The sequence below is a fragment of the Micromonospora sp. CNZ303 genome (genome assembly GCF_004345505.1).
The window spans coordinates 1-57,671 of the sequence record NZ_SLVT01000032.1 but is presented as its reverse complement, the minus strand read 5'-3'; the positions used below and the strand labels follow the sequence as shown (position 1 = coordinate 57,671).

The 57,671-nt window shown below is 74.7% G+C and carries 36 protein-coding genes (1 of these 36 running past the window's edge); 17 read left to right on the top strand and 19 right to left on the bottom strand.

The annotated features are described in order from the left end of the window. Both EV374_RS31155 and EV374_RS31150 read right to left on the bottom strand, forming a co-directional pair. Window positions 1–197: the 5' portion of an ApeI family dehydratase gene (locus EV374_RS31155; protein ID WP_132240739.1), read on the bottom strand. Its footprint begins 178 nt before the window's first position; only the first 197 of its 375 coding nucleotides appear in the window; its start codon is at window positions 195–197; its stop codon lies off the left edge, out of view. A 145-nt stretch (window positions 198–342) separates the two neighbouring features. Further along, window positions 343–2,160 (bottom strand): AfsR/SARP family transcriptional regulator, encoded by a 1,818-nt coding sequence (locus EV374_RS31150; protein WP_132240738.1) that lies wholly within the window; start codon window positions 2,158–2,160, stop codon window positions 343–345. 307 nt (window positions 2,161–2,467) lie between these two features. On the opposite strand from EV374_RS31150, the gene lanM reads away from it, so the two are divergent. The 4 genes from lanM to EV374_RS31130 all read left to right on the top strand — a co-directional run bounded on the left by lanM (window position 2,468) and on the right by EV374_RS31130 (window position 10,578). Beyond that, a complete protein-coding gene (gene lanM / locus EV374_RS31145; protein WP_486486059.1) occupies window positions 2,468–5,740 on the top strand; it encodes a type 2 lanthipeptide synthetase LanM family protein in 3,273 nt (1,090 codons plus the stop codon). 86 nt (window positions 5,741–5,826) lie between these two features. Next, the gene (locus EV374_RS31140) at window positions 5,827–6,063 is read left to right on the top strand and encodes a hypothetical protein (RefSeq protein ID WP_132240737.1); all 237 of its coding nucleotides are present in this window, start codon (window positions 5,827–5,829) and stop codon (window positions 6,061–6,063) included. A gap of 83 nt (window positions 6,064–6,146) precedes the next feature. Then, complete coding sequence (locus EV374_RS31135) at window positions 6,147–9,047, top strand: LuxR family transcriptional regulator (protein WP_486486058.1); 2,901 nt, start codon at window positions 6,147–6,149, stop codon at window positions 9,045–9,047. A gap of 91 nt (window positions 9,048–9,138) precedes the next feature. Continuing rightward, entirely contained in the window at window positions 9,139–10,578 is a 1,440-nt protein-coding gene (locus EV374_RS31130) for a nitroreductase family protein (protein ID WP_132240735.1), read from the top strand. 36 nt (window positions 10,579–10,614) lie between these two features. On the opposite strand, the gene EV374_RS31125 is transcribed toward EV374_RS31130, so the two are convergent. The 10 genes from EV374_RS31125 to EV374_RS31075 all read right to left on the bottom strand — a co-directional run bounded on the left by EV374_RS31125 (window position 10,615) and on the right by EV374_RS31075 (window position 26,046). Beyond that, window positions 10,615–11,889, bottom strand: a complete 1,275-nt coding sequence (locus EV374_RS31125; RefSeq protein WP_486486057.1) for a vWA domain-containing protein — start codon at window positions 11,887–11,889, stop codon at window positions 10,615–10,617. Next, window positions 11,886–13,127, bottom strand: coding sequence for an AAA family ATPase (locus tag EV374_RS31120; RefSeq protein ID WP_132240734.1), 1,242 nt, complete (start codon window positions 13,125–13,127; stop codon window positions 11,886–11,888). Before EV374_RS31120 ends, EV374_RS31125 begins: the two co-directional genes overlap by 4 nt. Before the next feature lie 59 nt (window positions 13,128–13,186). Beyond that, window positions 13,187–14,611 carry a hypothetical protein gene (locus EV374_RS31115; RefSeq protein ID WP_132240733.1) on the bottom strand — a complete coding sequence of 475 codons (1,425 nt, stop codon included), beginning with the start codon at window positions 14,609–14,611 and terminating at the stop codon, window positions 13,187–13,189. A 184-nt stretch (window positions 14,612–14,795) separates the two neighbouring features. Beyond that, the gene (locus EV374_RS31110) at window positions 14,796–18,077 is read right to left on the bottom strand and encodes a discoidin domain-containing protein (RefSeq protein ID WP_132240732.1); all 3,282 of its coding nucleotides are present in this window, start codon (window positions 18,075–18,077) and stop codon (window positions 14,796–14,798) included. Continuing rightward, window positions 18,074–19,516, bottom strand: a complete 1,443-nt coding sequence (locus EV374_RS31105; RefSeq protein ID WP_486486056.1) for a glycoside hydrolase family 43 protein — start codon at window positions 19,514–19,516, stop codon at window positions 18,074–18,076. Before EV374_RS31105 ends, EV374_RS31110 begins: the two co-directional genes overlap by 4 nt. 77 nt (window positions 19,517–19,593) lie before the next feature. Continuing rightward, complete coding sequence (locus EV374_RS33670) at window positions 19,594–20,877, bottom strand: cellulose-binding protein (protein ID WP_486486055.1); 1,284 nt, start codon at window positions 20,875–20,877, stop codon at window positions 19,594–19,596. Between the two features lie 82 nt (window positions 20,878–20,959). After that, entirely contained in the window at window positions 20,960–21,769 is an 810-nt protein-coding gene (locus EV374_RS31090) for a carbohydrate ABC transporter permease (protein ID WP_132240731.1), read from the bottom strand. 10 nt (window positions 21,770–21,779) lie between these two features. Beyond that, a complete protein-coding gene (locus EV374_RS31085) occupies window positions 21,780–22,742 on the bottom strand; it encodes a carbohydrate ABC transporter permease (RefSeq protein WP_132240730.1) in 963 nt (320 codons plus the stop codon). 61 nt (window positions 22,743–22,803) lie between these two features. Continuing rightward, window positions 22,804–24,078, bottom strand: coding sequence for an ABC transporter substrate-binding protein (locus tag EV374_RS31080; protein WP_132240752.1), 1,275 nt, complete (start codon window positions 24,076–24,078; stop codon window positions 22,804–22,806). Between the two features lie 60 nt (window positions 24,079–24,138). Continuing rightward, a complete protein-coding gene (locus EV374_RS31075) occupies window positions 24,139–26,046 on the bottom strand; it encodes a beta-L-arabinofuranosidase domain-containing protein (RefSeq protein WP_132240729.1) in 1,908 nt (635 codons plus the stop codon). A 236-nt stretch (window positions 26,047–26,282) separates the two neighbouring features. Here EV374_RS31075 and EV374_RS31070 point away from each other — a divergent pair, with 236 nt between their 5' ends. Together EV374_RS31070 and EV374_RS31065 are read left to right on the top strand one after the other, a co-directional pair. Next, window positions 26,283–27,281 carry a LacI family DNA-binding transcriptional regulator gene (locus tag EV374_RS31070; protein WP_486486054.1) on the top strand — a complete coding sequence of 333 codons (999 nt, stop codon included), beginning with the start codon at window positions 26,283–26,285 and terminating at the stop codon, window positions 27,279–27,281. Window positions 27,282–27,470: 189 nt separating this feature from the next. Next, on the top strand, window positions 27,471–28,865 hold the full coding sequence (locus EV374_RS31065) for an N-acetylmuramoyl-L-alanine amidase (protein WP_486486053.1): 1,395 nt from the start codon (window positions 27,471–27,473) through the stop codon (window positions 28,863–28,865). A gap of 48 nt (window positions 28,866–28,913) precedes the next feature. On the opposite strand, the gene EV374_RS31060 is transcribed toward EV374_RS31065, so the two are convergent. Further along, window positions 28,914–29,813, bottom strand: coding sequence for a serine hydrolase domain-containing protein (locus EV374_RS31060; protein ID WP_132240727.1), 900 nt, complete (start codon window positions 29,811–29,813; stop codon window positions 28,914–28,916). 114 nt (window positions 29,814–29,927) lie between these two features. On the opposite strand from EV374_RS31060, the gene EV374_RS31055 reads away from it, so the two are divergent. Further along, window positions 29,928–32,189: a catalase gene (locus EV374_RS31055; RefSeq protein WP_132240726.1), complete on the top strand. Its 2,262-nt coding sequence runs from the start codon at window positions 29,928–29,930 to the stop codon at window positions 32,187–32,189. Between the two features lie 114 nt (window positions 32,190–32,303). On the opposite strand, the gene EV374_RS31050 is transcribed toward EV374_RS31055, so the two are convergent. The 5 genes from EV374_RS31050 to EV374_RS31030 all read right to left on the bottom strand — a co-directional run bounded on the left by EV374_RS31050 (window position 32,304) and on the right by EV374_RS31030 (window position 40,330). Next, window positions 32,304–33,176 (bottom strand): peptidoglycan DD-metalloendopeptidase family protein, encoded by an 873-nt coding sequence (locus EV374_RS31050; protein WP_132240725.1) that lies wholly within the window; start codon window positions 33,174–33,176, stop codon window positions 32,304–32,306. 123 nt (window positions 33,177–33,299) lie between these two features. After that, on the bottom strand, window positions 33,300–33,722 hold the full coding sequence (locus EV374_RS31045; RefSeq protein ID WP_132240724.1) for a DUF6234 family protein: 423 nt from the start codon (window positions 33,720–33,722) through the stop codon (window positions 33,300–33,302). 224 nt (window positions 33,723–33,946) lie between these two features. After that, window positions 33,947–38,302, bottom strand: a complete 4,356-nt coding sequence (locus EV374_RS31040) for a S8 family serine peptidase (RefSeq protein WP_132240723.1) — start codon at window positions 38,300–38,302, stop codon at window positions 33,947–33,949. Between the two features lie 331 nt (window positions 38,303–38,633). Then, window positions 38,634–39,548: an S-4TM family putative pore-forming effector gene (locus tag EV374_RS31035; protein ID WP_132240722.1), complete on the bottom strand. Its 915-nt coding sequence runs from the start codon at window positions 39,546–39,548 to the stop codon at window positions 38,634–38,636. Window positions 39,549–39,799: 251 nt separating this feature from the next. Next, window positions 39,800–40,330 carry a GTPase domain-containing protein gene (locus tag EV374_RS31030; protein WP_132240721.1) on the bottom strand — a complete coding sequence of 177 codons (531 nt, stop codon included), beginning with the start codon at window positions 40,328–40,330 and terminating at the stop codon, window positions 39,800–39,802. A gap of 315 nt (window positions 40,331–40,645) precedes the next feature. Here EV374_RS31030 and EV374_RS31025 point away from each other — a divergent pair, with 315 nt between their 5' ends. Further along, complete coding sequence (locus EV374_RS31025; protein ID WP_486486052.1) at window positions 40,646–41,728, top strand: SdiA-regulated/phytase-like domain-containing protein; 1,083 nt, start codon at window positions 40,646–40,648, stop codon at window positions 41,726–41,728. 139 nt (window positions 41,729–41,867) lie between these two features. On the opposite strand, the gene EV374_RS31020 is transcribed toward EV374_RS31025, so the two are convergent. Beyond that, window positions 41,868–43,010, bottom strand: a complete 1,143-nt coding sequence (locus EV374_RS31020) for a M20/M25/M40 family metallo-hydrolase (protein ID WP_132240720.1) — start codon at window positions 43,008–43,010, stop codon at window positions 41,868–41,870. 97 nt (window positions 43,011–43,107) lie between these two features. On the opposite strand from EV374_RS31020, the gene EV374_RS31015 reads away from it, so the two are divergent. The 9 genes from EV374_RS31015 to EV374_RS30975 form a co-directional block, all read left to right on the top strand. Beyond that, on the top strand, window positions 43,108–43,806 hold the full coding sequence (locus EV374_RS31015; protein WP_132240719.1) for a GNAT family N-acetyltransferase: 699 nt from the start codon (window positions 43,108–43,110) through the stop codon (window positions 43,804–43,806). A 3-nt stretch (window positions 43,807–43,809) separates the two neighbouring features. Further along, the gene (locus EV374_RS31010; RefSeq protein ID WP_132240718.1) at window positions 43,810–44,445 is read left to right on the top strand and encodes a MurR/RpiR family transcriptional regulator; all 636 of its coding nucleotides are present in this window, start codon (window positions 43,810–43,812) and stop codon (window positions 44,443–44,445) included. A 70-nt stretch (window positions 44,446–44,515) separates the two neighbouring features. Beyond that, complete coding sequence (gene menC / locus EV374_RS31005) at window positions 44,516–45,646, top strand: o-succinylbenzoate synthase (protein ID WP_132240717.1); 1,131 nt, start codon at window positions 44,516–44,518, stop codon at window positions 45,644–45,646. A 25-nt stretch (window positions 45,647–45,671) separates the two neighbouring features. Continuing rightward, window positions 45,672–46,958 (top strand): MFS transporter, encoded by a 1,287-nt coding sequence (locus tag EV374_RS31000; protein WP_132240716.1) that lies wholly within the window; start codon window positions 45,672–45,674, stop codon window positions 46,956–46,958. A gap of 70 nt (window positions 46,959–47,028) precedes the next feature. After that, on the top strand, window positions 47,029–47,250 hold the full coding sequence (locus EV374_RS30995; RefSeq protein ID WP_132240715.1) for an MbtH family protein: 222 nt from the start codon (window positions 47,029–47,031) through the stop codon (window positions 47,248–47,250). A 21-nt stretch (window positions 47,251–47,271) separates the two neighbouring features. Then, complete coding sequence (locus EV374_RS30990; RefSeq protein WP_132240714.1) at window positions 47,272–52,749, top strand: non-ribosomal peptide synthetase; 5,478 nt, start codon at window positions 47,272–47,274, stop codon at window positions 52,747–52,749. A 1-nt stretch (window position 52,750) separates the two neighbouring features. Further along, window positions 52,751–56,044, top strand: coding sequence for a non-ribosomal peptide synthetase (locus EV374_RS30985; protein WP_132240713.1), 3,294 nt, complete (start codon window positions 52,751–52,753; stop codon window positions 56,042–56,044). Next, window positions 56,041–56,712 carry a SpcZ gene (locus EV374_RS30980; RefSeq protein ID WP_132240712.1) on the top strand — a complete coding sequence of 224 codons (672 nt, stop codon included), beginning with the start codon at window positions 56,041–56,043 and terminating at the stop codon, window positions 56,710–56,712. Before EV374_RS30985 ends, EV374_RS30980 begins: the two co-directional genes overlap by 4 nt. Before the next feature lie 171 nt (window positions 56,713–56,883). Next, window positions 56,884–57,671, top strand: a 788-nt coding sequence (locus EV374_RS30975) for a condensation domain-containing protein (RefSeq protein ID WP_486486051.1), incomplete at its 3' end; no start/stop codon positions are given.

Sequence of the window (57,671 nt, the reverse complement as noted above, 5' to 3'; positions counted from 1 at the left end):
GGGGCCGCGGCGCGGACCGCCCGGTGCACGAACTCGAAGATGTGGACCCCGGGCAGCAACGGAAATCCCGGGTAGTGGCCGGCGAAGACCGGATCGCCGAGGTCGGGGCGGATCCTGGCCACGATCGTGTCGGGTGCGACGTGTTCCACGTCGATGGGAACGGCCGTCGCGCAGTCGGCCGATGTCAGGGCGTTCACCAGGCCACCATGGGCCCGGCGGCTATATCTTCTCTACTGTCCCGGCCCGCCGCGCGCCCGGCGGCGCTGGTCACGGCCGGCAGGGGCGCGCGCCGGCCGCGCCCGGGCTGCGGGCGCGGCCGAGAGGGTCGGGACCGGCGTCGGGTCAGTTCCCCACCGCGCTCAGTGCCCCGGCGCCCGCCACCAGCACCCGGTCGGCCTGGTCGGCCTTCTCCCGGGCGAAGACGCGCACGAGGTCGTGGAAGCGGAACCGCTGCCGCCGGCCGCCGTCGGACTCGACGATCTCCAGCAGCCGGGCGTCGACCAGGTTCTCCCCCACCTCCTCGCCGGCGTGCCGGGACACGCCCAGCACCTCGGCGGTGCACCAGCTGGGGAAGGCCGGCGTGCGCAGCAGCGCCAGCCGGCGCAGGGCGAGCTGGCCCAGGTCGGCCAACTGGTGGTAGCTGCTGTCCAGCCGTTCCCGGACGTCCATCGAGCCCAGCCGGAGCTCGTCCAGCCGGTACCGCTCGTCGGCGAGCCGGTCCGCCAGGTACCCGAGCGACCAGTGCGGGCGCGCCAGCAGCCGGGATCCGGCGACCCGGACGCCGAGCGAGAGCCGACCGCACAGCTCGACGATCCGGGCGGCCGCGTCGGCCTCCTCGGCGACCCGCTGCGCCCCGATGATCCGGCCGAGCAGCGCGAGCGCCTGCCGCCGGTCGAGGGTGCCGACCTCGATCGACGTGGCGCCGGCCAGCTCGGGCATGCGCAGCCGGCTGGTGACGATGACCTGACAGCCGGGGTCGCCGGGCAGCAGCGGGCTCACCTGCTCGTAGCCCGCGGTGCCGTCGAGCATGACCAGCAGCCGCCGGCCGGCGAGCTGGCTGCGGTAGAGCCGGACCCGCTCGTCGAGCCCCTTCGGGATCGCCGACTCGGCGTGGCCGAGGCTGCGCAGGAACCAGCCGAGCACGTCGTACGGCTCGACGCAGTTGCCGCTCGCGCGGCCGAGGTCGGCGTAGAGCTGGCCGTCGGGGAAGGCGGTCCGGGTGAGGTGGGCCGCGTGCAGGGCGAGCGTGCTCTTGCCGACGCCGGCCATCCCGGTCACCACGGCGACCGGCGGGCAGGCCCTCGGCTCGGCGGTCAGCACCCGGAGCAGCCCGGTGAGCTCCTCCTCCCGGCCGGCGAAGTCACCGACGCCGGGCGGGAGCATCGCGGGCCGCACGCCGTGCCAGCTCGGCTCCGCGACGACCGCCGGGGCCGGAGGGCCGGCGAGGATCGACCGGTACGCCTCGGTGAGCAGCGGCCCCGGGTCGACGCCCAGTTCGTCGGCGAGCACCCGGCGGCCCTCGTGGTAGGCGGCCAGCGCGTCGGCCTGCCGGTCGCAGTGCAGCAGGGCGGTCATCAGGTGGCCCCGCAGCCCCTCGTGCAGCGGGTGCTCGGCGACGAGCTGGGTGATCTCGGGGACCAGCCGGACGTGGCGTCCCAGCCGCAGGTCGGCTTCGATCCGGCTCTCCAGGACCGCCATCCGCAGCTCCGCCATCCGGTGCGACTCGGCCGTCACGAGGTGCTCGGTCACGTTGGACAGCGCGGGGCCGCGCCACAGCGACATGGCGGCGTGCAGCCGTTCGGCGGCCTCGGCGTACCGCCCGTCGCGCAGTGCCTCCCGACCGGCCTCGGCCAGGCGCTCGAACTCGTCGAGGTCGAGCCGGGCGGCGCCGGTCCGGATCTGGTAGCCCGACCACTGCCGGACGATGTCCACCTCGGCGCCGAGGTACTTGCGCAGCCGCGAGACGTAGTTGTAGAGCTGGGCGGCGAAGGTGGCCGGCGGGCGCTCCCCCCAGAGCAGCTCGCACAGCCGGGTGTCCGGCACGGTACGCCCCCCGGCGAGCAGCAACGCCGCGAGCACGGTGCGCTGCTTCGCACCGTCCAGTGCCACCTCCGAGTCACCCTTCCAGGCCCCCACCGGCCCGAGTACCCGAAACTCCATCCTGGCTCCGTTCATCACGCCGCCCCGGGTAGAACAGTCGCCCGAAGACTCATCGGCACTGGCAGAGTCCACATGCGTGGGCGGCACTCAATTTCCCGCCGGCGTCACGCTGGCCGTTCAATTGATCACCGATCGTGACTAGGATGGGGCGGGTCGCAGGTGGGGCGAGGAGCCGCTGCCGGCCCGGCCGGTCCCGCCGGCCGCGGACCCGGGCGGGTCCGCGCGCACCGGCGTGGCCAGCAACGGGGCAGGAATGTGAGTAGTTTCCACTCATGAACTCCGCGCCCCGCTCTGGCACCGTGCAACGGTGACCTCGACTCCCCTGGCCGGCGCCACCGATCACGCCTGCTCCGGCGTACGGCTGGCCCCGCACTGGTGGGCCTCGGGGCTCGCGCTGCACGAACGCGCGCCGGGCCTGGTCGTCGGCGCGCCCGGCCGACGCCCCGCCGACGCCCCGCACGACGCGGACGGCACGGACCGCACGGACACCGCGGCCGGTACGGGCGCCGCCGGCCCCACGCGCGGCGCAGCCGGCACGGCCACCCGCGGCCCCGCCGGCACGGACAGCATGGGCGGCGCGGACGGCACAGGCAACACTGACGGCACCCGCAGCACCGGCAGCGCCGACGGCGCGGACGGCGCCGGCCGGCGGCTGGCCCGGTGGCGGGACGGGCACGGGCCGGGCCTCGGGGCGCGGCTCGCCGAGGTCGGCCTCGACGAGGCGGGGCTGCGCGACCTGCTGGCCGAGGACCGGGCCGCGCTCGCCGCCAGGACGACCCGCCCGGCGTGGGCGGAGACCGTCGAGGCGGCCCTGGCCGCCGCGGCCGCGCCGCAGCGGCCGACCGAGCAGGCGGACTGGCGGGCCGCCCTCACCGCGCCCCTGCGACCGTTCGGGCAGGTCGCCGCCGACCGGTTCCTCCTCGGGGCCCGTCGGATCGCGACGGAGAAGACGGTCGACCTGGCCGCCCTGGCCGACCAGTTCGCCGCCGCGCTGGGCCGCCGCCTGCTCGCCGTCGCGGCCCGCACGCTGGTCTCGGAGCTGCACCGACGTCGGGCAGCCGGACGGCTCGCCGGCGCCGACGGCCGGGCCCGCTTCGCCGACTTCGTGGCCCAGCTCTGCGACCCCGCCGGGCTGGCCGAGCTGGTGGACCGCTATCCCGTGTTGGCCCGCCTGCTGGCGCAGGCCGGCACGGCGGCCGCCCGGTCCGGGCTCGAACTCCTGACCCGGTTCGTCGCCGACCGCGACGACCTGGTGGGCACCCTGCTCGGCGGCGACGACCCCGGCCCGCTGGTCGCGGTCGGCAGCAACCTGGGCGACGCCCACACCGGTGGCCGCACGACCAGCATGCTGCGCTTCGCGGACGGCCGACGCGTCGTCTACAAGCCGCGCGACCTGGCCTCCCAGGTCCGCTTCACCGGGTTCGTCGACTGGCTGGAGCAGCGGGCGCCGGGGCTGGGGCTGCGCGGGGTCGCCGCCCTGACGCGACCGGGCTACGGCTGGTCGGAGTACGTCGACGCGACGGCGCTGCGCCACCCGGGGCAGGCGGACGGGTTCTACCGCCGCCAGGGCGCCCTGGTCGCGCTGCTGCACGCCCTGCACGCCACGGACATGCACTACGAGAACCTGATCGCCGCCGGCGACACACCGGTCGTGGTGGACACCGAGACGCTCTTCCACCCCGCGCTGGGCGAGCCGGTGGGCACCGGCGACCCGGCCGCGGACCTGCTGACCGCCTCGGTGCACCGGACCGGCCTGATACCGGTGATCGTCGTGGGCGACCAGGGGGCGATGGACCTGTCCGGCGTCGGCGGCGACCGGGGCGAAACCGCACCCGTCAGCGCGCTCGACTGGGCCGACCCGGGCACCGACCGGATGCGGCTGACCCGACGGGCCGTCGACTTCGCCGGCGGCCGCAACCGCCCCCGCGTCGGCGACGCCCTGGTCGATCCCGGTGCCCACGAGCCGGCGCTGCGCGAGGGGTTCCGGCAGGCGTACGAGACGATCCGGGCGCACCGTCGGGAGTTCACCGAACTCGTCGCGTCGTGCGCCGACGTCCCGGTACGGCTGGTCGCCCGGCCCACGTCGGCGTACCACACCCTGCTCACCGAGACCACCCACCCGGACGTGCTCGGCGACGCGCTGGAGCGGGACCGCGCGTTCGGCGTCCTCTGGTCCAGCGTGGCCGGGCACCCCTTCCTCGCCCAGTTCCCGCGGCACGAGGCCGCCGCGCTGTGGGCGGGCGACGTCCCGCTGTTCGAGGGCACTCCGGGCAGCCGGACCGCCCGCGTCGCCGGGGGCGGCGAGCCGCTGCCCGTGCCGCTGGCCCGCTGCGGGCTCGACGCCGCGCTGGGCAAGATCGCCGCGCTGGGCGAGGCCGACCGGCGGCACCAGGAGTGGATCGTCGCGGCGACGCTGGCGACCCGGCGCCCGGTCGACGGGTCGCACGAAGCCGCACCGACGTCCCGGCCGGTCGCGGACGCCGCCGCGTCGCCGGAGCGCCTGCTCGCCACGGCGTGCGCGCTGGCCGACGAGATCCAGACCCGGAGCGTGACCGGCGCGGACCGGGTGAACTGGCTCGGCCTGGAGCTGGTCGACGACCGGCAGTGGCTCGTCCTGCCGATGGGGGCCGGGCTGGCGAACGGGCACCTCGGGGTCGCCCTCTTCCTCGGCCAGCTCGCCGCGGTGACCGGCACCGCCCGCTACGCCGAGCTGGCCCACCGGGCCGTCGCCGGGGTGCCGGGGCTGTTCCAGCTGCTCGACGCGCGCCCGGACCTGGTCGCCGCGATCGGCCCCGGCGGGCTGTACGGCCTCGGCGGCATCGCGTACGGGCTCGCCCGGCTGTCCACGCTGCTCGCCGACCCCGGGCTCGCCGGGCAGGCCCGCGCGGCGGTCGACCTGGCCGCCGCCGCCAGCGCGAGCCCGGCGGCCGTGGCCTGGGCCGACGGCGGCGCGGGCTGTCTCGCCGCCATGGACGCGGTGCACGCCGAGCTGGGCCACGCGCCGGCGGCGGCACTCGCCCGCAGCTGGGCCGACCGGCTCGTGGACGCGATCGAGCGGGACGAGCTGCCGACGGGGGTGGGCTTCGCCGACGGGGTGGCCGGCATCGGCTGGGCGCTGGGCCGCCACGCCCGCACCGGTGGCGCCGGGTACGCGCGGGCGGGCCGGCGTGCGCTGCGCCGGGCCGGCACCCCCGGCGGCGACGGGGCGGCGGGGTACGGCTGGTGTCGCGGCGCCGCCGGCCTGACGCTCGCCCACCACGCCCTCGCCCCCGACGAGGCGGTACGCCTGCTCACCGACCGTCCGCTGCTCGACGACCTCAGCCTCTGCCACGGCGAGCTGGGGGTCGTCGAGGCGACGGGTGTCCTCGACGGTGGCGCGGCCCGGCGACGTGCCGGCCGGATCCTGGACGCCGTCGACCGGTACGGGGCGTCCTGCGGGACCCCGGGCAACGTGCCCACCCCCGGTCTGCTCACCGGCCTCGCCGGCATCGGGTACGGGCTGCTCCGGCTCTCCGGGGCCGGGCCGGTGCCGTCGGTGCTGCTGCTGGAACCGACCCCTGAACCGCGCACCTCGGGTTGAGGTCCGCCGGGCGACCGACGACGATCTCCAGAGGAGCCGCCAGCTCCGGAAACGACCCATGAAGTCACCAACAGGAGGAATGACAGTTGTCCGAGAACCAGCTCCCCCCGTGCCGTGTCGACGAGACCGACTCCGCGGCGCCCGTCGACGACCCGGCCGGGGCGATGTGGCTGCAGCCCGTCGTGACCTTCGGGATCCGCGCGGCGGCCCTCGCCAGCCTGGTCGTGCCCGTCGGCATGGTGATCGGCGGTCTCGTCGGTGACGCCGGCGCGGCGGCGGACGCCGCGCCTCTGACGACCTGCTGCCCCGAGAAGCCGATGTGACGACGGCACGGTAGCCGTTCGGGGGACCGGCGTCGACAGCACCGCGTTGGGCGGGGCCTGCCTCCTCGGATAGCGTGCGCAGTGTGTACCGCTCCTCGAAGTTCATCGGCAGGGACGCCGAACTGCGCGCGGTGCTGGACAGCCTCGAATCGGCGCGGGCGGGGCGGGGCGGCGCGGTCTTCGTGGTGGGCGAGAGCGGCGTCGGCAAGTCCCGCCTCGCGTCGAGGGTCGCGGAGCTGGCCACCGCGGCGGGCATGCGGGTGATGCGGGGCCGGGGCAGCACGATCGGCACCGCGGTGCCGCTGCGCCCCCTGACCGAGGCGCTGCTGTCGCTGCTGCGGTCCGGGCCGGTCGACCCCACCGTGCTCGGGCCGTACGGCCCGATCCTCGGCCGGCTCGTCCCTGACTGGGGCCGGCCGCCCGCCGACCAGGAGAACGCGTCCCTGGTGATCCTCGCCGAGGCCGTCCTCCGGCTGACCGGCGTGGCCGGCGCGGGGCGGGGTTGCCTGATGCTGCTGGACGACCTCCAGGACGCCGACACGGAGACGTTGACCGTGCTGGAGTACCTGATCGACAACCTCGCCCTGCAACCGACCCTGCTGCTGGGGGCGATCAGGGCGGAGCCCTGCGCGGCGTCGACGATCGCCCGGTCGGCCGCCCAACGTGGTCAGTGCACCCTCATCGAGCTGGGCCGCCTCGACGACGACGCGCTGCGGCAGATGGTCGGCGCCTGCCTCGACGCCGACCCGGAGCGGGTGCCGGCGGCAGCGCACGCCCTCGTCTCGACGGGCAGTGCCGGCAACCCCTTCCTGATCGAGGAACTCGTCGCCGGCATGGTCGACGGCGCGCTGCTGATCGGCGGCCCGGAGGGCTGGCGGCTGTCCGAGGAGCTGCCCGCCGCCCTGCCGGGCACCCTGGCGCGGGGCATGGCGCAGGGGGTCGAGCAGCTCGGCACCCAGGCCCGGGAGCTGCTTTCGATGGGTGCGCTGCTGGGCCAGCGGTTCCCGCTGGCCGTGGTGCAGGCGGCCACCGGGCTGAGCGACCACGACGTGCTCGACCACCTGTGCGGCGACGTCGCCGGGCGGCTGGTCACGGTGGACGACCAGCTCACCGACTGGTACGCCTTCCGGCACCGGCTGACCCGGGAGGCGCTGCTCAGCCTCCTCGGCCCCGCCGACCGCGCCCGGCTCGCCCAGCGGATGGCCGACGCGGTGGCGGCGGTCTTCCCCGGCCTGCCGGGCGAATGGTGCCAGGTCTCGGCCACCCTGCACCTGGAGGCCGACAACCCGGAGGCAGCCGGCCGGCTGTTCACCGAGGCGGGCCGGCGGGCGATCGCGCAGGGCGGCGCCACCACCGCGGTCGCCCTGCTGGACCGCGCGATCGGCCTGCTGGGTGAGAACCCGGTGGCCCGGGCCGCCGCCCTCGAAGCCCTGCTGCACGCCCTGGCGGAGGCGGGACTGGTCGAGCGGGCGCTCGCCTCGGTCAGCACCCTCGACCAGATCGGTGGCGTCGATCCGCGCCGGCGGGCGCAGCTGCACACCCGGCTGGCCTGGGCCGCGACGGTCGCCGGCCGCTCGGCCGAGGGGCTGGCCCAGGTGGAGCAGGCGCGCGCCCTGCTCGGCCCGGACGCCGCCGCGGAGGACACCGCGCCGGTCGACGTGGTCGCCGCCCACCTGGTGCTGGACACCGCCGGGCAGGACCAGCTCGCCACCGCCGAGGCGCTGGCCCGCCGCGCCGCCACCGTCGCCGAGACCGTCCCCCTGCCGGTGGTCGCCTGCCAGGCCTGGCAGCTGCTCGGCGCGTTGATCCGGCACCGCGATCCGGCGGAGGCGACCCGGTGCCTGGAACGGGCCCTGGCGATCGCCGCGCAGCACCGGCTGCCCATCTGGGAGATCCACGCACTGATCCGGCTCGGCAACGACGACGCGCTGCGCGACGCGCGGCTGGACCGGCTCGAACAGGCCCGGGAGCGGGCCTCCCAGGCCGGCGCGGTGACGGCGCGCCACCAGGCGGAGGCCAGCCTCGCCCTGCACGCGGTGCTGCGGGGCGACTTCGACACCGCGGGTGCCCTCGTCCAGCAGGTGCTGGCCGCGACCACCCGGCTGAAGCTGCTGGAGACCACCCAGTACGTGCTGCTGGTCAGCGCCGTGCTCGCGGCGCACCAGGGGCGGCGCCGGGAGATGGAGCACGCGCTGGCCGAGTTCCGCCGGTGGAGCGGCGACCAGGCCCTGCACGCCTCCCGCGTACACGGGCTGGCCAGGGCCTTCTGCGCGCTGCTGGAGGAGGACCGGCCCCGCGCCCTCGACGAACTGGCCCGCGCGTTCCACGCCGAGGCGCAGAGCCCGACGGTCTTCCACCTCTCCGGCCGGCACGGGCTGCACCTGCTGCTCCAGGTCACGTCCGGCGAAGCCGGCTGGCCGGCGTACGAGGCGGTGCAGGGCGACTCGGCGAGCAGGCTGCGCTGGGACCTGCAGTTCGCCCTCTTCGCGAAGGCGGTGCTGCTCGGCCGGTCCGGTCGGCTGGAGGAGGCGGCGGAGGCGGCGGCGGAGGCGATGCGGGCCGGGGCGCCGTACGCGATGGGCCGGCACCTCGCGTTGCGGCTGGTGTGCGAGTCGGCCCTCGCCGACGGGTGGGGTACGCCGGTGCAGTGGCTGCGCGCCGCCGAGGAGCACTTCCACCGCAGCGACGTGCCGGCCGTGGCCAGCGCCTGCCGGGCCCTGCTGCGCCAGGCGGGCGTACGCATGACGCAGCGCCGCTCCGGCGCGGGCGACATCCCCTCCGGCCTGCGGTCGGTGGGCGTGACGGTGCGGGAGTTCGAGGTGCTGCGGCTGCTGGTCGGGCGGCTGAGCAACCGGGAGATCGCCGGTCGGCTGCACCTGTCCCCGCGCACCGTGGAACGGCACGTGTCCAGCCTGCTCGGCAAGACGGGCCTGCCGAACCGGATCGCGCTGAGCGAGTACGCCGCCGAGATGGAGAGCGGCTGAGCCGGCCACCCCGGCCCCGGCGCTCCCCGCACCGACGCGCGACCGCCTGTAGGGGCCACCGCCCGGCGCTCCGCGCTGGCAGGATGGCCGGATGGACCTCGACACCGGCGCCGGGCTGCTGCACCGGCTGACGTCCTACGAGCCGAGCCGCGAGTGGGACGTGCCCGTGGACGACCCGCGCGTCCGCCACGACCTCGTCCCGAACGACCCCGGGACCCTGCTGCCGCCCATGAAGGGCTACCCGGACGGCCCGGCCGTCCTCGCCCTGCCGCGCGACCTGCCCGACCCCGGCGTCCCCGCGGCGGCCGTGCTGGCCGGCGTCGCGTCCCCCGCGCAGCCCCTCGACGCGGCGCAGTTGGGCCGCGTGCTCTTCCTGGGCGCCGGCGTCGTGCGCACCGCCGAGCGCAACGGCCGCCCTTTCCTCTACCGCGCCGCCGGCTCGGCCGGGGCGCGCTTCCCCCTGGAGGTCTACGCGAGCACCCGGGGCGTCGCCGGGGTGCCGGACGGCGTGCACTGGTACGACGCGCGACGGCACGCGCTCGTCCAGGTGGCTCCCGCCGCGACCGGGACGGTCACGACGCTGGTGGTCACGGGCGTGCCGTGGCGCACGGGGTGGCGCTACGCCGAGCGCGGCTGGCGACACCTCTACTGGGACGCCGGCACGCTGCTGTCCCAACTGTCGGCGGCCGCCGACAGCGCCGGCCTGTCGCCGCGGCTGCGGTCGCTCTTCCCGGACGCCACCGTGCGCGCGCTCGTCGGCGCGGACGGGGTGCACGAGTACCCGCTGGCCCTGCTGTCGTTCGGCGACGGCGATCCGGCGATCGGGCCCACCGGGCCGGCGCTCCCCGGTGAGCTGCCCCCGGTCGAGCTGCCGCTGTGCACCGCCGCCCAGCGCGCGGGCGAGCGGGACGTGCTCGGCGCGCCCTGGCCGTCGGCGGAGCCGCTGGCGGCGTACCCGCCGTCCGACCCGCTCGACGAGGTCGTCCGCCGGCGCGGCTCGCAGCGGCGGATGGACAGGTCCCGGACACTGCCGCGCGCCCTGCTGGAATGGCCCCTGGCCGCGGCCCTGCGCGGCGTGCCGGTGCCGCACTGGGTCGCCGTGCACGGGGTCGACGGGGTGCCGCCCGGCCTCTACCGGTGGCCCGACCTGTCGACGCCGCTGCGCGCCGGTGACCTGCGCGACGAGCTGCTCCGGGTCTGCCTGGACCAGGCGCTCGCCGGCGACGCCGCCTACGTCGTCGTCGCCGCCGCGCCGCTGTCGGCGCTCGACGACCGCGGCTACCGCGACGCCCAGCTCGCCGCCGGGCTCGTCGAGGGCCGGCTGCACCTCGCGGCGTACGCCCTGGGCGCGGGCGCCTCCGGCATGACCTTCCTCGACTCCGACGTCCCGGGGCTGTTGGGCGAGCCGGACGACCTCGCGGCGCTGCTCTTCACCTGTGTGGGCGTCCCCGAGTACCGCTCGCGCGCGGGCGGGCGGCCGGGCGCCCCGGTCGAGGTCCGCCCGGTCACGCCCCGCCTCGGCGGTGCGTGACGCCCCGGGGAGCTGGGCCGCGCGGCCGCCGCCGGACTACCCGATGACCACCACCCGCGCCCACTCCGGTGGTGCGTCCGGCACGTACTCGGGATCGTCCTCGTTCCACGATCCGGAGTACGTGTGCCGGCGGGGAAACAGCCCGACCACCGTGCGGCAGGGCGGCGGCGTGGCCGGCCAGGGCGTCTGCCCGTCGGTCAGGACGACGACGACGTCCGGGCGGGGCCGGGTCCGCAACGCCCGGGCGAAGCCCGTACGCAGGTCCGTCCCGCCCCCGCCCACCAACGGGATCTCCTCGGCACGGCACAGCGGGTGCACGGTCCGGGCCGCCGCGTCGCAGGACAGCACGCTGACCAGGTCACGCCGGCCGCCCACGGCGCGGGAGATCGCCGCGACCTCGAGCAGCGCGCTGCCCAGTTCGGCGTCGCTGACGGACCCGGAGGTGTCGACGACCACGCAGACCCGAGGGGGCCTGCGCCGCAGGCTGGGCAGGACGACGCCGGGAACCCCGGCGGAACGCCGCGCCGGCCGGCCGTACGTGTAGTCCTCGCCCGCGCCCGCGCCGGAGGCCGCCGAGCGGATCGCCGCCCCCAGCAGGTCCCGCCACGGCTGGGGCGGGTGGAACGCCTCCTCCGCCCACCTCCGCCAGCCCTGCGGGACGTCCCCGGGACGCCCGGTGATGCCCTCCGCCACCCGGAACCGCACCGCGTCGCGCTCCTGCGCGCTGAGGCCCTGCGCGCCGTCCGGCCCCAGGTCCCACTCCCGCTCCGCCCCGTCGGCGCCGCTGCCGCAGTCCAGCCAGACCAGCCCCTGCGTACGCGGCCCGAGCCGGAACTGTCGCAGGTAGTCCTCCATCAGCTCCCCCTCGGGCAGCCCCAGCGTCGCCGGGTCCACGACCCCGTCGGGCCGGGCCAACCCGTCGCCGAACACGTCGTCGTTGATCTCGCAGTCGGCGGCGATGTTCATCCGTAGCCGCTCCCCCGGCCCGGTCAGTCCCCGTTCCCGCGCGACCCGGTCACTGCGCCCGTGGTGGTCGCGGAGCAGGTGCGAAACCTCGTGCACCCATACCCCGGCGAGCTCCTCCACGGGCGTGCGGTCCACGAAGACCGGCGAGACGTAGCACCGCCAGTGCCGGTCCACCGCCATCGTCGGCACCAGGCGCGACTCCACCACGTGCAGGGCGAACAGCGCCGACGCCAGGTAGGGCCGGACCCGGGCGGCGTGCAGCCGGGCGGCGAAGAGCTTCTCCCGGTCCAGCGCGGGGCGAGCAGGATGTCCTGCACCCGGTCGAGGGCTTGTACCCGGACTCACCGGCCGGCCCCCGCGGCGGCCGCCACGCGTGCCTGGTCGGCGCGCCGGGAGACCGACACCGCCCCCGCGAGCCGCTCGATCGCCGCCGGCACGTCCCAGTCCTCCTGCCGCAGTGCGGCGAGCGTGCTCGCGGGGACGACCACGAGGTCCGGGGGGCCGGTCTCCAGCGCCCGGACCAGCAGCGCCCAGGCCGCGTCCCAGCGGGACCTCTCCGGGCGACCGCGGACCGCTTCCACCACCCCGTCCAGCACGGCCTGCCGCAGGTCTCCGCGCTCGGGCAGGACGGCGGTCGCCGGATCGGCCAGCAGCGTCTCGGGGTCGGGAAGGTCCATCCGGTCCATGCTGGCGAGCAGTTCCAGCCCCGGGCCGTCGCCCACCGCGCCCCGGACCAGCATCGACAGCACCTCCCGGGAGGTGCCCGCCGCGGTCGCGAAGGCGATCAGGCGCAGGGTCATCTCCCAGCTGCGGGGCGAGGGCCACGGGCCACCCCGGCGGGTCTCGTTGCCGGGCAGCCGGTGTACGAGCGCGGGGCGGGCGGACAGCAGCCCGCACACCGCGCGGCGGGCGAAGGTGACGGCCTCCGGCAACCGCTCCGGGTGCAGCCGGGGCAGATCCGCGCGGGGCCAGGTGCCGCCGAGGCCGCGCACCACGACCTCGTGGTCGTGCACCCACTGGAGGTGGACGAAGCGGTTGGCCAGGGGCGGACTCAGTTCCCAGCCGTCGGCCGCCGAGGATCGCGGGTTCGCGGCGGCCACGATCCGAATGCCGGGCGGCAGCCGCAGCGCGCCCACCCGCCGTTCGAGCACGAGGCGGAGCAGGGCGGCCTGGACGGCCGGCGGGGCGGTGGACAGCTCGTCGAGGAACAGCAACCCACGACCGGCCCGGGCCAGGCGTACGGCCCAGTCCGGCGGCGCCATCGGGACGCCCTGTGACGCCGGGTCGTCACCGACGATCGGCAGTCCCGAGAAGTCGGACGGCTCGTGGACGCTGGCGACGACGGTCGTCAGCGGCAGGCCCAGCTCCGTCGCGAGCTGCGTGAGGGCGGCGGTCTTGCCGATCCCCGGTTCGCCCCACAGCAGCACGGGAAGGTCGGCGGCCACGGCCAGGGTCAGCGCCTCCAACTGCGTGTCGGGGCGAGGTTCGGTGCTGGTGTCGCGCAGCAGCGCGAGCAGTTCGGCGGCGACGTCGAGCTGCGGGGCGTGGGCCTGGTCTGCGGGCAGGACAGTAGCAACGGTCATGGTTATCACCTGTGTCTCTCGTGGCGGTTCGGGGTGGGAGCGGAGCGGGGATTCCCCGGTCAGCGGGCGATCGTGTGACGCGGGTACGAGCGGCGGTCACGGGTACGGCGGTGTCCCGGGGCGGTGGGACCCCGGCCGGAGCCGGCAAGTCCGGCCCGGAACAGTCCGTACTCGACGCGCCGCAGGGCGGCCGTCTCCAGTTCGTCCCGTAGCGCCCCGGCGCGCAGCACCGCGTCGGGCCCGAGCAGGGCCTCGACGACGGCGAGCGCGGCGGTGGTGTCGCCGTGGTCCAGGCGGGCCCGGACCTCGGGGAGGCATTCCGGGTGGCGGTGCGCCTCGTCGATCGCCCGCAGGCAGGGCAGCGGAGTGCCGGTCAGCGCGGCGAGGAGTTCCTCCCGGCGGATCTCGGCCGGGTCGTGGTCCAGGGCGACGAGCACCCCGTCGACCAGGCCGATCCGGTGCCAGACCCCCCGGCACCGCACGCGCCAGGGTTGCCTCACCGGACACGGCGTCGAAGGTGCCGTAGCCGCCGGCCGGTCGGGAACCAGTGCCGACGCGACCAGCGGGTGCAGGCGGTCGGGCTCGATCAACCCGGCGCGGAGCAGTTCCAGGTCGGGTGACACCCAGGTCGCCGCGTCCGGCAGCACCGGCAATGGCCGGTCGGGACCCGGCGTGGGCCGGCGCGCGCCGACGCGGCCTCGCGGGGGCGACCAGACGAGCCGCGCCTCGGGTGGCCCTGGGCCGTCCCCGCCCGGGGCCAACTCCAGCAGGAGTCGACGCCGGGCCCCGATCCGCACGGCGACCGTGTCCCCGGGACGTCCCTCGGCCTGGAGCAGGATGGCTGCCTCGGCCGCCCACCGGTCCACCGCCCAACCCCGCCGCCCTGCCGTCGTCGGTGGACCCGGCTCGTCGACTGGTCGGCCGCCGGCGGGTGGGTGGCCCGCCCCCGAGCGGGTCCGCAGCTCACCGGTCCGCCGCGCGTCCCACAGGTGGCGGTGCAGGTCGAGGCGGAACCGGTCGTCGGGGTGCGGGTGCGGATGACGGGAACCGGCCCCGGAGCGGGAGCCGTCCCAGAGCGCCAGGCTGAACCGCTGGCCGGCGTCCGCCCAGGCCGGCGGCGTCCGGGCCACGAGGTGCACCGCGTCGCCGCCGCCTCCGGCCGGTTCGTACCGGGCCAGGGCGATGGTCAGGCCGGGACGCAGCAGCCCGTCGGGCGCGATCCTCGGCAGGTGCCAGCGCAGCAGGTCGGGCGCCAGGTGGCGAAGATCGGCCCGGAGCCGGTCGGCGAGTTCCCGACCATGGGTACGGGCCACGGAGCGCGGCTCGACGTCGACGTCGACGCGGGCGGCGGCGCACGCCCCGGCCCAGTCCCCGACGGCCCGACGGGCGGCGGCAACCTCGATCATGGACGGCGGCACGGCGAACTCGCGCACGCGCAGCCAGTAGGACGAACGGAGATCCGGATTCGCGGCCGGGGAGCGCATCAGCACTCACCTTGCGAGAACCGGGCCCCCAATCTGCTGAGAGACGGAGTCATCATCGCCGGGGAGCATACCGGGGTGGGCAGCGATCTGCCCACCCTTACCCGGCCGTCCCGGCGGGCCACGAAGCCGGTGTCCGGGCGGGTGCCGCACGTGGCACCCGCCCGGACACCCGGATCGGGGCCGGTCAGCCGAACGCCCTGACCTCCAGCAGGCCCACCGAGGCGGCGCCGCTGGTCAGCACCACCCGCAGCCGGGTCGTGCTGACGGCCGGGAACGTCACCCGGTTGTAGGCGTCGGCCGCCGTCGGGTAGCCGCCGGCCCCGGGCACGTCCGCGTACGCGCTGCCGGTCCAGTACTGCAACCGCCAGGACGCCGGCAGCCGCACGCCGCCGCCGTCGTCGAAGAAGTAGACGTCCACCGACCGCACCGACTGCGGTGCCGACCAGGTGAGCTCCGCCCACTGCTCACCGGTCTCGGGCCAGGTGCCCCAGCGCGGGTTGACCGTGTCGTTCGACAGCGGCGGGTCGATGCCGTCGTTGACCGCCGCGACCGTCTCCCAGGGCGAGGTGTACGACGCCGACGCCGTGGCCGTACCGGCCAGGTTCTGTGCCGGTGGCGGGCCGCCGCCCCGGCCGTACGCCTTCACCTCGGTCAGCCCGGTCCGGAAGCCGGCCGCGTGGGTGAGCCGCACCCGCAGCCGCGCGGTGCTGACCGGGGTGAACCGGACCCGGTTGTGGTTCGCGCGCGGCGTCGCGGGGGTCTTGGCCTGCGCCGCCGCGTCGACCCACGTGCTGCCGTTCCAATACTGGACGGTGTACGAGGCCGGCGCCCGGTAGCGGTTGCCGGCGCGGTCGTCGCGGAAGTGCAGCCAGACGTCGTCGACCGTCCGTGCCTGGCCCAGGTCGATGTCGAACGTGTCGGTGGCGTTCGGCGAGCCGGAACTGCCCCACAGCGGCGCGTTGGTGGGGAAGCCGTCCACCGCCGCCGCGGTCGACGTGCCGGCGGCGGTGTAGGACGCCGAGGTGCCGGCGCCCTGGGCCAGGTTCGGGGTGGTCGACGTGAGGTCGACGCCGGCCTTGGCGAACATGTCGACCATCCGGGCGCTGCTCTGCGCGACCTGCTGCGGCAGCCGCAGGCCGGGGAACGCGGCGCTGAAGGTGGTGGTGCCGCCCGCCGGCAGGGTGACCGTGCCGGTGGCCGGATCGTAGAGCAGCCGGGTCAGGCGGTCCACGGTGGCGACCCGGTTGCCGTCGAGATAGAGCGAGTAGCCCTGCGGCACGCCCGGATAGCGGGTGACGCCGTCGGCGGGGTCGTCCCAGACGATGCTGAGGTTCGCGTTGCGGTAGCGCAGGTTGTTGACCGCGAAGTGCGACCAGCCGATGTCGATGGGTGACAGCTCGACGGTGGTGTCGGTACGCGGCCGCAGGCCGGCGACGTCCTCGATCACCGTCCAGTTGCTGCTGCCGAGGATGTTGTGGTGGATCCAGGACCGGTAGGTGATGGCCGAGCCGTTCCAGTTGGACCAGAACTCGTTGGCGTCGGGCCACTGGGTGTTGCCGTTGACGTACTGCGCCCAGGTGTTCCAGTAGAGCAGCTTCTTGTAGTGCTCGGCGGTCATCCACTGGTTGGGGTAGTTGCGCAGCACCGACGAGTAGAGGCGGAACTGCACGGTCGAGTTGATGGTGGAGAAGTTGTTGCTGCCGGGGTGGCCGGCGGCGGCCGCCGCGGCCTTGTCGCGCTGGTTGGCGGTGTAGAACGGGAAGATCGGATACTCGGCGGGATCGTCGAAGAGCCGCAGCGCCTGCCGGTAGGTGGCGGTGTTCGGCATCAGGCCCACCGCGTACGGGTAGTAGTTGTTGACCTCCTTCCACGGCACGTGGGTGTTCGTCGCGACGTGCCGGTGCTCGATGAGTTGCCGGGTGGGGTTCCACAGCACGTTGACGATCCCGTCGCGGACCCGGTTGGCGAGGGCCCGCATCTCGTTCGCCTTGGCGGTGTCGCCGAGCACCGCGTACGCCCCGGCGGCGGCCAGGGCGTTGCTGTAGACGTAGGCGCCCTCGGCGCGGTCCAGGTTGCCGGAGCGCCAGTGGAACGAGACGGCGTCGGCGTCGTTGCCGGTCATCGCGCCCCAGTCGTACTCGATGACCCCGTTGTTGTCGGTGTCGTAGGTGGCGAGCTGACCCTTGACGTCCATCTCGGCGTAGCGGGCGAGGTTGCGCAGCATGGCGGGCTGCCCGCCGTGCAGCTGGTACGCCCGCCAGGCGGCCTCGGAGACGTACTGGGTGTAGCTGTTGGACCAGTTCTCCGGGTCCCCGGGGTTGTCCATGAACCGGCCGTTGGCCGACGACTGCCCGACCGACAGCCACGGCCCGTACGAGTGGACCGGGTCGCGGAGGTACTTCAGGTCGTCGATGTGCATGGGCTGGGTCAGCACGATGGCGTTGTTGTAGCCGGTCACCCCCTCGATCGAGGTGGGGAACTGGAAGTCCTGGCCGGGGATGTCGACGTCGAGGTGGTTGAAGCGCATCAGCCACCAGCGGTAGTAGATGTTCTTCTTGATGGCCGGGTCCGGCACGTCGATGTAGGGCACGTTCTCGGCCCACCAGCGGTGGTAGTCGCGGACGTGGGTGGCGAAGGCGTTGGCCGGGGTGGTGGCGCGGTAGCTGGCATACTCGGTCGCCGACTCGGGGATCTCGTCGGTCAGGAAGCCCATCTGGACCTTGGTGCTGACGCTCTGCCCCGCGCCGAGGATGACGGAGCGGGTCAGGCCGCCGCTGGCGACCGTGAAGCCGTCGCCGGAGAGCCGGGGGCGGACGGTGGTCAGGTTGTTCTTGACCGTACGGCTGCCGGTCAGCTCGGTGCCGCTGCCGGTGGTGGCGTACGGCGAGGTGACCCGCAACTGCACGGTGCTGCTGGCCGATCCGGTGTTGGTCACGGTCAGGTTGGTCACCGCGACGTTCTGGTGGGTGATGAACTTCGTGACGTCGACGCGCAGCGATCCGCCGGTGTGCACACTGCGCCAGTGGCTGGGGGCCTGCCAGCGCTGCGCCACCTGCTCGGTCAGGGCGCCGGTGCTGGCGGTGATCGCGTAGGCGTTCTGGCCGCTGATGTTGTCCCAGTACGCCGTGCTGCCGCCGAAGCCGACGACCGCCGGATTGTGGGTGTACATGAACAGGCCTCGGCCCCGGCTCATCAGCCAGGGGCCGGCCGGGTCGTTGCCGGGACGGGCCAGCAGCCGGTCCAGCCAGAAGTCGGTGCCGGCGCGTTCGGCGTCGTAGATGGCCCGCATGGTGTCGCCGGTCTGGTAGCCGACCGGCGGCGCCGGCACGGCCGGGCCGGTGAAGGTGGGATAGCCGATGGTCTGGGCGGCCCGCGCCGGCCCGGTGGCGACCTGGAGGACGCCGGCGACCAGGGTCGCCGTGACGAGCGCGGCCAGGCCCGCGCGTGCGGGGCGGAGTCTGCTCATGACGGGAACGCCATCCATTCCAGGGCACCGGTGGAGTAGCCGGTACGGGAGGTGACGGAGAGTCGCAGCCGGGTCGTGCTGACCGGGCTGAAGGTGGTCACGTTGTAGGTGTGACCGGCCGTGCCGCAGGCCGTCTGGTTGGGCACGTCGACGTAGGCGGTGCCGTTCCAGTACTGCACCCGGCAGGACGCGGGCAGGTCGATGCCCTGGTCGTCGTCGAACCAGTAGACGGCCGTCCGGCCGACGGTGCGGGCGCTCGGCCAGGTGTACTCGACCCACTGGGTGCCCTGCTGGGGCCAGTTGCCGTACGCCAGGTTGCCCCGGTCGGCGGAGCTGGCCGGCACGCCGCCGTTGTTGAGCGCGGCCAGGCTCTCCCAGGCGGACACGTGGGAGGTGGACGCGGTGGCGGCGGGCGCCAGGTTGGTGCCGGCCGGCGGCTGGCCCCCACCGCCGGGGTTGGGCGGCGGGCCCGTGCTGGTCTGGGTGACCGGTTGGATCGTGCCGTCGGCGTTGAAGTACATCCGGTCCACCGCGACGGAGCGGCGGAAGTTGCCGCCGCCGGGCGCGTTGGCGTTGTGGTAGACCATGTACCACTGGCCGTTGAGCTGGGCCACGCCCGCGTGGTTGGTGGTCGACGACACCTGGCCGAGCACCACGCCCCGGTGCGTCCACGGGCCGAGCGGGCTGGTGGCGGTGGCGTAGCGCTGGCAGGCGTAGCTCGACGAGGTGACGCAGCCCTGGGTGTCGTTGGCCGCGTACAGCATGTAGTAGAGGCCGTTGCGCTTGAACATGAACGGGGCCTCCCAGAAGTGGGTGAGCCCCTGCGGGGTGACCACCTCCCCCACGGTGTCGACCATGTTGCTGGCCAGCCGCACGGCCCGCGCCCCCCAGTAGCCGCCCCAGTAGAGGTACGCCTGGCCGTCGTCGTCGACGAAGACGGTGGGGTCGATGTTCAACGGCGACGAGTTCGGCGTGCTGTCGCTGATCAGCGGGCCGCCCTTGGCGTCGGTGAAAGGGCCGAGCGGGCTGTCGGCGACCGCCACGCCGATGTTCATCCAGCCCGGCCCATTGCCGTTGACGGAGGTGTACCAGTAGTACCTGCCGTTGCGCTGTTCGACCTCGCTGGCCCAGGCGTCCGCGCCGGCCCAGCCGAAGGTGCCGATGTTCGCGCGGGCGCCGTGGTGGGTCCAGTTCGCGGCGTCGGTGCTGGACAGCACGTGCCACTCGCGCATGAGGAAGTTGCTGGTGCCGGTGGGCGCCTCGTCGCGGCCGGCGTAGACGTACATCGTGTTGCCGACCACCAGGGGCGCGGGGTCCGCGGTGTAGATCGTGGTGATGATGGGGTTGGCGGCCGAGGCGGGCAGCGCCGCGGCCAGGCTCGCGGCGAGCGTCGCGGCGCAGCCGGCCGCCAGGCTCCGGAGCAGGGGTCGTCGTCGCACGGGGTCTCCTGTCGGTACGGACGGAACGGGACGGCCGCCGGTGCCCCGGAACCGGCGGTGGTGCGCTGGCCGGACGGTCAGTAGCCGTAGCGGCCCTTCAGGTGGCGCCACCAGTCGCGGAACATCCACCTGTCGAACTCGGTGATCTGCGCCGCGCTGCCGGCCTTCATCAGGAACCCGCCCACACCGGTGGGCGTCCAGTCGTAGAAGTCGTCGAGGCCGAAGCTGTGCCCGATCTCGTGCAGCACGATGTGCATGTCGGCGGCGTTGATGTTGTTGACGAAGTACTCGCTGCCGACCCGTTGGCCCCAGTCGCCGCCCGCGCCGCCGCCCATCCCGGCGGTGAGCCACAACGACATGTCGTAGTGCCGGGCGACGCCGCCCGGGCAGTTCGGGTAGGTGCCGCTCTGGTTGAAGAACCGGCCGCACGGCTCGGCGCACTGCGGCGCGTTCTCCCGGATGTCGTTGACGTAGATGTCGACGGAGTTGTCGCTCCACTGCAACTGGTTGCGGTCGCGCACGGCCCAGCCGACCACCCGCACCGGCACGTCCCCGTACGGCCAGGCGTTGTGCCCGACCATGACGTCCGTCCACTTCTTCACCTGCCGCGCCAGCGCGGCGTGGATCTGGTCGCGCAGGGCCGCCGAGACAGGGGCCGGCGAGTCCCACCGGACGCAGTAGTTGAGGTAGCCGCGGTTGGCCATCACCTGGTCCCAGCCGTAGTTGCGGAAGGTGTGCAGTTGCGGGTACGTCTGCTCGTAGTGCTGCCAGACCTGGTCGAGCGGGGTGACCAGGTTGGCCGGCGGGTTCCAGCCGCTCGGCGGCGGCGGGTCGCCGGGCGGGTTGGTGTGCGCCTTGACCTCCAGCACCCCCACCGAGGCGGCGCCGCTGGTGAGCAGCACCCGCAGCCGGCTGGTGTTCACGGCCGTGAAGGTCACCCGGTTGTACCTGTCGACCGCCACCGGATAGCCGCTGGCGCCCGCCACGTCGACGTAGCCGCTGCCGTTCCAGGACTGCACCCGCCAGGCGGCCGGCACCCGTACGCCGCCGTTGTCGTCGAAGAAGTAGACGTCCACCGCGCGGACCGTCTGGGTCGAGGGCCAGGTCAGGTCGACCCACTGGGTGCCGGTCTGCGGCCAGGCGCCCCACCGGCGGTTGGTGGTGTCGTTGGAGCGCGGCGGGTCGACGCCGTCGTTGATCGCCGCCACGCTCTCCCACGGTGAGGTGTACGAGGCCGACGCGGTGGCCGTCCAGGCCAGGTTGTCGCCGGGCGCCGCCTGCGCGGGGCCGGCGACGAGCGAGCCGGACGCCAGCAGGGACAGGGCCGCGACGGCCGTCCCCACCGTTCGGATCCACTTCATCTCGTCACTCCAATCGATAGATGGAAACTCATGGATATTTTGGTGCGGGTGCGGTCCGGTCCCGCCGGGCCGACCGGCCCGGTCAGCCCTTCAGCGCCCCCGAGGTGAAGCCGCGCACGTAGCTGCGTTGCAGGAACGCGAACAACAGCAGGCACGGCACGGCCATGAACACCACGCCGGCCTCCAGCGCCGCGTAGTCGACCGACCCGTGACTGGCCGTACGCATGTTCACCACGGCGAGCGTGGTGGTGAACTTCCCGGTCGAGTTGAGCAGGATCAGCGGGGCGAAGAACTCGCTCCACGACGTGAGGAACGCGAACAGGGCGACGGTGACCAGGCCCGGGCGGACCGCCGGCAGCAGGATGCGCCACAGCACCCCGACGCTGGTGCAGCCGTCCACCTGGCCCGACTCGTCCAGCTCCCGGGGCACCGCCTCGAACGAGTTGCGCATCATGAACACCGAGAACGGCAGCTGGAACATGATCAGTACGAGGCTCAGCCCGAGCAGCGAGTCCTCCAGCCCCAGCCAACCGAGCAGCACGTACAGCGCGATCAGGATGGTGGCGTACGGAACCATCAGGATCGACAGGGTGAGCAGGAACAGCACGTCGCGACCGGGGAACCGGAACCGGCCGAAGGCGTAGCCGCCCAGCGTGGCGACCAGCAGCGTGCCGGCGACGGTCAGCGCGCTGACCATGACACTGTTGAGCACGTGCCGTGGCCGGACGCCGTTGTCGGAGGTGAACAGCCGCTCGTAGTTGACCAGGCCGAAACCGGTGTCGGTGCGCACCGACGCCCAGCCGCTCCACAGCAGCGGGAAGAGGAAGAGGATGGCGAGCGCCGTGCCGGTGACGTAGAAGCCCCACCGGGAGGCGGTGCCGGAGCGGGTCATCGCGGTCCCCTCACTGCCCGCGGCGTCGCAGGACGCCGAGCTGGATGACGCTGAAGACGACGAGCACGGCCAGCAGCACCACCGAGACGCCGGCGGCGGAGCCGAGGTCGAGCCGGACGAACGCCTCCCGGTAGATCACCATCACCAGAGAGGTGGTGCTGTTGTCCGGGCCGCCGCGGGTGAGGATCCAGAACTGGTCGAACGCCAGCAGCGAACCGGTGACCATCATCGTGAGGACCAGGGCGATCGTCGGGCGCATCAGCGGCAGGGTGATCAGTCGGAAGGTCTGCCAGCGGTTGGCCCCGTCCATCCGGGCGGCCTCGTACACCTCGGTCGGGATCGCCTGGAGGCCGGTCAGCAGGATGAGCATGTTGAAGCCGGCGAAGCGCCAGAGCACCAGCGTGACGGCCGAGGCCAGCGCGGAGTTCGCGCTACCGCTGGTCCACGAGGTGTAGCCGTCGAGCAGCCCCAGGGCGGACAGGGCCGGGGTGACCGGCCCGATCTCGTCGCTGAGCAGCCCGAGGAAGAGCAGCGAGGCGCTGGCGAAACCGACCGCCATCGGCAGCACGAACGCCGTGCGGAAGAAGCCCACCCCCGGGCGCCGACGTTGCACGAGCAGCGCCAGCCCGAACGCGACGGCGAAGAGCAGCACCGTCATGACCACGGTGTACTTCACGGTGAAGACCGCCGCGCCCCGCACCAGCTCGTTGTCGGCGATGCCCGCGTAGTTGTCCGGCGCGTTCAGCTCGGGGGCGCCCAGCAGCGGCCACCGGTGCAACGACATCCAGCCCACCAGCGCGAGCGGCACCAGGAAGAACACGCCCACCACCAGGGCCGTCGGGGTGGCGTACGCCAGACCCAGCAGGGCGCGTCGGCGGCGCGACGGGCTGCCCCGGCGGCGGCGCGGCGGTCTGCCCGTGCCGGACCGGTCGGCGCGGGGCACCCGGGGAGGCGTCAGGGTGGTCGTGGGCATCGGGCCCCTCCGGGAAAGAGGGTGGCCCGCCGCCGGGACGCAGGCGGGCCACCGGTCGGTGTCAGCTCTGCCGCAACGATCTGGTGATTGCGGCGTTGCCGGAGGTCAGCGCCGCGGCGGCGTCGCCGAACAGCGCGCCCCGCACGGTCGCCAGCCACGGGCTCTGCGGGTCGTTGAACGAGGCGTTGAAGTTGCGGGCGTACGGCGTGCGGCCCTTGGCCATCAGCCGGTTGACGGCCACCACGCGCGGGTCGGCCGCGGAGTACCTGTTCTCGGCCAGGTCGGTGCGGGTGGGCACGCCCTTGTTCTTCGCGACGACCTCGACCTGCGCCTCGTCCGACATCGTCCAGGCCAGAAAGTCCCACGCCTGGGCCGCCCTGTCGCTGGTCGCGCCGACGCCGATGACGTCGCCGCCGACGAAGGTGGACTCGCCGCCGGTCATCCCCGGGATCGGTGCGACCCCCATCTCGACCCCGGCCTCCTCGATCAGCCCCAGCCAGACCGAGGGCCCCGGCGCGATGCCGACCTTGCCGCCCTTGAGCGCGCCGAGCCAGGTCGGACCGGCCTCGTCCCGGGACGCCGGAGCCGCCACGCCCTCCTCGTAGAGCGCGCGGTACAGGGCGAAGACCTCCGCCATCTGCGGCGAGTCGACCGAGGCGGCGGTGCCCTTGTCGTCGAGGACGTCGCCGCCGGCCGCCCATACCGAGGGCCAGAAGGTGAACTCGACGCAGCCGCCGCAGTTGCCGCCGAAGTAGGTGCCGTCGACGCCGCCGCCGAGCCGGTCGACGGCCCGCGCGTGCTCGGCGAACTCGCGCAGCGTGCGCGGCGGCCGCTCCGGGTCCAGGCCGGCCCGCTTGTACAGCGCCTTGTTGTAGAGCAGCACCGACATGTCGATGGCGTGCGGCAGGGCGAAGTTGCGGCCGTCATGGCTGCCGGCCCGCACGTGCGCCGGTGCCACCCGGTCCCGGACGGTCAGCGCGGCGAACCGGTCGGTGACGTCACGCCACAGCCCCTGCGAGGCGTACTGCGGCGCGAAGACCACGTCCGCGGCGAACAGGTCCGGCAGCGCCTTCGCGCCGGCCGCCGAGGCGAGCTTCGCCGGGTACTCCTCGTTGGGATAGGCGGTCACCCGCACCTGGTTGCGGTGCGTCCGGTTGTACGCCTCGGCGTACGCCTTGGACACCGACTCGGTGCCGGCACGGGTCCACAGGGTCAGCGTCGCGCCGTCGTCGACCTGCGCCACCCCCCTGGCCGGGTCGTCGTCGGTGCCGCAGGCCGCCAGGCCCGCGACGAGCAGCACGGCCGCGAGGACCGCCGCCGGCCGGCGGCCGATCATGCGTCTCACTGGTCTCTCCCTCCGCGACAGCGGGTGGTGGGGATCTCGCTGTGGTCCGGGTCAGTCGGCCGGGAGCCAGACCCGCATGGTGGACGGGCCCCGCCGGGCCCAGCGGTGGTACGGCACGAGCCGGACCGTCTCCGGGCGCGGCGCCGGCACGGGCTGCTCGGTGGCGTACGGCCAGCGCCCGTCGGGTGGGGTGTCGAGGCCGCCGGAGACGGTCGCGCCGTCGCCGTCCGGTTCCGGAGGCGTGCGGGTGTCGACCCGCAGGGCGTCGAGGTCGCCGCCGGCCTGGTCGACGGACTCGGCGCAGAGCACGACGGGACCGCGTTCGACCGCCACGCAACCGCGCACCGCGTCGATCCGGGGATCCGGCACGGCCCAGCGCGGCCGCATCGGCAGCGTCAGGCGGATCTCGTCCCCGGCGGTCAGGCCCGGGAACACCGCCGGCTCTCCGGCCGGCACCGGGCGCCGGCCGGCCCGGTCGGTGACGGTGGCCCCGACCGCCCACTGCGGCACCCGCAGGGCCAGCGTCCACGGGCCGCCGGCGGCGGTGACCCGTACCGCCACGTCGCCCCCGGCCGGATAGTCGGTACGCATCCGCAGGCCGACCGCACGGCCGTCGGCGAGTCGGGTGTCGACCTCCGCGTCGGCGAACTGGTGCACCTGGAGGCCGTCGGCGTCGGCGGTCACCAGGTAGCCGGCGAGGCTGGCCAGCAGCCGGGCCACGTTGGGCAGGCAGCAGGACACCTCGAACCACGGCGCCCGGGGCCCGCCGCCGAAGCCGAGCTGCTCGCGGTCGGCCGGCACCGTGCCGGTCGGGGTGCGCTGGTGCAGGGTGTTCGCGTAGAAGAAGGACCGCCCGTCGTCGGAGATCGACGTCGCGACGACGTTGTAGAGGATCCGTTCGACGACGTCGCCGTAGCGCGGCTCCCCGGTGGCCAGCAGCAGTCGCCAGGCGAGCATGACCGCCGCGACGCCGGCGCAGGTCTCCGCGTACGCCCGGTCGGCCGGCAGCACGAAGTCGTCGCCGAACGCCTCGTCGGCGTGCCGGGCACCCATCCCGCCGGTCAGGTAGGTACGCCGGGCGAGGGTGCGGTCGAACTGCGCGGCGACCACCTCCAGCAACTCGTCGTCGCCGGTCTCGACCGCCACGTCCACGACGCCGCTGGCCAGGTAGAGCGCCCGGACCGCGTGCCCGCGCAGCACCCGCGCGGCGCGCACCGGCTGCTCGTCGCTGAAGTACGCCCAGCCGAGGTGGTGGCGGGGGATGCTGCGGTGTCCACGCCGCTCGACGAACAGCGACGCCTGTTCCAGGTAACGCTGCTCCCCCGTCACCCGGGCCAGCTCGACGAGCGCCGGCTCGATCTCGGGATGGCCGCAGACGCCCCACACGCCGTCCGGGCCGAACGTGTCGCAGACGTGGTCGGCGGCCCGCCGGGCGACGGTCAACAGCTCGCCGTCACCGGCGGTGCGGGCCCGGGCGACGGCCGCCTGCACCAGGTGCCCCGCGCAGTACAGCTCGTGGCCGAAGGCCAGGTCGCTGTAGCGGGGCCGCTGGCCCGGCCGGCCGAACGCGGTGTGCAGGTAGCCGTCGGGCGCCTGTGCCGCCCGCAGCCCCCCGGTCAGCTCGCACAGCTCGGACTCCAGGCCGGCGTCCGGGCGTCGGCCCAGCTCCCAGGCGATGGCCTCCATGAGCTTGTAGACCTCGGAGTCGGAGAACTCCCGGCCGCGCCGGTCCGGGGACCCGTGGCCGGTCTTCGCGGTGACGAAGTTCCCGGTCCAGCCCAGCTTGTCCATCCAGGACCGTGCGTGCTCCAGGGTGGACCCACCGTTGGTGGCCTGCCGGCTGCCCCAGAACCCGCCGTCGATCCGGACCTCCGCCAGCCCGAGCGGTCGGCGACGCCCCCGGGAGGGCACCACGGGGCGGCCACCGGTGCGGTCGGCCACGAGAGGTGTGGGCGGCATGGACCCTCCCTTAAGGTGACTCAGATCACGACCCTGCCGCCACCCTGCCCCACGAAAACGTTTTCGACAAGCCATTCGAGCGACGAATCTCGACCATCATCGATAGATGGTTGCCGCCTTTCCACTGCCCGGCGGGAGGGCTACTCTGAGGCTCGCGCTCGGGGCGGCGCCGCACTCCCCCTCGCCCCGAAAACGATTAGGAAGGTTTTCGGGTGGGCCGTCCGCGTTCTGACTCCGTGACCCTGCGGGACGTGGCGGGCCGCGCCGGCGTCTCGGTGTCCACCGCGTCGAAGGCGCTGAACTCGCGGGCCGAGGTGGCCCCGGCCACCCGGGAGCGGGTGCTGCGGGCCGCCGCCGAGCTGGCGTTCCAACCCAACGTGCTGGCCCGGGGCCTGATCTCCGGGCGCACCCGCACCGTCGGCCTGCTCACCGACGAGCTGGCCGGCCGGTTCGCGATCCCCATCCTGCTAGGCGCCGAGAACGCGCTCGGCAACGAGCAGATGTCCGTGCTGCTGTGCGACGCCCGCGGCGACGCGATCCGCCGCCAGCACTACATCCGCACCCTGCTCGCCCGGCAGGTCGACGGGTTCATCATCGTGGGCGACAGCAACGACCTGCGCCCGTCGCTGACCCGGGACATCCCGGTGCCGGTGGTCTACGCGTACGGCGAGTCGACGGATCCGGGCGACCTGTCCGTCCTCGCCGACGACGAGGGCGGAGCCCGACTGGCCGCCGAGCACCTGGTGCTGCACGAGCGGCGTCGGATCGGCCACATCACCGGGCCGGAGACCTACCGCGCGGCCCGCGACCGGGCCACCGGGCTGCGCGCGGTGCTGGCCGAGGCGGGGCTGCCCCTGACCGGCGACCCGCTGTACGGCGAGTGGTCGCAACGGTGGGGCCGGCACGCGGCGCGACTGCTGCTCGCCGCCCGGCCCGAGGTCGACGCGGTCTTCTGCGGCAACGACCAGGTCGCCGCCGGGGTCGCCGACACCCTGCGCGACCTGGGCCGGCGGATCCCGGACGACGTGGCCGTCGTCGGCTACGACAACTGGGAGTTCTTCGCCGCCGACTGCCGCCCGCCGCTGACCACCGTGGACCTCAACCTCGAACAGCTCGGCGCCACCGCCGTCAACCACCTCTTCGCCGCCCTCGACGGCGATCGCGCCGCCGGCGTGGTCCGCCAGCCCGGCCGCCTCGTGGTCCGCGAGTCCACCGGACCGACGCCGCACCGCTGAGGCCCGCGCCTCGGCTGAAACGGGACGTTCGTCGACCGGGCGGCGCGCACCGGCCCGAGCAGGCCGATGAAGGATTTCGCCACCCCCTTGCATCACGACGGAAGGCATTTACATCGCCGTCCGTCGCGGTGTACGTTACCGCCACCCGCCGATCCTCATCGACATTGGCAAATATTGTGAGGGGTGCAGATGACTGCTCGACCCGCCGCGCGCCGCAGGCGTGGGCTGCTCAGCACCATGCTGGCCGCGACCCTGGTCCTGACTGCCGAATCAGCCCTGGCCGCCGCGCCCGTGTCGGCCGCCCCGGAGGGGGCCCCACCGGCGGCCGCCCGGCTGGCCACCGCCTTCGACACCGCCGCCGGCCGGTACGACGTCCCCCGCGACCTGCTCGTCGCCCTCGGCTACGCCGAGACCCGCCTGGACGGCCACGGCGGCGCACCCAGCGCAGCGGGCGGCTACGGCATGATGCACCTGGTCAGCAACCCCAAGCTGCGCACCCTGGACGAGGCGGCCACGCTGACCGGGCTCAGCCGTGCCGCGCTGCGCGCCGACGCCGCTGCGAACATCGCCGGAGCGGCTGCCGTCCTGCGCTCCTACGCCGATCAGGCCGGCCTGAACGCGGTTGAGCGCGACGACGTCGACGAGTGGTACGCCGCGGTCGCCCGCTACGGCGGCGCGTCCCAACCGGCGCTCGCCCGCGTCTACGCGGACGCCGTCTACGACCTGCTCGGCACCGGCTTCGAGACCGGCCACCCCGGGGTGGCGAAGGTCCCCGGCCGCCAGGTGGCCCCGGAGCGGGACCTGCCCGGTGACGCGTCGGCCGGGCCCGGCATCCTCAGCACCGACTACGGGCCTGCCGCGTGGGCGCCGGCGAGCACCAGCAACTACACGGTGGCCAGCCGACCCACCAGCCATCCCGTCAGGTACATCGTCATCCACGTGACGCAGGGCAGCTACGCCGGCTCGATCAGCTGGTTCCAGAACCCGGCCGCCCAGGCCAGCGCGCACTACACGTTCCGCTCCTCCGACGGGGCGGTCACCCAGTCGGTGCGGGAGAAGGACATCGCCTGGCACGCCGGCAACTGGACCTACAACACCCAGTCCATCGGCATCGAGCACGAGGGGTACGTCGACAACGCGGCCTGGTTCACCGACGCGATGTACCGGGCGTCCGCGACGCTCACCCGCAGCCTCGCCAACAAGTACGGCATCCCCAAGACCCGGACGCACATCATCGGTCACCACGAGGTCCCCGGGGCCACCCACACCGACCCGGGCCCGAACTGGAACTGGTCCTACTACATGCAGCTGGTGAACCAGCAGACCGGCGTCGGCTCCGGCACGGTGAACACCGAGGGGGTGAGCCTCAACGTGCGCTCCGGGCCCGGCACCGGCTACGCCGTCGTGGGTTCCGTCGCCGACGGCGCGACCGTCAGCATCTACTGCCAGGCCGTCGGCACCACGGTGACCGGCCCCTACGGCACGAGCAACGTCTGGGACCGGATCGGCACCAACCGCTACGTCTCCGACGCGTACGTCCTGACCGGCCACGACGGCTTCATTCCCGGCGTGCCACGCTGCTGACCACCACGGCCGGTGCCGTCCGCCCGCCGGGTGGACGGCACCGGCGCGTCAGCACCGCGCGACGACGAGCTCGTGGATCGCAGTGAGCAGCTCCTCGTCGCGCTCCGCGTGCGCGGTCACCGTGACGGCGGCCCGGCGGGCGGGGCTGACCACCACGTACTGGCCGTAGCGGCCGTCCAACCGGTACGTGTCGGCCCGGTCGAGCCACACGCCGAGCCCGTATCCGTGAATGTAGGGCTCGCCGTACGCCACGGCGCTCGTGTCGACCCAATCCCCCGTCATCCGCCGCACGTACCGCGCGGGCAGCACCTGCCGGCCGTCCCACCGGCCCTCCTGCAACAGCAGCTGGCCGAACCGCGCGAGTTCCTCCGTACGCAGGAAGAGGTCGCTCTCCGCGAGCGGGTGGCCCAGCGGACACGTGTGCCAGGCGGGGTTGTGCAGGTCCAGCGGCGCGAACAGGCGCGGCAGCAGGAACGAGCGCAGGTCGGCCCCGGTGACCCGGGCGACCACCCGGCCGAGGGCGTACGGACCCGAACCCGTGTACGCGAAGCGGGTCCCGGGCGCGGCGGCGAGCGGCGCGGCGACGATCTCGTGGAGCAGGTCGGCGGCGTTGATCCGCTCGTCGGCGAACCAGCGGTGGCTGGTGCCGCTGGTCATCGTCAGCAACTGACGGAGCGTGACGGCACCGAGCCCGTCGGCGGCGATCGGCCGCAGCTCGGGCAGGTGGTCCAGGAGGCGGTCGTCGAGGCTCAGCCGCTTCTCCGCCTCGGCCAGCCCCACGGCCACGGACGTGAACGTCTTGGCGACGGAGTACAGGTTCACCCGGTCGTCGGAGCGGAAGCGGTGTGCCACGGGCGGGTGGCCCTCGCGGTGGACGTGGATGCCGTACGTGCCCAGGGCACGGTCGCGGTCCGCCCGCACGAAGTCGTCGAGGAGTCCGTCGCTCACGGGCGGACGATACGCGAGACGGCGGGCCGCCGGCGTGTCCCCGTTTCCGCCGCCCGGCTCAGGGTACGGGCCAGGACGCCTGCTCAACACCGTTCTCGTGGAGGAACTCGCCAGATGGATGCCAGTAAGCCAGCCAAGGCGGTCAAGGACGTGGTGGAGGCCGCAGCCGGGAAGGTGGCCGACGCGCTGACCCCGGACGTGCCCGGCGCGCCGGGTAGCGCCCCGCCGACCGTCGAGGAGCCGACGACGCCACACGACCCGCTGCCGCCCAAGGAGGAACAGGGCGCCCCGGAGACCCGTACGCCGACCGGCGCGGCGACCGGCGCGCCGACGACGGCGAACGGTCAGCAGGGCGCCTTCCTCACGACGTCGCAGGGGGCGCGGCTGCGTGACACGGACCACTCGCTGAAGGCCGGGCCGCGCGGTCCGGTCCTGCTCCAGGACCACCACCTGCGCGAGAAGATCACCCACTTCGACCACGAGCGCATTCCCGAGCGCGTCGTGCACGCGCGTGGGGCCGGCGCGCACGGCGTTTTCGAGGCCTATGGCATGGCCGAGGGTGTGACGAAGGCCGGTTTCCTGGCGAAGGGCAGGTCGACCAACGTCTTCGTGCGGTTCTCCACCGTCCTCGGTTCACGCGGCTCGGCCGACACGGTCCGCGACACCCGCGGCTTCGCCACCAAGTTCTACACCGACGAGGGCACCTTCGACCTGGTCGCCAACAACATGCCGGTCTTCTTCATCCAGGACGCCATCAAGTTCCCCGACATCATCCACGCCGGCAAGCCGCACCCCGACCGGGAGATCCCGCAGGCGCAGAGCGCGCACGACACCTTCTGGGACTTCGTCTCCCTGCACACCGAGGCGCAGCACCACACCATGTGGAACATGTCCGACCGGGGCATCCCGCGCTCGTACCGGATGATGGAGGGCTTCGGCGTCCACACGTTCCGGCTCGTCAACGCTGCCGGCGAGACGGCGCTGGCCAAGTTCCACTGGAAGCCCAAGCTGGGCGTGCACTCCCTGACCTGGGAGGAGGCGCAGCTGCTCGGCGGCGTGGACCCGGACTTCCACCGCCGGGACCTCTACGACGCCATCGAGGCCGGCGCCTTCCCCGAGTGGGAGCTGGGCCTCCAGGTCTTCCCCGACACTCCCGAGGAGACCTTCGCCGGGATCGACCTGCTCGATCCGACAAAGATCGTGCCGGAGGAGCTGGCGCCGGTGCAGCCGGTCGGGAAGCTGACGCTCAACCGGACGCCGACGAACTTCTTCGCCGAGACCGAGCAGGTCGCCTTCCACGTCGGCCACCTGCCGCCGGGCATCGACGTCACGAACGACCCGCTGTTGCAGGGCCGGCTCTTCTCGTACGTCGACACGCAGCTCACCCGGCTGGGCGGGCCGAACTTCTCGCAGATCCCGATCAACCGCCCGCACGCCCCGGTCAACGACATGCTGCGCGACGGCTTCCACCAGCAGGCCGTCCACGCCGGGGTCGCGCCGTACCGGCCGAACTCGCTCGACGGCGGCAACCCCTTCCCTGCCGGGGACGCCGACGGCGCGTTCGTCGACGTGCCGGTGCAGGTGACGGAGGCACCCAAGGTACGCGCCAACCCGGTCTCGTTCGACGACCACTACAGCCAGGTCCGCCTGTTCTGGCTGAGCATGTCGCCGGTCGAGAAGGAGCACATCGTCCGCGCCTACACCTTCGAGCTGGGCAAGTGCTACCACCAGGCGATCCGGGAGCGCCAGCTCCAGTGCCTCGCCAACATCGACCCGGTGCTGTGCGCGGAGGTCGCCACCGGGCTGGGTCTTCCCGCGCCGGAGCCGACCGTGCCGCTCGTCGACCCCGCGCCCAGCCCCGCGCTGTCGCAGGTGGGCAGGCAGTGGCCGGCTGATGGCCGCACCGTGGGCATCGTCGTCGACCCCGCCGCCGGGCTCGACGACGTCGACGAGGTGCGCCGGGCGGTCCTCGCCGCCGGCATGGTGCCGCTCCTCGTCGCCCCGCACGGGGGCCTCGTGGGCGACCTGCCCGTGCAGCGGACCTTCGCCACCGGCCGCTCGGTCGAGTTCGACGTGCTCCTGCTGGCCGGGGCGCCCGCACCCGCCCCGGACGCGTCGCCGTCGCGCGACGCCAAGGCGGGCGCGGCGGACTCCGCCGCCGTGGATCCGCGGGTGCTGCTGATGGTCGACGAGTGCTGGCGGCACGCCAAGGCGATCGGCGCGTGGGGCGCCGGGGTCGACGTGCTGCGGCAGGCGGGGGTCGCCGGCACGCCCGGCGTCGTCACGGGCGGCTCCGGCGCCGAGGTCCTCACCGCCGTGCAGCAGCTGATGGCCGCCCACCGGGTGTGGGAGAGGTTCCCCGCCCCGGTCGCCTGACGCGCTCGTCCGCCGACAAGGGCCGTCCCCCGCAGCACCGGGAGGACGGCCCTTGTCGCGTCCGGTCCGCGCCGCACCGCCGCCCGTCCGGCGAGCGCGGCGGGGCTGGCGCGGTCAGTCCCACCTGTCCTGGTTGAGGAAGCGGGCGAAGCCGCGCCACGAGTTGGGCCCCATGACCCCGTCGATCGGGCCGGTGTAGCCATGGCCCGAGGCGAGGCGCTGCACGGCACGCCAGGTGTTCGGGCCGGGCTGACCGTCGATCGGCCCGGTGTAGCCGTAGGCCCGCATGGCCCGCTGGAGGGCGGCGTAGGTGTTCGGCCCGGGCGCGCCGTCGATCGGTCCGGTGTATCCGGCGGTGAGCCGCAGCCAGTTCTGCATGCGCTGGTGGAAGATGACGCCGGGGACGCCGTCCTGCTCGGTGGAGGTCTTGGGCAGTCGCCCGGGTACCGGGTTCTGCCCGATGTAGGCCAGCGGATCGATGCGTACGCCCGCTGGGTTGATCATGTGCCAGTGCACGTGCGGCCCGGTGGACGAGCCCGAGCCCGGCGCTCCGGCGGCGCCGCCGGAGAGGCCGACGACGGCGCCGCTGGCGACGACCGCGCCGTTGCCGAGCAGGAACTGCGACAGGTGCATGTACTGGCTGCGGTACCCGTCCGCGTGGTGGATGGTGACGGTGTGCCCACCCGTGCCGTTGTACGGGATGTTCTGGACGGTGCCGGCGCCGCAGGCGGGCAGGCGGGTGCCGACCGGCATGCCGAAGTCGACGCCGCCGAGCGAACCCCGGTTCAGGTGGTCCTGCCAGGTGCCGGTGACGGGATACCCGGAGAAGGGGTGGTAAATGGCGGGGGCGGCGTACGCGCGGCCCGGCACGGCCAGCCCGGCCAGGGCGCCCGCGCCGAGGGCGGCGCCGAGCAGCACCGCGCGGCGGTCGACACCGGCGACCGCCGGTCCGTCGCCGCAGCACGCGGGTGGGTCGAGGTGGTCCATCGCGTGCTCCCTGCGGGGTCGGTACGCCGGTCGAGCCTGTGACGATACATAGCCACGGATAAATCTGTCGACCGTCCGCTGCGCCACCGCGCCGGGCCACGGGCGACGGCACCACCGGGTCGCTCAGCCGCCCGGGCAGCGGCTGTCACCGCCGCTGTGCTCCTGGCAGGTCGTCGGCGCCGGGAGCGGCGCGGCCGGCGGCCGGAGGGTGCGCGCGGCATCCGCGACCGCCGGCGCCAGCGCCGCCGCGGCCACGACGGCCAGGAGCAGGTAGACCAGCCCGGTGCGGCGGTACCGGCAGCCGAACGCCACCAGCGCGATGACGGCCGGCCCGCCCACCGCCGTCGCCGCCAGGCACAGCAGCGCCTGGGCGGAGCGGCGCCCGAACTCCGCCGACCGCCCGCCACCGTTCGAGTGGTGGTCGGCCCACCCCTGCATGCCGATGGTGAACAACCACCACAGCAACGCCAGGCACGCCGCCACCCAGACCACCGTCAGGAGCACGAGGGCGTACCGGGACCGGGCGGCGGGTGTCGACGAGGTCATGCCGTACAGCCTCGCGGAGCCGGGGCCGCGGGACGTGAGCCCGGGTACTCACCGCGCGGGATCTCCCGCACCCGGGCGTACGGCGGGGCCGGCCACGCGTCAGGCCCACGGCGCTTCCGGCGGGAGGGGCCCCGCCGAGGACGGCGGCCCGCCGGTGCGGTCGCGACGGCGACCGCACCGGCGGGCCTGGCCACGTCACCGACGGGCCGGCTGGGACGGTCCGCTCACCACCCGCGGCACTGGCCGGACGTCGGGCCGCTGACCGTGTTGGCCACCCCGTTGTCCACCGGTGGCGGCTGGTTGCCGACGCACCGCAGCGGCCCGTCGATCCGGTTGCCCGACACCACGACCGGCGTGCCGCCGGTGCGGCTGTCGACCACGCTGACCGGACCGGTCACCCGCGTCCCGCTGATCAGCACCGAACCGGTGACGCCGGTGACCGACAGCGGGCCGTCGACCGTGCTGCCCGTCAGCTCCACCACCGTGGCCCCGGTGGCGGTCACCGGGCCGCTGACGCTGGCGCCGAGCGCGATCAGACCCGCGCCCTTCGCGACGTTGACCGGCCCGGACACCGTGGCACCCGGCGCGAGGCAGGTCACCCCACCGTTGACCGGCAGCGGACCCCGACGCTCACCGCTGACGACCTGGGCGCAGGTCCGGTCGGTCACCTCGAGCGTCACGGACAGCGTCGACAGCCGGTTCGACGGATCGTCGCTGGTGACGCAGAGCTGCGCCCGGTACGTACCGGCGGCCAGGCCGGTGCTGTCCATCGAGAGCGTCACCTCGGTGGACCTGCCGGCGCCGGTGCCGGCCGACGTCCGCGACGCCGTCAGCCACGGCACCTCGTCGGGCGTCACGCACGGCTGCAGGTCGGGCAGCCGGACGTGGGTGATGAACCGGGCCGCGCCCTTGTCGTTCTCGACCTCGACCAGGCGGCCGGAGCGGTCGATCTCGTGGACCCCCTTGGAGCTGGTGGTCAGGATGTTGCCGTTACCGAGCGGGTGGACGCCCTGGTAACCGCTGCCACCGGGAGGCGTGTAGACGCCGATCAGTTTGCCGTCGCGGTCCATCTCCCAGACCCCGGGGGCGGAGCCGCTGCCCCAGCTCGCCGCCAGCACGTTGCCGTTCGGCATCTCCGCGAGCTGACCGGGCCAGCTCAGCCCCTCGAAGAAGCGGGCGTTGGCGGCGGAGCCGTCCTTCTTGAAGCTGTGGATGGCGTCGCTGTCGCTGCCCGAGACCAGCATGTCGTCGCCGCGGAACAGGATGCCCCACGGTCCCTTCAGCCCGTCGGTCCCCGGCGCGACGAACGTGCCCAGGTACTTGCCGTCGGCGTCGAACTCGACCACCGAGTTGGCGTTGCTCTGGGACGCGACCGTCACCAGCACGGTGCCGCGCGGCGAGATCGCGATACCTCGGGTGTTGGTCATGATCTTCGGATCGTCCACGCCGCCGGCCGGTGCGAAGATGCGCCGGAAGCTGCCGTCCAGGGCGTGTTCGGTGATCACCGAGTTGACCTGGTCGGACATGAGGAAGCCGCTGCCGTCCGGCTTGGCGATGACCTGGAACGGCGTGTAGAGGTTGCTGGTCGGGTCGAACTTGAAGTGCGGGATGAACTGCGGGTCGATCTGCTTGCCGGTCTGCGGGTCGAACGCCATCACCCCACGGGTGGCGCTGCCCGAGTTCGGGATCAGCAGGACACCGTCACGCAGGAGCCGGATCCGCTCGTCGTCCGGGCCGGCGTCCGGGTCGTCCAGCCGCCAGTCCAGCACGCCGTGCCCGGCGTTGCGTACCGCGAACTTCTGGCTGGTGACCAGCCCGGCCGGCTGCCGCGCGGAGATCGACTTGGGCGCCACCTCGATCTTCGGTACCGGAACCACCGTCAGTTCCAGCGCGATCGTCGTCGTCGGCTGGTCCTGGTCGTTGCTGGCCAGGCACAGGTTCGCCGTGAACACGCCGCCGTCGTCCAGGCCGGTCGAGTCGAGCGTGATCTGGATGTCCTGGCTCTTGAACGCACCCAGCGTGCCCTGCGCCGGCGTCACCTTCACCCAGGTCGGCCAGTCGCAGTCGTCGCCGTCGCCGGTCGCCCGCCAGGTGAGTTCGGCGCCGCCGGCGTTGCCCACCTTGACCGTGTGGGTCTCGTTCTGGGCCACGTCCATGCTGGAGCTGAGCGCGGTCTTGTCCACGGTCAGGTCCGGGGCCGCGGGAAGGACGGCGACCGGGAAGTGCGCCTGGGCGATCGGCTGCCCGTCCGGCGCGTGCCGGGCGTCGGTGGTCAGGTCGATCGCGCCGAAGAGCCAGTTCTTGCGGGGGGTCCCGGTGACGTCCAGGGTGATGGTCAGCTCCTGGCTGGCGCCGGGCGCCAGGGTGAACTGCGTCGGCGCGACCGTGATCCGCGCGCCGGCCGGGGCCTGCGGCGTCGCCTGGTAGGTCGCGGCCACCTTGGCCACGCTGGACACCGTCCGGGTGAAGGTGCAGACCTTGAGGCAGTGGTGCTCGACCACGGCCGGCAGGTTCAGCGTCTGCGGGTCGCCACCGGCGTCGGGGTTGGCCGCGACGAAGTTCGCGGCGGTCTCGTCGAGCACGATGCCGGTCCGGGCGGCCTGGGCCAGGTTGATCCGGCCGGAGCCCATGTCGAACGCGTCGGCCGGCGTGCGGCCGTCCTCCTTGACGACCCCGTCGCGGTCCGCGGTGACCGCCAGCGCGGAGCGGATCCGCGTCGGCGACCAGTCGGGGTGCAGCGCCGCCAGCAGCGCGCCGGCACCGGCGACGTGCGGCGAGGACATCGACGTGCCCTGCATGAAGGCGTACGGGGCCGGGTTGTCCTTCGTCGCCATGGTGGCGGCGAGGATGTTGCGGCCCGGGGCGGCCACGGTGGGCGCGAGCATGTCGAACTTGCTCGGTCCGCGCGAGCTGAAGTCGGCCACGACGTCGGTCCAGTCGCCGTCGCGCAGCACCTCGCTGCCGGGGTCGACGCGCACGGTGACGGGGCCGTCGGTGGCCGCCGCGTGCTCGCGCAGCCGCTGCCCGTCGGCGAGGGAGACCATCACGGCCGGGATGGTGGTCCCGGCGAGCGCGCCCATCGTGATCGGCGGGCCGCTGTACTGGTTGTGCACGACCACGCCGGTCGCGCCGGCGGCGGTGGCGTTCTTGACCTTCACGGAGAAGTCGCAGCCGCCCCGGGGCAGCAGGGCGACCCTGCCGCTGAAGGCCGCGGCCGGAAACGGAAGGCAGGCCTGCACGTTGTCCGCGTCGACGGTGCCGGAGTACCGGATCGGACCCTCGATGGGCGGGTTCGGCGAGCCTTCCCCGATCACGGCGGCGATGCCGGTGAGCGCGGCCGGGACGGGCGTCGGGCCGGTCACGTCGAGCCGGTGCGCGATGACCCGCTCGTGGCTGACCGCGGCGACGGACATGTTCCAGGGCGCGGTCTTCGCGACGGTGCTGGGGCCCGGGCCGCTGTTGCCGGCGGAGGCGGCGACGAAGATGCCGGCCGAGTACGCCTCCAGGAACGCCTGGTCGACGAGGTCCTTCCAGGGGTCGTCGCGACCGGAGATCGAGTAGTTGAGGACGTCCACGCCGTCGGCGATCGCCTGGTCCACCGCCGCGATCGTCGCCGAGGAGAGGCAGCCGAGCGCCATGCAGACCTTGTAGGAGATGACGTTGGCCCGCGGCGCGACCCCGGAGACGGTGAGCTTGTGCGTGCTCGTGCCGACGGTCATGGTCGCCTCGTGCCGGTTGCCGGCGGCGGTCGAGGCGGTGTGGCTGCCGTGGCCGTTGTCGTCCCGGGCGTCGGTGCCGACCATCGACCAGGCGCCGATCAGCTTGTCGTTGCAGATCGCCTTGTGCTGGGGGTGGCTCGGGGCACAGACGCCGACGTACCTGCCCGCGCCGTACGGGTTGGTGTGCCGGTAGCCGTCACCGTCCACGGCCGCGAACGACGGGTGGTCGGGGTTGATGCCGGAGTCCAGGATCCCGACGATGGCGCCCTCGCCACGGGTCCCGACGTTCTCCGCCGTCCGGCCCTCCCACACCGCGGGCGACTGGATCAGCGCGTTGCTGGTGTCGGTCGTCAGCTCCAGGATCTCGTCGGGCACGACCGCCCTGACCCCCGGCAGGCCGGACAGCTGCGCCGCCTCGTCCGCGCTGAGCGCCACCGCCAGTCCGTTGACCACGTTCCGGTAGGTGTGGGCGACCCGCACGGAGCGCCCCAGGACGGCCTCCATCTCGTCCACCACGGTTTCCTGCCGCTGCGCCAGTTCCCTGGCGTAGGGGGTGCTGGCCGCGGACCGGGCGTCGGTCCTGCCGGCGCGCGCCCCGGTGCCCCGGGTGGCGGCCATCAACGACGGCTTGTCCAACTGCACCAGCCAGAGCCCGCTCTTGGGCTGCGGCAGGCCGGACGCCGGGCGGGGCGGCCCCTCGGGTGCCTGCCGGGTGGCCGGCAGCGGCGCGCTGGAGGGCGCCGCGGCAGCGGACACGGGGGCCGCGGCGAGCAGCATGGTGCTCGCCGCCACCGCCGCGACCAGACGGGCCGGTGTTCGCCGGCGGGAGGGGAACGTTCTTCGGGAGGGGTGCTGTGCCACGGTGAGCTCCTAAGTCACTTCAGCGGCGCGATCGGCGCTGTCTCGCCACCTGGCCAGAGCCGGGGAGGTGCTCGGTGCGGCTGGGTGCGATCGTGTGAAACCTAGGTGATCATCGAGACCGAGGCAATGGTGTCCGTCCATGCGCCTCACCGGGGCCACCGGTCCGCTCGGTGACGGGCGTCGGTGGTGTCTCGCCGGATGATGATCTCTGTCTGCACCCGCAGGTCGTGGTTTCCTGCGTGGAAGACGGCCTCTGGCAGCGCGTCAGCCGGCTTGCGGCGTTGTCCTGTGCACGAGGCGGTCGGTCCCCCTCAGACGGTGGTCCCTGCTCCTAGTGGGTGCTGGGCTGCCGGTCGCCAGGGCTGACGCTGGCCTCAAGCTCTCTCATCTTGAAGCGGAAGTCCGCCAGGTCGCTGTCGTGGAACCGCCAGAAGAACCAGGACGGCATCCGTGGTTGTTGCCGGCGGATGTGGAACAGCACGTCCTGGATCTGCCGGGCGAGCCCGACGAGCCCCGTCCCGGACGCCGCCGGCGAGCCCGGGTCCGCGGTGACCGCCCGCAGCAGGCCGAGGACGCGGGTGCGCTCGTCGGTGTTCGACATCTGTGCCCGGTAGGTGTCGACGCACAGCAGCAACAGGCCCAGCGACGGGATCAGCCAGCCGCTGATCAACTGGACGACGGTGCTGCCTTCGGCGATGGCCAGCACGACGCCGACCGCGCACCAGAGCACCACCAGGGCGATCGTCAGGTGGGCGAACCGCCGCCGCACGCGCGAACCCCAGGCAAGGTTCTGCTCCAGACAGAACAGGACGTCGTGAGGTACGGGAAGCGCCGCGACGAGATAGTAGTCGCGCAGCCGTTCCTCGCTGCCACGGAACCGGCGGCTCAGCCGACTCACTTCGTCCTCGGACAACCGGTCACCGACCGCCACCTGGTTCCACGGCAGGCCGAACAGCCTGACGTCGAACATCTCCTGGAGGATGGCGCTCGTCCGCAGGTGCCGCCCCGCCCACGGGACGATCACCGTCGCGTAGAGCACCGCCCATGCCGCGCCGACGAGCGTCACCGGCGCGGCGGAGGCCGGGAACGGCACGGTCATCAGGCCCAGGGCGGCGACCAGCGCGGAGAGCAGGAGGCTCAGTCCGTGCGCCCGCTGGGTGCTGCGGTGGACCACCGCGATGGCCCGGAGCAACGTGAGGGACGGCTCGTCGTTCTGCCGCTGCGCGATCGGCCGAGAGACCGACACCTGCCCTCCCCGGAGGCCCGACACCCGCCCTGCACTGTCCGATCCCGCGCACGGGCGTCGGTCGACGATAGGCCGACTCGCCGGGTTGGCCACACATCGCGACGGTCACGGTACCGGTTGTATGCGTCAGTTGTACATCGTCGGGGGAGGTCGGGCCGGGCGCGCTACCGGCCGTCCGCGTCGCCGTCGTGCGGCGGATCGCGGCGTCCGTGCCCGCGTGGGTCCGGCCGGCACGGGCTGGCGGAGCGTCCTCAGTGCCAGGTCAGGCCGGCCAACCAACGGTCCAGCTCCGCCGGGGAGCGGAACAGCAGCACCGGTGGCCCGGCCGGATCGGCCTGCCAGGCGCGCATCCGCCGGCGGGCCCGGCCGAACGCGGTGACGTGCCACACCAGGATCGATTCCCGGGACAGCACGCTGCGCAGCGACTCGCGGTTGCCGTTGCAGATCTCCTCGCCGCTGACCAGCCGGCGGACGGTACGCCGCAGCAGCCGCCAGAAGGAGAGCCAGCGTGGGTAGTCCAGGCCGACGACCAGGTCGGCGCGCGCCAGCACCACGTCGCGCCACCCGTGGTACGCCCCGTCGAGGATCCAGCGGTCGCGGCGGCAGACCGCCTCGATCCGGCTGCGCTGCTCCGCGACCGGCACCTCCACCCAGCCCGGCTGCCACAGCAGGTCGTCGACCGGGTGCCACGGTGACCCGAGCAGCTCGGCCAGCCGCGCCGCCAGGGTGGACTTGCCGGCGCCGTACACCCCGTAGACGAGGATGCGGGCCGGTGCGGTCATCGCGGCAGCGTACGCCGCCGGTGCCGGTCCGGCGCCGCCCCGTCCGGGCGGGGGCGGGCAGACGGCGGCGCCATCGGTTCCGGTCGAGGTGACGGCGGCGGGCCGTGACCGGGGCCGCGCCACCGGGTCATACACTCATCCCCTGGTCACGCGCCCGGACGCCGCCCACGCCGGGGCCGGCGACGCACCGGAGCCGGGCGGACGACAGCCGGTCACGGCGCCCGGCGGGGCGCCCGGGCCGGCAGGGGTGGACCGCCGGTCCGCGAACCGCGCCGGTCCGTCGCACGGGGCGGACCGGCACTGAAGGGACTACTGGTGAGGCGACGAGGCAACCGGACCCGGAGGCTGCGGGTCGCGGCGGGGACGGTCGTCGTCCTCGCCGTCGCGACGGCCCCCGGTGCGGCCGTGGCCGACCCGACACCCGCTGCGGCCCCCGGTACGCCGGTGTGCGAGGTGCGTGGTGGCCGACTGAGCGAGATCTCCGGCATGGCCGCGACGGACGGCGGCTTCGTCATGATCAACGACGGCGCGGACGACGAGGCCCGCCGCCGCATCTTCTTCCTGGACGACCGGTGCGCCGTCGTGCGGACCGTGTCCTATCCGTCCCGGCCGCGCGACACCGAGGACCTCGCCCTCGGGGCCGACGGCACGGTCTGGGTGGCCGACATCGGGGACAACGACCGGTCCCGGCAGACGATCGCGGTGTGGAAGCTGCCGCCGGGGGCCGACCGGCCGGTCCTGTACCGCATGGCCTATCCGGACGGCCCGCACGACGCGGAGGCCCTGCTCGTGACCGGCGACGACCGCCCGGTGGTCGTCTCCAAGTACTCGGCCAACCTGTACGCCCCGAGCGCGGCCCCGCGCCCGGGTGCGACGACACCGCTGGTGAAGGTGGGACAGGTCCGGCTGCCGGCCTCCACGACGAGCAACCCGTTCGGGGCGCTCGGTCGCACGGCGGTCACCGGCGCCGCCACCGCACCGGACGGGCGCCGGATCGTCCTGCGCACCTACGCGGACGCGTACGAGTTCGACGTGACCGACGGCGACGTGGTCACCGCCTTGACCGGCGGGACGCCACGGATCGTCGCGCTGCCGGACGAACCGCAGGGCGAGTCGGTCACCTACAGCCGCGACGGGCGCTCCCTGCTCACCGTGTCCGAGACCGCCGACCAGCCGCCGGGGACGATGCCCGTGGTCCGGCGCTACTCGCTGCCGGCGGCCGTCGGGTCCCCCGCGCCGCCCACCACGCCCGGGCCGACGGCCCGCGCCGCCGGCGACGGGACCGGCCGCGCCGGCGCCGTGGGGACCTACCTCGTGGCCGCCGGAGCGCTCGGACTGGTGCTGATCGCCGTGGGCCTGGTCGCGCTGATCCGCACCCGGCGCGCCGGATCACGCTGACCCGCGACGCGGTACGCCGGGTCGCCGATCCGCCGCGCGGCGTGCCAGGTCGCGCCACGCGGTACGCCGGACCGCGCTGACCTGCGCACGGCGGGTCGGGTCGCGCCAGCCGTCCCGGCTGCCGGGGCGCCCGCCCGGGTCAGGCGCCGTTCCCATGGGACGCGGCCTCGCTGTGGAGGCCGGTGAACAGCGCTGCCAGCAGGTCGCTACGCGCATCGATGCCGGCCGCCGAGACCCACTCCTGCCGGGCGTGTGCGCCACCACCGGGCGGGGCGAGCCCGTCGACGGTGGGGCGGCCGAGCGCACCCGTCGTGTTGGTGTCGGCGGCGCCGTCCGCCGGTCGACCGGCGAGGCGTTGACCGAGGCCGGCGGCGACGCCCACGATCCGGTCGAGCAGGCGCGCCCCCGCCTCGTCCGGCCGCCAGGTCGGCCGGTGCGAGAGCAGTCGGGCGTCGAGCCGGGCGCGGTCGCGTACCGGACGCAGCGACCGCAGGCCGGCGAGGACGGCGTCCTCGTCGTCCGGGTCGGTGAAACGCAGTCCCAGCTCGACGTGGGCCGCGCCGGCCACCACGTTGGTCCGCCCCCCGCCGGCGATGGTGCCGGTGTTGAGCAGGACCGGCCGGCCCTGCACGAGTGCGCGGAGCCGCACGAGCTGGTCGACGAGTTCGTCGATGGCGTTGACGCCGGCGTCCGGGTCGAGCGCGGCGTGCGCCTCGACCCCGGTGACCTCGATGCGGACCCGGGTGCTGCCGCGCCGGCCGGTCTTGAGGTCGCCGCCGGGGTGCGGCGGTTCCAGGCCGAGCACCGCGCGGGCCCGGGCCGCCTCGGCCCGGACCAACCCGGTGGCGGTGGGCGAGCCGATCTCCTCGTCGGCGACGACGAGGACCCTGATCTCGGGGTGCGGGGCGCCCTGCCGCTCGACGCGTGCCGCCGCCGCGAGCAGGGCGACGATCCCGGCCTTGGTGTCGTAGACGCCCGGGCCGCGGACGACGTCCCCCTCGACGGACCACGGCATGCCGGACAGCGTGCCGACCGGCCAGACGGTGTCGTAGTGGGTCAGCAGCAGCACCGGGTCGCCCGGGACCCCTCGCGCCGGGAGGGTCCAGACCAGATGGTCGCCGCTCGGGTGCGGCACCCGGGCGGTGTCGAAGCCGGCGCGGGCGGCGTCGGCGTCGAGCACGTCGGCCAGCGCGGCCAGCGCCCGCCGGTCACCGGTCGGCGACTCGTGCAGCGTGTAGCGGTGCAGCGCGTCGAGCGCGGCACTGGATTCCGGGGACGACATATGCGGACCATATGTTTGGCCGGGACACCTTGTCAACGGGCGCGATCAACGGCAGCATGGACAACATACGATCGCTATCATTGCTAGGGAGTGGCTGATGACCGCTGACACGCAAGGGATCGTGGCGCGTGACCTCGCCGGGCTCGCCGAGTGGACGGCGGCGTCGGCGCTCTACCGGAGCGTCTTCGGTTACGAGGGCCCCGAGCACGCCGTCAGCCCCCGCCTCCTGGCCGCGCTGCGCGAGAACGCGGGGACCGCGGTCGGCGCGTTCGACGAGGACGGCTCCCTCGTCGGCTTCTGCTACGGCTTCACCGGCGTCGAGCGCGGCGAGCTCTACCACTACTCCCAGGCGGCCGTCGTCGACGCGCGGGCGCAGGGGCGCGGCGTCGGCCGCCTGCTCAAGCACGCCCAGGCCGAGACCGCACGACGCGCGGGCGTGCGCACGATGCGGTGGACCTTCGACCCGTACGCGCTGCGCAACGTCCACTTCAACCTGAACGTGCTGGGCGCCGTCGGGATCCGCTTCCTGCCCGACTTCTACGACGACGGCGACAGCGACCGGGTCCTGGTCCGGTGGGACCTCGACCGTCCCGGGGGCAGCACCTGGCCGCCGGGGCACGGGCACGCGGCCGTCGACTCGCCCGCCGACGACCGTACCGCCGCACGGGGGCCCGACGACCGGGCGCGGCTGCGCCTGGAGCTGGCCGGCCGGTTCGCCGCGGGCGGGCGGCTCGTCGGCGTCGCGCGACGGGCGGACACCCCCGGCCGCGTCAGCTACCTGTTCGCACAGGATTGAGGCATGACCACGAAGAGATCGACCCCCTCGGAGCGCTTCGACCGCAACGTGCAGCGCAGGTCCGCGCAGGTGCTCAAGCAGCGGGTCCTGGAGCAGCAACGCACCGAGTTCGGCAAGGCGCTGGCCTGGGCCGCCGAGCAGGACGCCATCGAGCGGGCCGCGGCGCTCATCGTGTCGGCCCGCCGGCGGTACCTGCTCGGCCACGGCAAGTCGCTCGGCTTCGCGTCCCTGCTCGCCGCCGACCTCAGCGCCGGGCTCTCCGGCGTCCACCTCGTCGACGGCGCGGCACTGCGGCCCCTCGACGTGCTCAGCGACATCCGCCAGGGCGACCTGCTCGTGGCCGTCTGCATGGCGCGCTACCGACGCGAGACCATCGACGTCGCCTCCGCCTACGTCCGCCACGGCGGCCAACTGGTCCTCGTCACCGACGCCGAGGACGCGCCGCTGGCCGAGACCGCCGCCGTCCGCATCGTCATCGGCACCGACAGCGCCTCCTACGCGAACTCCCCCACCTCCGTGGTGCTCGCCCTGCACCTGCTCGCCACCCTGACCATCGCCAGCTCGAAGGGGGCCGGCCGCCGCCTGCGCGAGCGCGACGCCCTCGCCGCCGAACTCGATCTCTACCAGGAGGAACCGTGACCGACCGAAGGCGAGGCGGAGGGGCCGCCCACGAGTTGGCCGGGGACCGCCGGCACGGCGAGGTGCCGGCGTGAGGCGGATCGAGGCGGTGGAGCTGCGCCGGGTACGGCTGCCGCTCGTGCACCGGTTCCAGACCAGCTCCCACGCCAAACGGGAACTGGAGCACATCCTGGTGGTGCTCACCGACACCGACGGCGCCGTCGGGTGGGGCGAGATCGCGTCGCCGAGCGGCCCGTTCTACTGCGCCGAGACCGTCGAGAGCTGCTGGGCGGTCGCCCGCGACCACCTCGCGCCGCTGGTCCTGCGTACCGACTGGGAGCACCCGGCGGACCTGGCCGCGACGCTCGGCCGGGTCCGGGGCAACCACTTCGCCCGCGCCGGCTTCGACATCGCCGCCTGGGCGCTGTGGTCGTCCGCCGGGGGCACCTCCCTCGCGCACGCGCTGGGCGGCACGCGCGGCAGCGTCGAGGCGGGGGTGTCGCTGGGGATCGAACGCAGCGTCGACGACCTCCTCGCGCAGGTGCGGCTCCGCGTCGACGAGGGCTACCGCAGGATCAAGCTCAAGATCGCGCCCGGCTGGGACGTCGACCCGGTGCGGGCCGTACGCGCGGCACATCCGGGCGTGCCGCTGCACGTCGACGCCAACGGCGCCTACGAGGACACCCCGGAACACCGGGCCGTGCTGGCCGAACTCGACGGCCTGGGCCTGCTGATGATCGAGCAGCCGTTCGCGCCGCGGGCATTCGTCGCGCACGCCGCCCTGCAGCAACGCATCGACACGCCCGTCTGTCTCGACGAGTCCGTCGAGGAGTTGGACGACCTCGTCACCGCACTACGCCTGGGCGCCGTACGCGTGCTCAACGTCAAGGTCTCGCGGATGGGTGGGCTGACCCACGCCGTACGGGCGCACGACCTCGCGCGCGAGCACGGCATCCCCGTGTGGTGCGGCGGCATGCACGAGTTCGGGATCGGCCGGGCCGCCAACGTCGCACTGAGCGCGCTCGCCGGCTTCACGCTCCCCTCGGACGTCTCCGGCTCCGACAAGTACTACGCCCGTGACGTCACCACCCGCCCGATCGTGAGCACCGCCGGGCTCGTCGAGGTGCCCGCCGTGCCCGGCCTCGGGTGGGACGCCGACCTGACGTACATCGGGGAGAGGACCACCGACCGGCTCGTGCTGCGCGCCGACGGCGCGGTGTGACGGGCCGGGTAGCCTGACCGGCACCATGGACGGTCACCGATTCGCCGTGTCCCGGCTCCTGCCGCCGCCCGGGCTGCCCCGGGCGATCGCGTACCAGTCCGCCATGGTCGCCGTCGGCAGCGGCACGTTCCTCACCGGCAGCATCGTGTTCTTCACCGAGGTCCTCGGGCTCAGCCCGGTGCAGATCGGGGTCGGCTTCTCGATCGCGGGCCTCGCCGGGGTGGCCACCTCGCTGCCGCTGGGCGCGCTGGCCGACCGGATCGGCGGGCAGCGGTCCTGGGCCCTCGGCGCGCTCGGCTCGGCGCTGACGTTCGCCGCCTACCCGCTCGTGACGTCGTTCGCGGGCTTCGTGGTGCTGATGGTGGTGGCCGCCGTCACCGACTCGTTCGCCAACGCCGGGCGCACCATCTACACCGCCGCCGCCATGCCGGCCGGGGACCGGGTGCGGACGATGGCGTACGCCCGCTCGTACCTCAACGCCGGATTCACCGTCGGCACCGGTCTCGGCGCGGCGGCGCTGGCGTTCGACTCCGCCGCCGCGCTCGTCGCCATGGTGCTGCTCAACTCCGCGTTGTCACTGCTCAACGCCGGCCTCGTGACCCGGCTCCCGGCCGCGCCGGTCGTGCGGCACGAGCGGTCGGCCACCGCCTCGCGGTGGGCGGTGCTGAAGGACCTGCCCTACGCGACGAGCGCCGTGCTCCTCGCCGTCATGATGTTCCACTCGGTGATCCTCGTCGAGATCCTGCCGCTCTGGGCGATCACCCACACCGACGCCCCCAAGCCGCTGCTCGGCGCGATGCTGGCCCTCAACACGGTGCTGGTGATCACGTTGCAGGTGCCGGCGGCGCGCGGCGCCGACTCGCTCCCCGGCGCGGCCCGCCTGATCCGCCGGGGCGCCCTGGTCACCGCGCTCGCCTGCCCGCTGGCCGCGTTCGCGGGTCGGACCGGCGGCTGGTGGACCGTCGTCGCGCTCCTCGGCGTCGTGGTGCTGGTGACCACCACCGAGTTGTGGTTCTCGGCGGCGCTCTGGTTCTTCCAGACCAACGTGCCGCCGGCCGCGTCGCGCGGGATGTACCTCGGCACGGCGCAGACGATCAGCTCGGCGGCCGACGTCTTCGCGCCGGTCGGCCTGACCCTCCTCGCGATCCAGACCGGCGGCTGGGGCTGGTGGGTCGTCGCGGCGATCTTCGTGGGCTGCGCGCTGGCCGCCGGCCCGACCGTCGGCTGGGTCGCCCGGACGCCGCGGACCGGCGCCGACGCCGACGCGCCGCCGCCACCATCCACAAGGGATCCGGAGCCCACCTCCGCGTGACGTCGGAAGATCGACCGATCCTTGACACGGAATCGACGCGGCTGAAATCCTTCCCGGCGAAGGGGGTCCGATGAGCGCTGAGGACGACGACACCCGGACGTACGCCGTGGTCGTCAACGACGAGGAACAGTTCTCGATCTGGTGGGACGACCGGGAGGTGCCCGCCGGCTGGCGGCGCGAGGGCACCACCGGGACACGCGCCGAGTGCCTCGCCCACATCGACGAGGTGTGGACGGACATGCGGCCCGCGTCGTTGCGGCGTTGGATGGACGAGCACGCCGCGACCGGCTGACGCCGCACCGGACGAGGGCGCATGAGCGACAGTTGCCAGCGTTATCCGGCCCTCGCCGTGCAACGCGGGATGGTGCTGCAGACCCTCCGGCAGCCCGCCGGAGGGGTGGACGTCCAGCAGGTCACGATCAGGTGGGACGGCCCGCCGGACCGGGACGCGTTCAGCGCCGCCTGGCAGGCCGCGACCCGGCGGCACGCGGTGCTGCGTACGGCCTTCGAGGTCGACGGTGACCACGGCGTGGCGCAGGTCGTCCGGTCCACCGTGGCACCGGACCTGCGGTGGCGGGAGACGACGCTCGACGACTTCCTCCCCACCGACCGGTACGAGCCCTTCGACGTCGGCCGGGCGCCCCTGCTCCGGGTCACCGCACTGAGCGACCAGCACGTCGTCGTCACCTTCCACCACGCGATCCTCGACGGCCGCTCCACCCGGATGCTGCTCGACGAGGTCCTCGCCGACTACGCCGCGCGCCGGGCCGGCCGGGTGCCGGATCCGCCGCGCCGGCCGCCGTTCGCGGACTTCGTGCGCTGGTGGGGCACGCGCGACCCGAGCACCGGCGACGCGTTCTGGAAGGAGTACCTCGCGGGCGCCCCGATGCCGCGGGCGCTCCCGGGCCGCCTCGACACCGATCCCGGCACGCGGGGCGTGCCCGCCTCGCACGAGGTCGTCGTCACCCGGCCGGACTCCGACCGGCTCCGCGCCGCCGCAGCCGGAGCGGGCGTCGGCGTCAGCGCCGTGGTCCACGCGGCCTGGGCGCTGCTGCGCGGCGGCTACGGCGGGGTCGACGACGTCACCTTCGCGGTCACGAGATCCTGCCGGTACGACAGCGTCCCGGACGCCGACCGGATCCTCGGACTGCTGCTCAACACGGTGCCGCTGCGGATCCGGCTCGATCCGGAGTGGACGGTGCGGCGGCTCCTCGCCGACGTGGCGGGCCGGATCCGGCGGATCCGCGAGCATCAGCTCACGCCGCTGCACACCATCCTCGACCAGGCGGGCCTGGCACCCGACACGCCGCTGCTGGACAGCCTGGTGGTGTTCGAGCGGCAGCGGCTGTCCACCGCCCTGGCCGAGGGCGGGCCGGAGGGGGCCCGGCGCTCGGCGCGCGTACACCGGATGCCCGGCTATCCGCTGACGGTGCACGCGTTCGACGAACCGGAGCTGCGCCTGGGCGTGACGTGGGACGGCGCCCGACTGCTGGATGCCTCGGCGCGGCGGGTCCTCGCGCAGTTGCACCGCACCGTGCTCGAGTTGGCGGAGCGGCCGGACGCCCGCCTGGCCGACCTGGATCTCGGCGCCGCCGGGGAGGCGCCGTTGCGCGCCGCCTGGAACGCCACCCGGCGGCCCTACCCCCGCGACGCCTCCGTCCCCGAGGTCTTCGCGGCCCGCGTGGCCGACGACCCGGCCGCCACCGCGCTGGTGATCGGCGACCGCGCGGTCGCCTACGCGGAGCTGGACCGGGCGGCGGACCGGCTGGCCTGGACGCTGCGCCGGCACGGGGTCGCCGGGGAGATCCCCGTCGCCGTGCTGCTCCCCCGGGGCGAACCGCTGATCCGGGCCCTGCTGGGCGTGCTCAAGGCCGGCGGCGCCTACCTTCCCGTGGACGCGTCCGCCCCACCCGCCCGGATCGCGGGTCTCCTCGCGGCCAGCGGCACCCGCCTGCTGCTGACCACCGCCGCGACCGCCGCCGACCTGCCGGATCTGGGCCCGGTCCGGGTGCTGGACGTCGACGCGCCCGCCGGGGAGCCGGCGCCGGCCGGCCCGCCGCCGGGGCGGATCCACCCGTCGCAGCTCGCCGCCGTCCTGCACACCTCCGGCTCGACGGGCGCGCCCAAGCGGGTCGGGATCACCCACCGGGGCGTGGTGCGGCTGGTGACCGGCCCGGACTTCGCCACCCTCGGGCCCGGCGAGCGGCTGCTCCAGGTCGCCCCGACCGCGTTCGACGCGTCCACCTGGGAGATCTGGGGCGCGCTGCTCACCGGCGCCACGGCGGTGGTCGCGCCCCCGGACCCGGTGGACCTCACCCGGCTGACCGCCCTGATCCGCGACGGCGGGGTCACCGTCGCCCTCCTCACCGCCGGGCTCTTCCGGCAGCTCGCCGAGGAGGACGTCACGTCCCTCGCGGGGGTCCGGCAGCTCCTCACCGGCGGCGACGTGGCCGACCCGGGCGCGGTCCGCGCCGTGCTCACCGCGCGCGACGGGCTACCGCTAATCAACGCGTACGGGCCGACGGAGAACACGACGCTGACCAGTTGCCACCGGATGAGCGGCGCCGGGCCGGTGGGCGACCCGGTGCCGGTCGGCCGTCCCGTGCCGCAGACCACCGTCCACGTGCTCGACGGCAGCGGGCGGCCGGTGCCGGTCGGGGTCGCCGGCGAGCTGTACACGGGCGGCGACGGGCTGGCCCGCGGCTACCTCGGCGACCCGGCGGCCACCGCCCGGACGTTCGTGCCGGACCCGCAGGCGCCGGGCGAGCGCCTCTACCGCACCGGGGACGTCGTGCGCTGGCGCGCGGACGGGGTGCTGGAGTTCCTCGGCCGCCGCGACGACCAGGTGAAGATCCGAGGATTCCGGGTCGAGCCGGGCGAGGTGGAGGCGGCGCTCCGGGCGCACCCGCAGGTCGCCTCGGCGGCAGTGGGCGTACGGGGCGACGGGCCGGAGCGCCACCTGGTCGGCTACGTTACGCCGGCCGGCCCGGCGACGCCGACCCCGGCGAGCCTGCGCGAGCACGTCGCCGCCCGGCTGCCGGCCCACCTGGTGCCGGCCGCGTACGCCGTCCTCGACCGGCTGCCGCTGACCGCGTACGGGAAGGTCGACCGGGCGGCGCTGCCGGCGCCCGACCCCGCCGAGGAGGATCCCGACGTCGCCGGGCCCGCCTCGCCGACCGAGCACCGGCTCGCCGGACTCTGGTCCCGGCTGCTGCCCGGCGAACGTCCGCCCGCGCGCATCGGGCGGGAGAGCAGCTTCTTCGCGCTCGGCGGCAACTCGCTGACCGCCACCCGGCTGATGTTCCGCATCCGCGAGGCGTTCGGCGTGGAGCTGGGCGTGGGCCCGTTCTACCGGGAGCCGACCCTGGCCGCGACGGCGGCGGCGATCGACGCGGCGACCGGACCGGCGCCCGGCCACCGGGGACAGGCCGGGCCGACGCTGCGCCGCCGGGACCGGGTGCCGCACCGCAGCGGGCGGGACCTGCCGGCGCACCTGGCCCGGCTGAGCGACGGGTGGGCGCTGTGGCGGACCGTCTGCCTGCGGGGCGCGGGCCTCCCGGTCGACCTGCTGGCCCCGCTCGGCGACGCGGAACTCGCCGCCGCCGCCGACCGGGTGGTGGCGGCCCGGGCCGACGGGGACCCGGCCGACATCGCCGCCACCGAGGCGGCGTACGCGGCGGCGTACCCGGAGGCGGTCGGCCGGCTCGCGGTCGCGCTGCACACGGTGGCGGCCCACCCCCGCTTCCGCGAGGCGGTGGCCTGGCAGAACCCGCACGCGCTGCGCACCGGCGTCGACGCGCTGCTGCGCCGGGGCCCGGACAGCCCGACCCGCAACACCAAGCACCGCCAGCACGAGGCGCTGGTCACCAGCTACCTCCAGCGCTACTGCGCCAAGAACGACACCATCGGGTTCTTCGGGCCGGTCGGCTGGGCGCGGATCGAGCCGGGCGGCGGAGTGCGGGTCGACCCCGCGGACCCACCGGCGCTGCTCGCCGAGCGGACCGTCTACCTGGAGGGCTGGGCGGTCACCGCCGTGCTGGCCCCGTACGCGCAACGGCTGCGCCCGTGGCTCGTACCCCGGCTCATGCCCTTCCTGGAGCTGGCCGGGACGACGCTGCGGGTGCCGCTCGCCGCGCCGGTGGCGCTGACCGACGCCGAGGCGGCGGTGCTGCGCGCCTGCGACGGGGTCCGCGACGCGCACGAGGTCGCCGGGGCCGTGCTGGCCGAGCCGGGTTCGGGACTGCGGTCGACGCGGGAGGTGCACGAGGTGCTGGAGACGTTGGCCGGGGCCCACCGGATCGCCTGGCAGCCGGAGGTGGCGCCGCACGACACCCGGCCGGAGCGGACCATGCGGGCCCGGCTGGCCCGGGTCACCGACGAGGCCGTGCGCGCACCCGCGCTCGCCGCCCTGGACGAGCTGGTCGCCGCCCGGGACGCGCTCGCCTCGGCGGCCGGCGACCCGGAGCGGTTGACCGGTGCGATGGCCGGCCTGGAGGCCACCTTCACCCGGCTGGCCGGCGTCCCGGCCACCCGGCGCGCCGGCACGATGTACGCCGGGCGCACCCCCGTCTACGAGGAGTGCCTGCGGGCCGGCTCGGTCGGCGTCGGCGAGGCGAGCCTCGACGGGATCCGCGACGCGCTCGGCCTGGTGCTGGAGAGCGCACGCTGGTTCACCGCCGCCGGGGCGACGCTCTACCGCCGCCTCTGCGCGGAGATCTACCGTCGCCGGGCCGCCGAGCTGGGCACCGACGTGGTGCCGCTGGCCGACTTCTGGCTGCTGGCCGGCGAGGCGTTGTTCCATCCGCCGCGACGGCTGACCGACCTGCTGACCGCCGCGCTGCACCGGCGCTGGGCCGACGTGCTGGCGCTGCCGCCGGACCGGCGGCGGATCCGGTTCACGGCGGCGGAGCTGGCTCCGGCGGTGGCCGCCGCCTTCCCGCCGGGGCGGCCCGGCTGGCCGACCGCGCGGCAGCACAGCCCGGACCTGATGCGGGCCGGCGACGAGTGGGTCCTGGGCGAGCTACACCCGGGCGTCAACACCCTGCGGTACGCCACCTGGGTGGCCTACCACCTCGAGGCGGACGCGCTGCGCGCCGCGCTGGCCCGCGACGTGGGCGCCGGTGCGGTCTATCCCGCCGAGACCGGCCAGGAGGGCGGCGTGCCGACCAGGCAGAGCAACGCGCTGGCCGGGCCCGACGACGTCCGGTTGGTGTTCGCGCACGACTCGTTCGGGCACGACCCGCGCCGCAGCCTGCGCGTCGGCGAGTGCGACCTGGTCGAGGTGGCCGGCGGGCTGCGGGTACGGTCGCGCGACGGGCGGTTCGACGTGGACCTGATGCACGTCCTCGGCGACGTGGTCGGCGCCGGGCTGTCCCAGCTCTTCCGCGTCCTGCCCCCGGCGGCGCACCAGCCCCGGATCACCATCGACTCCCTCGTGGTCAGCCGCGAGTCGTGGACGTTCGCCGCCGCCGACCTCGCCTTCGCCGACACCCGCGACGAGGCGCTGCGGTTCCGGCAGGCGCGGGCCTGGGCCGGCGCCCACGGCCTGCCCCGTCACGTGTTCCTGCGCTGCGCGGGCGAGCGGAAACCGGTGCACGCCGACCTGACCAGCCTCGCCTCGGTCGACCTGGTGTCCCGGTCGGTCCGCCGGGCCCACCGGCACGGCGGCGACGACGCCACGGTCGGCGTGGTGGAGATGCTGCCGGCGCCGGACCAGCTCTGGCTGACCGGGCCCGACGGCCGGTACACCGCCGAACTGCGGGTCGTCGCGGTCGACGGGCAGGTGCGCTGAGATGGCCGTGTTCGAGTTCCCGGCGTCGGCCGCGCAACGCCGGATGTGGCTGCTCGACCAGCTCGACCCGGGCCAGCCGACCTACCACGTCGGCTGGGCGGTGTGGCTGGACGGCCCGTTGGACACCGCCGCGCTCGACGGGGCCTGGGCAGCGGCGGTCGCCCGGCACGAGATCCTGCGCACCCGCTTCCGGGCCAACGGCGGGCGGCCGATCCAGGTGATCGACGACGACGCCCCCGCGACCGCCATCGAGATCGTGGCCCTGGACGAGCTGCCCGAGGCGGACCGGGAGGCCGCGGCCCGGGCCGCGCTGCGGGAGCACGCCCGCACCCCGCTGCCGCTGGAGCGTGGCCCGCTGACCCGGGTCAGGCTGCTGCGGCTCGCCCCGCAGCGGCACGTCCTGGCGCTGATGGCGCACCACGCGATCATCGACGGCTGGTCGTTGCGGCTGCTTTTCGACGAGCTCTCCGCCGACTACGAGGCGCTGCGCGCCGGCCGGCCGCCAGTCTCCGTCGAGCCGCCCCTGCAGTACGCGGACTTCGCCCTCTGGGAGCGGGAGCACGACGACGCGGGCGGCCACGCCGAGGCGGAACGCTTCTGGCCGGCCGAGCTGGCCGGGGCGCCGCCGGAGGTGCCGCTCCCGGTCGACCACCCGTACCCCGACCGGCTGTCGCCGGCCGCCGCCGAGGTCGCGGTGCCGGTCGACGGGGAGCTGGCCGGGGCGCTGCGCCGCCTGGCCGGGGCGCGGGGCAGCACCCTCTTCACCGTCCTGCTGACCGCGTACGCGGCCCTGCTGTCCCGGCTCGGCGGTGCCGACGACGTGCTCGTCGGCGTGCCCGTGGCCGGGCGCACCCGGATCGAGACCGAGCCGATGCTGGGCCTCTTCGCCAACACCGTCGCGATCCGGGCGACGCTGCACGGCGACCCGACGCTCGCCGAGCTGCTCGACCGGCTGCACGCCGCCACCGCGCGCGCCCAGGCCCACCAGGAGCTGCCGTTCACGCGGGTGGTCGAGCTGTGCCGGCCGCAGCGGCAGCCGACGCGGGCGCCGTTGGTGCAGGTGATGTGCACCGTCGAGGAGGCCCTGCCGACGCTGGACCGGGGGGCGCTGCGCTGGCGGCAGGAGCTGGTGCCCACCGGCACCGGCAAGTTCGAGCTGGAGCTGGCCGCCGTCGCCGGCCCGGACGAGCTGACGGTGCGCCTGCGCTACCTCACCGACCTCTTCACCCCGGACGGCGCGGGCCGGCTGGCCGACGCCCTGGGCGCGATCCTGGCCGCGCTGGCGGCCGCCCCGCAGACCCGCGTCTGCGACGTGGACCTGCTCTCCCCCGCGACGGCGGACCTCGTCACCCGGGTGTGGCCGGCGGCCCGGTCCACGTCCCTCCCGCCGCCGGAGTGCACCGCGGCGGCGCTCGTGGCCGACGTCGACGCCGGCGACCGGGTGGTGATCGCGGGCGACGACGCGACCCTGACCGGCGCCGCGGTGCGCGGGCTCGCGGGCCGGATCGCCACCGGGCTGCGCGGGCTCGGCGTACGGGTCCAGGAGACCGTGGGCATCGTCCTGCCCCGGGGAGCGCGTCCGCTCCCGGCGCTGCTGGGCGTCTGGTGGGTCGGGGCGGCGTACCTGCCGCTCGACCCGACCCACCCGCCGGGGCGGCTGCGCGGAATGCTCGCCGACGCCGGGGTGCGGGTGGTCGTCACGGACAGCGACGCCGTCCCCGCGTCGCTGCTGGCCGAGCTGGCCGCGTCGACGACCCTGCTGGACCTGGCCGGGCCGGAGCCGACCGGCGCGGGGACGCGACCGGTGCCGCCGCCGTGCGCGGTGCCGGCGACGGCGGCGGCGTACGTGCTGTTCACCTCGGGGTCGACCGGCCGGCCGAAGGCGGTCACCGTCACCCAGGGCGCGGTGGCGCACCTGCTGCACGCGTTCCGCGAGATGGTCCCGTTGGGGCCGGCCGACCGGGTCCTCTCGGTCAGCCCGTTCGCGTTCGACATCGCCCTGCTCGACCTGCTCCTGCCGCTGCTGTGCGGTGCGCCGGTGGTGGTCGCCGGCGACGACGACGTGATCGACGGCAACCGGCTGCGGCGGCTGCTCGCCACGACCGGGGCCACGATGCTCCAGGCGACCCCGACGACGTGGCGGATGCTGGTCGCGGCCGGCGGGGTGCCGCCGGGGGTGCGGCTGCGCCTCAGCGGCGGGGAGGCGCTGCCCCGGGCCCTCGCCGACGCCCTCGCGGAGCCGGGCACGCGTCTGTGGAACCTCTACGGTCCGACCGAGACGACCGTCTACTCGACCGGGGCCGAGGTCGAGCCGGGGTCGACGCCGCCGGACCTGGGCCCGGCCGTCACCGGCAGCCGGGTCTACGTGCTGGACCGGTGGCTGCGGCCGGTGCCGCCGGGCGTGGTCGGCGAGGTCTGCATCGGCGGCGCGGGGGTCGGCCGGGGCTACGCCGACGCGCCCGGCTGGACCGCCGAGCGGTTCGTGCCCGACCCGTTCACCCCCGGCGGCCGGCTCTACCGCAGCGGTGACCTGGGCCGCTGGCTGCCGAGCGGCCGGATCGAGCCGCTGGGTCGGGCCGACCGGCAGGTGAAGGTGCGGGGGTTCCGGGTCGAGACGGCGGAGGTCGAGGCGGTGCTGCGCGGCCACCCGCAGGTCCGCGACGCGGTGGTGACGGCCGTGTCCGACGTGGCGCACGACGGCGTACGGCTGGTCGGGTACGTGGTCACCGACCCGCCCGCGACCGACCCGCCGGCGGACCTGCCCGGGTACGCGCGCCGGTTCCTGCCCGCACACATGGTGCCGGCGGTCCTCGTGGCGCTGCCCGAGGTGCCCCGCACCTCCCGCGGCAAGCTGGACCTGCGCGCCCTGCCGCCGCCGGGCCGGGGTGCCGGCTCCGGCGAGCCGCCCGTCGCCCCGCGTAGCCCGTTGGAGCGGGAGCTGGCGGGGCTGGTGGCCGACCTGCTGGGCCTGCCCGGCCCCGTCGGGGTCGCCGACAACTTCTTCGTCCTGGGCGGGCACTCCGTGAAGGCCACCCAGCTGATGGCCCGGGTCTGGACGACGTACGGGATCGACCTGCCGGTCCGGACGCTCTTCGACGATCCCACCGTGGCCGGGCTGGCCGCCGCGGTCACCGCCGCCGGGGCGGGAACCCGCGCGACGCCCGGCGGCGTCGCACCGGCGGGGGCCGGCGCGCCGGCCGGGCCCGACGGCGCGGGATACCTCGACACGCTGACCGACGACGACGTCGACGACCTCCTCGCCGGCATGGACGGGCCGTCGAGGTGGGACGGATGAGCGGCCCGCCGGGGCCACCGGCCTGGCTGGCGGCGGTGCTCGCCGCGCTCGCCGAGGGCCACGACCCGGCCACCCTGCCGGACTGGCGGCGGCGGATCGACGTGGAACTCGACCGGCTCGCCGGCCGGGTGCCGTTCCCGGTGGTGCACGACTGGCAGGCGCGCGTGCTCGCCTCGACGCCCGGCGGCGACGCCGGCCGGCTGGTGGGTGACCTGCACCGACGGGCGCTGACCGGCGACCGGGTCGGGGCCGACGAGTGGCGCGACGCGCTCCGGCCCGCCCTGCGCGAGCTGTACCGGGCCGCCTACCCGTACGCCGAGGCCCGGGCGGTCGCGTACGCCAACGCCGAGGTCTACGCGACCGCCAACGGCTACGGCCCCGACGAGGTCGTCGAGTTCGCCGCGCACTACGCCGACCTCAGCACCGGGGCCAACGCCGAGGCGTTCGCCGACGCCAACGCCATCGCGAACGCCGACGCGCTGGCGGGCGCCCTGGCGCTGGCCGACGCGTCGGCCTACGCCGAGACGTACCCGGCCGCCCTGGTGCGCGCGTACGCCCTGGCGGCGGCGAACCGGGCCGGCGCGGCGGGTGCGCCGCACGTGCTGCGGGCGGCGTACGGACGGCTCGCCGACGCGCTGGCCGAAAGTCTGAGTGGCGTGTCGGATTGAGGTCCCCGGACCGGCCCGTCGGTCCCTGGTCCCAACCTGTCGAGTCGTCTACTGTGGATCCACTTCGGCCGATGTCAGGTGGCGCAGTCAGGTGGCGCCACGGGCCGTCGGGCAATCGAGGGGGCGCACTTGCCGGACGACAAACCGACCCGTGTTCCGGCCCCCGGTCGCGTGCCGGCGGCACGGACACCCGGCGAGGTCGAGCGCCTGCCGGACCGCTCCGGGCTCCTGCCGCTCTCCTTCGCGCAGCGGCGGTTGTGGTTCCTGGAACGCCTCGGCAGGGTCGGTCACGCCTACCACATGCCCCTCGCCCTCCAGCTCGCCGGCCGGCTCGACCACGACGCGCTGCGGGCGGCCCTGGACGCCCTGGTCACCCGGCACGAGGTCCTGCGTACCCGCATCGTGCCCGACGGCGCCGAGGCGGCCCAACGCATCGACCCGCCCGGGGCCGCGTTCCCGCTCCGGCTCGACGACCTGACCGGGCACGCCGACGCTGCCGCCGCCCTGGCCCGGCTCCAGCAGGAGGAGAGCACCGCCCCGTTCGACCTGGCGGCCGGCCCGCTGTTCCGGGGCCGCCTCGTCGCCCTCGCCCCGGACCGGCACGTACTCCTGCTGACGATGCACCACATCGTCTCCGACGGGTGGTCGCTGGGGGTCCTGACCCGTGAGCTGGGGGTGCTCTACGCCGCCTTCCACGACGGTCGGCCGGATCCGTTGCCGCCCCTGCCCGTGCAGTACGCCGACTACGCCGCCTGGCAACGCCAATGGCTCACCGACGGCACCCTGCAACGCCAGGAAACCCACTGGCGACAGGTCCTGGCCGACGCACCCACCCTCCTCGAACTACCCACCGACCGACCCCGGCCCCCCGAACAGGACCACCACGGCGCCCACCTCCCCATCACCCTCGACCCCCACCTCACCACCGCCCTCAAAACCCTCACCACCGCCCACGGCAC

Coding starts and splice junctions, on each gene's coding strand:
- EV374_RS30995 (WP_132240715.1), top strand. CDS start 47,029: ATGAGCGCTGAGGACGACGACACCCGGACGTACGCCGTGGTCGTCAAC.
- EV374_RS31030 (WP_132240721.1), bottom strand. CDS start 40,330: ATGACCGCACCGGCCCGCATCCTCGTCTACGGGGTGTACGGCGCCGGC.
- EV374_RS31080 (WP_132240752.1), bottom strand. CDS start 24,078: ATGATCGGCCGCCGGCCGGCGGCGGTCCTCGCGGCCGTGCTGCTCGTC.
- EV374_RS30980 (WP_132240712.1), top strand. CDS start 56,041: ATGAGCGGCCCGCCGGGGCCACCGGCCTGGCTGGCGGCGGTGCTCGCC.
- EV374_RS31090 (WP_132240731.1), bottom strand. CDS start 21,769: ATGACCCGCTCCGGCACCGCCTCCCGGTGGGGCTTCTACGTCACCGGC.
- EV374_RS31000 (WP_132240716.1), top strand. CDS start 45,672: ATGGACGGTCACCGATTCGCCGTGTCCCGGCTCCTGCCGCCGCCCGGG.
- EV374_RS31015 (WP_132240719.1), top strand. CDS start 43,108: ATGACCGCTGACACGCAAGGGATCGTGGCGCGTGACCTCGCCGGGCTC.
- EV374_RS31055 (WP_132240726.1), top strand. CDS start 29,928: ATGGATGCCAGTAAGCCAGCCAAGGCGGTCAAGGACGTGGTGGAGGCC.
- EV374_RS30990 (WP_132240714.1), top strand. CDS start 47,272: ATGAGCGACAGTTGCCAGCGTTATCCGGCCCTCGCCGTGCAACGCGGG.
- EV374_RS31065 (WP_486486053.1), top strand. CDS start 27,471: ATGACTGCTCGACCCGCCGCGCGCCGCAGGCGTGGGCTGCTCAGCACC.
- EV374_RS31120 (WP_132240734.1), bottom strand. CDS start 13,127: ATGACCGTTGCTACTGTCCTGCCCGCAGACCAGGCCCACGCCCCGCAG.
- EV374_RS31075 (WP_132240729.1), bottom strand. CDS start 26,046: ATGCCGCCCACACCTCTCGTGGCCGACCGCACCGGTGGCCGCCCCGTG.
- EV374_RS31010 (WP_132240718.1), top strand. CDS start 43,810: ATGACCACGAAGAGATCGACCCCCTCGGAGCGCTTCGACCGCAACGTG.
- EV374_RS31150 (WP_132240738.1), bottom strand. CDS start 2,160: ATGGAGTTTCGGGTACTCGGGCCGGTGGGGGCCTGGAAGGGTGACTCG.
- EV374_RS31020 (WP_132240720.1), bottom strand. CDS start 43,010: ATGTCGTCCCCGGAATCCAGTGCCGCGCTCGACGCGCTGCACCGCTAC.
- EV374_RS30985 (WP_132240713.1), top strand. CDS start 52,751: ATGGCCGTGTTCGAGTTCCCGGCGTCGGCCGCGCAACGCCGGATGTGG.
- EV374_RS31110 (WP_132240732.1), bottom strand. CDS start 18,077: ATGAGCAGACTCCGCCCCGCACGCGCGGGCCTGGCCGCGCTCGTCACG.
- EV374_RS31045 (WP_132240724.1), bottom strand. CDS start 33,722: ATGACCTCGTCGACACCCGCCGCCCGGTCCCGGTACGCCCTCGTGCTC.
- EV374_RS31050 (WP_132240725.1), bottom strand. CDS start 33,176: ATGGACCACCTCGACCCACCCGCGTGCTGCGGCGACGGACCGGCGGTC.
- EV374_RS31115 (WP_132240733.1), bottom strand. CDS start 14,611: ATGCGCTCCCCGGCCGCGAATCCGGATCTCCGTTCGTCCTACTGGCTG.
- EV374_RS31085 (WP_132240730.1), bottom strand. CDS start 22,742: ATGCCCACGACCACCCTGACGCCTCCCCGGGTGCCCCGCGCCGACCGG.
- EV374_RS31130 (WP_132240735.1), top strand. CDS start 9,139: ATGGACCTCGACACCGGCGCCGGGCTGCTGCACCGGCTGACGTCCTAC.
- EV374_RS33670 (WP_486486055.1), bottom strand. CDS start 20,877: ATGAAGTGGATCCGAACGGTGGGGACGGCCGTCGCGGCCCTGTCCCTG.